General features: G+C 72.7%; 40 protein-coding genes. 16 read left to right on the top strand and 24 right to left on the bottom strand.

The features are described 5' to 3' along the window. The 9 genes from FGF04_RS40050 to FGF04_RS14160 form a co-directional block, all read right to left on the bottom strand. A partial coding sequence (locus FGF04_RS40050) for a hypothetical protein (protein ID WP_188114085.1) occupies positions 1-316 on the bottom strand: 316 nt, incomplete at its 3' end. Continuing rightward, positions 313-2,193: a DUF3492 domain-containing protein gene (locus FGF04_RS14130; protein ID WP_149511651.1), complete on the bottom strand. Its 1,881-nt coding sequence runs from the start codon at positions 2,191-2,193 to the stop codon at positions 313-315. The genes FGF04_RS14130 and FGF04_RS40050, both read right to left, overlap by 4 nt. Positions 2,194-2,383: 190 nt before the next feature. Further along, entirely contained in the window at positions 2,384-4,081 is a 1,698-nt protein-coding gene (locus FGF04_RS14135) for a dipeptide ABC transporter ATP-binding protein (protein WP_149511652.1), read from the bottom strand. Then, positions 4,078-5,076, bottom strand: coding sequence for an ABC transporter permease (locus FGF04_RS14140; RefSeq protein ID WP_149511653.1), 999 nt, complete (start codon positions 5,074-5,076; stop codon positions 4,078-4,080). Before FGF04_RS14140 ends, FGF04_RS14135 begins: the two co-directional genes overlap by 4 nt. Further along, positions 5,073-6,146, bottom strand: coding sequence for an ABC transporter permease (locus tag FGF04_RS14145; RefSeq protein WP_149511654.1), 1,074 nt, complete (start codon positions 6,144-6,146; stop codon positions 5,073-5,075). Before FGF04_RS14145 ends, FGF04_RS14140 begins: the two co-directional genes overlap by 4 nt. Before the next feature lie 4 nt (positions 6,147-6,150). Further along, positions 6,151-7,875 (bottom strand): ABC transporter substrate-binding protein, encoded by a 1,725-nt coding sequence (locus FGF04_RS14150; RefSeq protein ID WP_149512267.1) that lies wholly within the window; start codon positions 7,873-7,875, stop codon positions 6,151-6,153. Between the two features lie 216 nt (positions 7,876-8,091). After that, positions 8,092-8,184 (bottom strand): Ms4533A family Cys-rich leader peptide, encoded by a 93-nt coding sequence (locus FGF04_RS41840; RefSeq protein ID WP_318658070.1) that lies wholly within the window; start codon positions 8,182-8,184, stop codon positions 8,092-8,094. 56 nt (positions 8,185-8,240) lie between these two features. Next, complete coding sequence (locus FGF04_RS14155) at positions 8,241-9,977, bottom strand: DUF3152 domain-containing protein (RefSeq protein ID WP_149511655.1); 1,737 nt, start codon at positions 9,975-9,977, stop codon at positions 8,241-8,243. 8 nt (positions 9,978-9,985) lie between these two features. Beyond that, positions 9,986-10,975, bottom strand: coding sequence for an alpha/beta fold hydrolase (locus FGF04_RS14160; protein ID WP_149511656.1), 990 nt, complete (start codon positions 10,973-10,975; stop codon positions 9,986-9,988). A gap of 256 nt (positions 10,976-11,231) precedes the next feature. Between FGF04_RS14160 and FGF04_RS14165 the strand changes: the two genes are divergently transcribed. The 4 genes from FGF04_RS14165 (at position 11,232) to FGF04_RS14180 (ending at position 13,208) form a co-directional block, all read left to right on the top strand. Further along, positions 11,232-11,456 (top strand): hypothetical protein, encoded by a 225-nt coding sequence (locus FGF04_RS14165; protein ID WP_149511657.1) that lies wholly within the window; start codon positions 11,232-11,234, stop codon positions 11,454-11,456. 210 nt (positions 11,457-11,666) lie between these two features. Further along, positions 11,667-12,308 (top strand): TetR/AcrR family transcriptional regulator, encoded by a 642-nt coding sequence (locus FGF04_RS14170; protein ID WP_149511658.1) that lies wholly within the window; start codon positions 11,667-11,669, stop codon positions 12,306-12,308. A 161-nt stretch (positions 12,309-12,469) separates the two neighbouring features. Next, entirely contained in the window at positions 12,470-12,697 is a 228-nt protein-coding gene (locus tag FGF04_RS14175; RefSeq protein WP_149511659.1) for a DUF3107 domain-containing protein, read from the top strand. 235 nt (positions 12,698-12,932) lie between these two features. Further along, positions 12,933-13,208, top strand: a complete 276-nt coding sequence (locus FGF04_RS14180) for a hypothetical protein (protein WP_149511660.1) — start codon at positions 12,933-12,935, stop codon at positions 13,206-13,208. 113 nt (positions 13,209-13,321) lie between these two features. Here FGF04_RS14180 and FGF04_RS14185 read toward each other — a convergent pair whose 3' ends face one another. Then, positions 13,322-14,059 (bottom strand): ferritin-like fold-containing protein, encoded by a 738-nt coding sequence (locus FGF04_RS14185; protein WP_149511661.1) that lies wholly within the window; start codon positions 14,057-14,059, stop codon positions 13,322-13,324. Positions 14,060-14,538: 479 nt separating this feature from the next. Here FGF04_RS14185 and FGF04_RS14190 point away from each other — a divergent pair, with 479 nt between their 5' ends. Both FGF04_RS14190 and FGF04_RS14195 read left to right on the top strand, forming a co-directional pair. Beyond that, entirely contained in the window at positions 14,539-17,211 is a 2,673-nt protein-coding gene (locus FGF04_RS14190) for a DEAD/DEAH box helicase (protein ID WP_188114086.1), read from the top strand. A 322-nt stretch (positions 17,212-17,533) separates the two neighbouring features. Next, positions 17,534-18,415, top strand: a complete 882-nt coding sequence (locus FGF04_RS14195) for an alpha/beta fold hydrolase (RefSeq protein ID WP_149511663.1) — start codon at positions 17,534-17,536, stop codon at positions 18,413-18,415. Between the two features lie 40 nt (positions 18,416-18,455). Here the strand turns inward: FGF04_RS14195 and FGF04_RS14200 are convergent, their stop codons facing one another. Then, positions 18,456-19,370: an NYN domain-containing protein gene (locus FGF04_RS14200; protein ID WP_149511664.1), complete on the bottom strand. Its 915-nt coding sequence runs from the start codon at positions 19,368-19,370 to the stop codon at positions 18,456-18,458. A gap of 208 nt (positions 19,371-19,578) precedes the next feature. Here FGF04_RS14200 and FGF04_RS14205 point away from each other — a divergent pair, with 208 nt between their 5' ends. Next, positions 19,579-19,731: a hypothetical protein gene (locus FGF04_RS14205; RefSeq protein WP_007384531.1), complete on the top strand. Its 153-nt coding sequence runs from the start codon at positions 19,579-19,581 to the stop codon at positions 19,729-19,731. A gap of 128 nt (positions 19,732-19,859) precedes the next feature. Here the strand turns inward: FGF04_RS14205 and FGF04_RS14210 are convergent, their stop codons facing one another. From FGF04_RS14210 to FGF04_RS14220, 3 genes are all read right to left on the bottom strand, one after another. Further along, positions 19,860-20,465 carry a MarC family protein gene (locus tag FGF04_RS14210; RefSeq protein ID WP_149511665.1) on the bottom strand — a complete coding sequence of 202 codons (606 nt, stop codon included), beginning with the start codon at positions 20,463-20,465 and terminating at the stop codon, positions 19,860-19,862. 153 nt (positions 20,466-20,618) lie between these two features. Then, positions 20,619-21,485, bottom strand: coding sequence for a PHP domain-containing protein (locus FGF04_RS14215; RefSeq protein ID WP_149511666.1), 867 nt, complete (start codon positions 21,483-21,485; stop codon positions 20,619-20,621). A gap of 190 nt (positions 21,486-21,675) precedes the next feature. Beyond that, positions 21,676-22,317 carry a DUF6758 family protein gene (locus tag FGF04_RS14220; protein ID WP_149511667.1) on the bottom strand — a complete coding sequence of 214 codons (642 nt, stop codon included), beginning with the start codon at positions 22,315-22,317 and terminating at the stop codon, positions 21,676-21,678. Between the two features lie 229 nt (positions 22,318-22,546). On the opposite strand from FGF04_RS14220, the gene FGF04_RS14225 reads away from it, so the two are divergent. Continuing rightward, a complete protein-coding gene (locus FGF04_RS14225; RefSeq protein ID WP_149511668.1) occupies positions 22,547-23,800 on the top strand; it encodes an MFS transporter in 1,254 nt (417 codons plus the stop codon). A gap of 123 nt (positions 23,801-23,923) precedes the next feature. On the opposite strand, the gene FGF04_RS14230 is transcribed toward FGF04_RS14225, so the two are convergent. After that, positions 23,924-24,553 (bottom strand): suppressor of fused domain protein, encoded by a 630-nt coding sequence (locus FGF04_RS14230; protein WP_149511669.1) that lies wholly within the window; start codon positions 24,551-24,553, stop codon positions 23,924-23,926. 505 nt (positions 24,554-25,058) lie between these two features. Between FGF04_RS14230 and FGF04_RS14235 the strand changes: the two genes are divergently transcribed. Beyond that, positions 25,059-26,168, top strand: a complete 1,110-nt coding sequence (locus FGF04_RS14235; RefSeq protein WP_149511670.1) for a magnesium and cobalt transport protein CorA — start codon at positions 25,059-25,061, stop codon at positions 26,166-26,168. Positions 26,169-26,463: 295 nt separating this feature from the next. After that, positions 26,464-27,081, top strand: coding sequence for a hypothetical protein (locus tag FGF04_RS14240; RefSeq protein ID WP_235882329.1), 618 nt, complete (start codon positions 26,464-26,466; stop codon positions 27,079-27,081). A 206-nt stretch (positions 27,082-27,287) separates the two neighbouring features. Here the strand turns inward: FGF04_RS14240 and FGF04_RS14245 are convergent, their stop codons facing one another. Beyond that, on the bottom strand, positions 27,288-28,037 hold the full coding sequence (locus tag FGF04_RS14245) for a hypothetical protein (protein ID WP_149511671.1): 750 nt from the start codon (positions 28,035-28,037) through the stop codon (positions 27,288-27,290). Between the two features lie 267 nt (positions 28,038-28,304). On the opposite strand from FGF04_RS14245, the gene FGF04_RS14250 reads away from it, so the two are divergent. Genes FGF04_RS14250 through FGF04_RS14260 form a run of 3 tightly spaced genes read left to right on the top strand, consistent with a single transcriptional unit; the run spans position 28,305 to position 31,386 of the window. Next, a complete protein-coding gene (locus tag FGF04_RS14250) occupies positions 28,305-29,624 on the top strand; it encodes a magnesium transporter MgtE N-terminal domain-containing protein (protein ID WP_149511672.1) in 1,320 nt (439 codons plus the stop codon). Further along, positions 29,614-30,210 (top strand): DUF1003 domain-containing protein, encoded by a 597-nt coding sequence (locus FGF04_RS14255; protein ID WP_149511673.1) that lies wholly within the window; start codon positions 29,614-29,616, stop codon positions 30,208-30,210. The genes FGF04_RS14250 and FGF04_RS14255 overlap by 11 nt, the downstream gene beginning before the upstream one ends. Before the next feature lie 42 nt (positions 30,211-30,252). Further along, positions 30,253-31,386 (top strand): Mrp/NBP35 family ATP-binding protein, encoded by a 1,134-nt coding sequence (locus tag FGF04_RS14260; protein ID WP_149511674.1) that lies wholly within the window; start codon positions 30,253-30,255, stop codon positions 31,384-31,386. 158 nt (positions 31,387-31,544) lie between these two features. Here the strand turns inward: FGF04_RS14260 and FGF04_RS14265 are convergent, their stop codons facing one another. From FGF04_RS14265 to sigE, 5 genes are all read right to left on the bottom strand, one after another. Continuing rightward, positions 31,545-32,201, bottom strand: coding sequence for a hypothetical protein (locus tag FGF04_RS14265; RefSeq protein ID WP_149511675.1), 657 nt, complete (start codon positions 32,199-32,201; stop codon positions 31,545-31,547). A gap of 316 nt (positions 32,202-32,517) precedes the next feature. Next, positions 32,518-32,970, bottom strand: a complete 453-nt coding sequence (locus FGF04_RS14270) for a sec-independent translocase (RefSeq protein WP_149511676.1) — start codon at positions 32,968-32,970, stop codon at positions 32,518-32,520. A 158-nt stretch (positions 32,971-33,128) separates the two neighbouring features. Then, the gene (locus FGF04_RS14275; protein ID WP_149511677.1) at positions 33,129-34,952 is read right to left on the bottom strand and encodes a trypsin-like peptidase domain-containing protein; all 1,824 of its coding nucleotides are present in this window, start codon (positions 34,950-34,952) and stop codon (positions 33,129-33,131) included. Positions 34,953-35,091: 139 nt separating this feature from the next. Beyond that, positions 35,092-36,060 (bottom strand): anti-sigma factor family protein, encoded by a 969-nt coding sequence (locus FGF04_RS14280; protein ID WP_149511678.1) that lies wholly within the window; start codon positions 36,058-36,060, stop codon positions 35,092-35,094. After that, complete coding sequence (sigE, locus tag FGF04_RS14285) at positions 36,057-36,755, bottom strand: RNA polymerase sigma factor SigE (RefSeq protein WP_149511679.1); 699 nt, start codon at positions 36,753-36,755, stop codon at positions 36,057-36,059. Before sigE ends, FGF04_RS14280 begins: the two co-directional genes overlap by 4 nt. A 280-nt stretch (positions 36,756-37,035) precedes the next feature. Between sigE and FGF04_RS14290 the strand changes: the two genes are divergently transcribed. Beyond that, entirely contained in the window at positions 37,036-37,668 is a 633-nt protein-coding gene (locus FGF04_RS14290) for an O-methyltransferase (RefSeq protein WP_149511680.1), read from the top strand. Between the two features lie 146 nt (positions 37,669-37,814). Here the strand turns inward: FGF04_RS14290 and FGF04_RS14295 are convergent, their stop codons facing one another. Then, complete coding sequence (locus FGF04_RS14295; RefSeq protein ID WP_003966491.1) at positions 37,815-37,982, bottom strand: DUF3117 domain-containing protein; 168 nt, start codon at positions 37,980-37,982, stop codon at positions 37,815-37,817. 375 nt (positions 37,983-38,357) lie between these two features. Between FGF04_RS14295 and chcB the strand changes: the two genes are divergently transcribed. Further along, positions 38,358-39,164 (top strand): 2-cyclohexenylcarbonyl CoA isomerase, encoded by an 807-nt coding sequence (gene chcB / locus FGF04_RS14300; protein WP_149511682.1) that lies wholly within the window; start codon positions 38,358-38,360, stop codon positions 39,162-39,164. A gap of 83 nt (positions 39,165-39,247) precedes the next feature. Here the strand turns inward: chcB and FGF04_RS14305 are convergent, their stop codons facing one another. Then, entirely contained in the window at positions 39,248-39,847 is a 600-nt protein-coding gene (locus tag FGF04_RS14305; RefSeq protein ID WP_149511683.1) for a DNA-3-methyladenine glycosylase I, read from the bottom strand. Beyond that, positions 39,844-40,197: a DivIVA domain-containing protein gene (locus tag FGF04_RS14310; RefSeq protein WP_149511684.1), complete on the bottom strand. Its 354-nt coding sequence runs from the start codon at positions 40,195-40,197 to the stop codon at positions 39,844-39,846. Before FGF04_RS14310 ends, FGF04_RS14305 begins: the two co-directional genes overlap by 4 nt. Positions 40,198-40,344: 147 nt before the next feature. Between FGF04_RS14310 and folP the strand changes: the two genes are divergently transcribed. Beyond that, a partial coding sequence (gene folP, locus FGF04_RS14315) for a dihydropteroate synthase (protein WP_149512269.1) occupies positions 40,345-41,192 on the top strand: 848 nt, incomplete at its 3' end.

Raw genomic sequence — 41,192 nt, forward strand, 5'->3', positions numbered from 1 at the left:
GGTGGGACGCCGTGACCGTCACGGCGTCCCACCTGAGCCGGGTGGCCGCCGTCGCCGACACCTCGGGCCGCACCTGCGGCGCCTGAGCCACGGCGGACCGGTCCTGCCGGGTGTCCGTGTCCTGTCGGGTGTCCGCGATGCGTGACTGGCCCAACTGCACGTCCACCACGCGCGTCTCGCCCGGCCGGACGTCCACCACCTTGGTCTCGCCGACCTCGGCGTCCGCGTCCCGCCGGTCCCGCCTGTCCTGCCTGTCCCGCCTGTCCTCCGCGTCGTCCGCCCGGTCGGCGGCGTCCTCGAAACGTCGTCGGTTCACCACGACCCCTCCCCCGCGCGCGTCCGTCCGCCCGCCGCGGCCGTGGCGGAGTCCGGGGCGTATCCCGACGGAACGCCCTGTACGGGCGGGCCCGCCGCCCATCCCGGGGCCGGTCTTCCCGCGGTCACCGGGCGCGCCGCGGACTCCGTCCACCGGTTCGGCACGTGCGCCTCGGCGGGTATGGCGAAGGGAAGGGGGTCGCCCGACGCGCCGACCGAGTCCCGCCGGGCCGGGCAGCGCGAGACGATCTCCAGGTAAATGCTGTGAAATGCCATGATGTTCTGTTCGACGGTGAACAGCTCCAGCGCCCGGGCACGGGCGGCGGCGCCCAGGCGCGAACGGCGCTCCGGGTCACGCAGGAGGGCGACGCAGGCTTCGGCCAGCGCACGCGGATCACCCGGCGGGACCACGAGTCCCGTACCGCCGATGACCTCGACGACCGCGCCGACGTCCGTGGAGACCGTGGCGCGGCCGGAGAACATCGCTTCGACGAGGCTGATCGGGAAGCCCTCGACGACGCTGGACAGGACGACGAGGGCGCCCGAGGCGTAGGCCTCCGGGAGGGTGGGTGCCTGCGGCCCGCCGATCTCCTCGAAGGAGACGGGGTCGTCGCCGACCGCGCGCACACCGCCGCCGCCGGGGAAGAGCTGCGCGGCCAGCGCCCTGCAGTGCGCCAGGTACGTGGCGCCCTCCGGTCCGTCGGCGGGCGCGCCGACGATGCGCAGCCGCGCCTTCGGCTCCTCCTCGCGGACCTCCGCGAAGGCGTGCAGCAGCGTGGCCAGGTCCTTGGCGGGTTCGATGCGGCCGACCCACACCAGGGTGTCCGGGTCGGCGCACTCGGCGCCCTCGCCCACCTCCGCGAAGCGGGACGCCTCCATGCCGGGGTAGACGGTACGGATCCTGGCCGGGTCGGCTCCGCAGCGCTCCTGCCAGCGACGGGCGTGGGTGTTGCCGGGCGTGATGACCTCGGCCCGCCGGTACGCCTCCGCGGCCAGCCTGCCGTGGAACGCGGCGAGCAGGGCGCGCGCCGGCGCCGGCACCGCGCGCCCCTCCAAATCCTCGCGCGACCCCAGGTAGTGCGCCCGCAACTGCACCCCGTACTCCGTGACCAGCAGCGGGACGCCGGAGAAGTGGTGGGCGAGCAGCCCCGGCAGGGCCGCCGCCCCGCCGGACGTGGCGTGGCACAGGTCGACCGAGCCGAGGCCGTCGTCCTCGTACCAGTCGAGGGAGAGGGGGCGCAGGGTGCGTTCCACCTGGGCGGCGACGGTGAGCAGGTCGGGCACGCGTGCGGTGCGCGCGGCGCGCAGTGCGCCGGGGGCCCGGCAGGCGCGTTCGAGGGCGCGCACGGCGGTCTCGGAGCGCAGGGCACCGACCAGGCCGCCCTCGTCCCGGGCCAGTTCGGCGAGCCCGTAGAGCGCGCTGCTGAAACGGTCCGTCGCGTCCGCGGGGGCGTCCCCGGCCCCGGGGACGGATCCTGGGACAGCTCCGGGGACGGGTCCGGAAACCGACCCGGAAGCGGCGCCGGAGGCGGAGGCGGGCCCGGAGGCAGAGGCGGAGCCGTGTTCGGCGGCGGCACCGAGCGGGTCGTCCGCGCAGAGGGCGGCGGCCAGTTCCCCATAGCAGTCGGCGAACCGGCGGCGGGCCCGTCGCCCGTACCCGACGCCGTCGTCCTCCGCCGTCCAGAGCGGGGCGGTGCGCACACGGCTGACCTGGGAGGGGAGCTGGATCCAGCCCTCGTCCTCCTGGTCCTGGCTGCGGCTCAGGGCGTAGATGTCGAACTCGTGCTGCCCGAGCCCGCGCACGAGCCGGTCGCACCAGAGCCTCGCCTCACCGCTCACATACGGATAGCCACCCTCCGTAAGCAGTCCTATGCGCACGACCGCACTCCCGATCTCCCGTGTGGGGAGCCGCCGTTGACCCGGCGGCTCGCAGCGGGACGAACGTATGCGGACATGACGGTGGTACGACGGACGGTTGTCCGTCGCACCACCAAAAGGGGTGAACGGTCGTAACTTTCCCGTGCGGGTCGCGTTCCGTCGCGCTAAGAGATCAACCGAACACGTTTCGTCATACCTCGGCCAGGTGTCGGCGGGCGGTCCGGCGGGTCGCACGGCGGGCGGCGGCGACCGCCGGATCGAGCGCGGGGACGGCGGCGAGCAGCTGTTTCGTGTACGGGTCGCGCGGTGAGCCGTACACCTCGTCGGCGGGGCCGTACTCGACGATCCGGCCGCGGCGCATCACCGCGACACGGTCGCTGACCTGGCGCACCACCGCGAGGTCGTGGGCCACGAAGACCAGGGCGAGGCCGAGTTCGCGGCGCAGTTCGTCGAGGAGGGCGACCACCTGGGCCTGAGTGGTGACGTCCAGCGCGGAGACCGGCTCGTCGCACACGATGACCCGTGGGTCGGCGGCGAGGGCCCGCGCGATGCCCACGCGCTGGCGCTGACCACCGCTGAACTCGTGCGGGTAGCGGTCGTAGTGCGCCCCTTCGAGCCCCACCCGCTCCAGCAGTTCCCGTACGCGCCCCCGGATGCCCGCCTCGTCCCTGACCGGCTCCCGGCCGGGGGCCGGACCGGAGCCCGGCGGGGCGGCTGCCCTGCCGCGTGCGCGGGCCCGCAGGGGGTCGGCGATCGACTCGCCCACGCTGCGGCGCGGGTTGAGGGAGGAGACGGGGTCCTGGAAGACCATCTGCACGTCGGGGCGTACGCCGCCGCCGGGTAGGATCCGCCCCGCCGTCGGTTCCAGCAGGCCGACCAGCATGCGGCCCAGCGTCGTCTTGCCGCTGCCGCTCTCCCCGACGATGCCGAGCGTCTCGCCCCGGCGGACGGTCAGCGACACGTCGTCGACCGCCGCGAACGTGCGCTTCCCGCGCCCGAACTCGCGCCGCAGCCCGACGGCTTCCAGCACGACACCGTCCGCCGCCCCGCCGTCCGCCGCCCCGCCGTCGGCGGCCGCACCGGCAACCACCTTGCGGTCCGCTGCCGCACGTGGCGTGTCCAGGCGCGGTACCGCGCCCAGGAGCTCGCGGGTGTAGGAAGCCGCCGGATTCCCCAGGACCTCGGCGACGGGGCCGTGCTCCACGACGCGGCCGTGCCGCATGACCAGGACCTCGTCGGCGCTCTCCGCGGCGACGCCCACGTCGTGGGTGACGAGGAGGAGCCCCATGCCCGTCTCCTCGCGGAGCGTGTGCAGGAGGTCGAGGATCTGGGCCTGGACGGTCACGTCCAGCGCGGTCGTCGGCTCGTCGGCGATCAGCAGGGCCGGCTCGCAGGCCAGCGCCATCGCGATCAGGGCGCGCTGGCGCATCCCGCCGCTGAACTCGTGCGGCCGCGCGCGCGAGCGCCGCCCCGCGTCCGCGATGCCCACCCGGTCCAGCACCTCCACGGCACGCGCGCGTGCCGTTCGCCGGGACGCCCGCGTGTGCACGCGGTAGACCTCGGCGATCTGGTCGCCGATCGCGTAGTACGGGTCGAGGGAGGACAGCGGGTCCTGGAAGACCATCGCGGCCCGCGCCCCGCGCAGCCGCCGCAGCTCGTCCTCCGACGCCCGCTGCACGTCGACCCCGGCGACCTCGACCGAGCCGCCGACGCGCGCCCCCGTGCCGCGGTGCAGCCCGAGCAGGGCCGAGGCGACCGTGGACTTGCCCGAGCCGGACTCCCCGACCAGGGCGAGCGCCGCGCCCTCCGCCAGGGTGAACGACAGCCCGTCGACCGCCCGCAGTCCGTCGAAGGCGACGGTGAGATCGGTTGTCCGGACCAGGCTCATGCCAGTACCACCCGTCGGTCGGCCACCGCGTACAGCACGTCCGCGACGGCGTTGGCGATGACGACGAAGAATCCGATGACCAGGACCATCCCGACCACCACGGGAAGGTCGACGACATCGACGGCGTGGACCAGTTCCCTTCCGATGCCGGGCAGGCCGAAGAGCGTCTCGGTGAGCACCGCGCCGCCCACCGCCGACCCGACGTTGTTGGCGTTCAGCGCGATGACCGGCGCGAACGCCCCGCGCAGCGCGTGCCGTCCGATGACCGAGCGTTCGCCGACGCCGTACGCGCGGAAGGTACGGATGTGGTCCTCCGCGAGGGTCTCCAGCATCGACGCCCTGGTCAGCCGGGCGAACGCGGCGGCCTCGATGAGGGCGAGGGAGAGCCACGGCAGCAGCAGGTTCCACGCCCACTGTTCGGGATCGTCGGTGAACTTCACGTACTGCGGGAAGGGCAGCAGCTCCAGTTCGCCGCAGACGACGATCATCAGGACGAGGCCGATGACGAAGACGGGCGTGGCCACGCCCACGAGCGTGATGCCGGTCAGCACCCGCTCGGTGAGCCGTCCGCGCCGCCACGCCGAGAGCACGCCGGTGCCCACGCCGAGGATCAGCCACATGACCATCGCGCCGAGCACGAGCGACAGGCTGACCGGCAGCTTCGTCAGGATCAACTCGGTGACCTGCTGGTCGCTCTGGTACGACAGCCCGAGGCAGGGCGCCGGGCAGTGCTGCACGGCGGTGCCGGTGGAGTAGTCCTGGCCGGCGACGAGGCCTTGCAGGAAGTGCCAGTAACGCTCGTACAGCGGGTCCGCGAGGTGCAGCTGGTCGGCGACCTGCTGGACCTGGGCGGGTGAGCAGCGCGGACCGCAGGTGATCTGGGCGACGTTGCCGGGGGTGACGTAGAAGACGACGTAGACGATCACGGAGATGGCGGCCAGCGTGACCAGCGTGCCGACGGCCCGGCGCAGGACGAACCCGACGAAGCCGTTCACGACGCACCACCCCGCTCCGCCCCACCGGACGGCATATCCGGCCCACCGGACGGCCCGTCCGTACCGGCCGTCGCGTCCGCCTTCGCCTCCCGCCGTCGCCCCGTCCCCACCCGCAGCCGCGAGGCCGCCCGTGGGTCGAGGGCCGTGCGCACCCCGTCGCCGAGGACCGTCAGCGCGAGCACGGTCACGAAGAGCGCGCCCGCCGGCAGCAGTAGGTACTGCGGCGCCGCCTGGTACCAGACGTCGGCGGCGGTGAGCATCTGCCCCCACGACGGGGTCGGCGGCTTCACGCCGACCCCGAGGAAGGACAGGGCCGCCTCGACGGTGATGTTCTGCGGGATGAGGAGCGCCGCGTACGTGATGACGGGTGCGGCGAGCCCCGGCAGCAGCTCGCGGCGGGCGATGTGCCAGGTGCCCCAGCCGCTGAGCCGGGCCGCGGAGACGTGGTCGAGCCCCTTGAGGGCGAGCGTCTGCGCGCGCACGATCTTCGCGATGGTGCCCCAGGCGATCAGGCCGATGACCAGGGCGACCAGCACGGGCCGCGGGAAACCGGACGGCACGATCGCGAGCATCGCCAGCGACATGACCATCAGCGGCAGAGCGACGATGATGTCGGTGAACCGGCTCAGCGCCTGGTCGACCCAGCGGGTCCCGAGCCCGGCCGCGACCCCCACGACCACGCCGATGACGATCTGCACGACGGTCGCGGCCAGCGCGACCCCCAGCGAGACCCGGGCCCCGTACACGAGCCGCGCGAACAGGTCGCGTCCGGTCTGCGGTTCGACGCCGAGCCAGTGCTCGCCGCTGATGCCGCCGAACGCGCCGACGGGCACGCCGCCGCGCGCGGAGTCGATCAGCTCCGGGTGGTACGTGGTGGGGTCCTGGCCCTCGATCGCGGTGAGCAGCGGCGCGGCGAGCGCGACCAGGACGAGGACGGCGACGACGGCCGCCGCGACGAGGGCGGCGCGCTGGGCGCGCAGCCGCCGCCAGAACTGACGGGCCCCCGAGGCCCCCGGGAGGACCGTGAGGTCCGCCCCGGGGGCCTGGGAGGCGACGAGGACTTCGCTCACGGCGCTACTTCACCGCGACCTGCGAGATGTCCAGCACCCCGGTCCAGTCGCTGATCACGATGTTCTTGACGTCCTTGCCGTACAGCCGCTTGTAGACCGGGTGGAACAGCGGCACGGTCAGCGCCTGCTCGCCGATCTTCTTGTCGAGCGCGCCCCAGCGGGTGGCGGCCTCGTCGAGGTCGGTCAGCTTGTTGATGGCGTCGATCTCGTCGTTGACGGACTTGTCGTCCAGGAAGCCGGTGTTGAAGTTGGCACCGTCCTCGACGATCTGCCGGCCGTCGAAGATCGGGGCCAGGAAGGGGCCGCCCGAGGGCCAGTCGGCACCCCAGTGCGCGAGGAAGAAACCGGGCTCGGTCTTCGCGCTGTGGATCTTGTCCTTGTAGTCGTTGTCCTCAAGCCCCTGGAGCTTGACGGTGATGCCGGCCTTCTTCAGGGCGTCCTGGATGGCGGTCGCGATCTCCGGGCTGGTCTCGAAGTCCTTGGCGTTGGAATGCGTGAGCGTGACGGTCAGACCCTTGGCGTGGCCCGCCTCCTTCAGCAGCTCTTTCGCCTTGGCCGCGTTGCCCGACTCACCCGCCGGGAAGTGGTTGTACGCCGTGTAGCCGAAGGACTTCTGGTTCGGCAGGTACGTCGTCGCGGGCTCGGCCAGCGAGGACCCGCCCGCCGCGTTGATCACGGACGAGCGGTCGACGGCGTACGAGATCGCCTGGCGCACCTTCGGGTCGTCGAAGGGCTTCACCTTCGGGTTGAAGGCGATGTAGTTCGTGTAGCCGAAGTGGCCGGTGCCCACGCGCGCGGCGAGCTGCTTGTCGCCGCTGACCTTGGCGAGTTCGGCCGGTCCGAGGTTGGTGTCGGTGGTCACGGCGGCGGCGTCGGCGCCCTGCGAGGAGGAGAGCCGCTGGTTGATGACGGACGAGTCGAGCCCGGACCGCACGTCGATCCTGTCGGGGTAGGCCTTGCGCTCGGCGTCCGTCGACGCGGACCAGTGCGTGTTGCGCTCCAGGACCAGCCGTTCGCCGTCGTTCTCGTTCGAGACGACCTTGTACGGGCCGGACGAGACCGGGTGCTCCTCGTACTTGGTACCGGTGTCCTTGGCCTCGGGAACGGGCGCGAACTGCGTCTGCGTGGCCAGGTACGGGAACTCGCCCTCGGGCTTGTTCAGCCGGAAGACGATGGTCCGCTCGTCGGGCGTCTCGATCGAGTCGAGGCCCTTCTTGTCCTTGTACGGGCCCTGGTAGTCGGCCCCGCCGATCAGCCAGTCCCGCAGGTAGGGCGCGCCGCCCGACAGCTCCGCGGCGAAGGACCGCTCGATGCCGTACTTGATGTCGGCCGAGGTGATGGCGGTGCCGTCCTCGTACTTCAGGCTCTTCTTCAGGGTGTACGTCCACACGGTCGCGTTCTTGCTCGGCGTGCCGGTGTCGGTGGCGAGGTCGGGCACGACCTTCGCGCCCTCGGCCCCGTCCTCGCGGTTGCGCGTGGTGAGGGTGCGGAAGACGAGGGAGGGGACGTTGCCGCCGCCCGAGGTGTAGAGGCGGGCGGGGTCGAAGTCCTGCTGGGGATCGGAGTTCAGGACCGTCAGGGTGCCGCCCTTGGCGGGCTTGGCGTCGGCGCCGCCGGAGGTGGCCTTGGCATCGTTGTCCTCCGGCCCGCAGGCGACTGCACCCGCTGCCACGGCCAGGCTGACGGATACGGCGGCCAGACGGCGCGCTGTGACGGACGGTTGACGCAGCATGGGAGGAAACCCCTCGGAGAATTCGGCGAACACCGCGCGGAAAAGGACGCGGCGGGAGGAAGGAATCGCGGAAATCGCCCCGGGGGCACGAGGGCACGCCGGAAAACACCCGGCACCGTCATTTCGGTGCAGAACGGTGCCGAACGGTGCCGATCGGAATCGGTGAGTGCCGAGGAAAAGCGAGTGAACGCCGACGCGCGCCGGGGGCGGAGGTCAGCGACAGTGGATGTCGGCCACGCAGAGTGCGGTCACACCGAAGAGCGCCAGCTCAAGGGCGGCGCGCGCGGAGATGTGACGAGGCGACATGCCAGAAAATATGAACGAATTTCTCCCAGCTGTCAATGCGAGCCGGCCGCCCCCGCTCAACTCGACGGGAAGGGCCAGGGGTTGGGCTTGCAGCTGATCCCGTCGTGGTCCAGGAACTTGGTCTGCTGCTGCATGACGGGGGCGAGCCCGCCGTCGACACTGCAGCTGACGTGCCCGTATCCGAGCCGGTGCCCCACCTCGTGGTTGATCAGCATCTGACGGTACGCGTACATCTTGTCGCCGTAGGTCTTGGAGCCCTGGGCCCAGCGGTACGCGTTGATCATCACGCGGTCGGTGGCGGCCGAGTCGCAGGAGACGTTGTCCTGGGTGGTGTCGAGACCGGACTTGGCACACCAGAAAGCGGTGGTTCCCGGACTCGCGAGCGTGATGACGAAATCGGGCTTTCCGGAGGAGATCCGCTCGAAAGTGCGGCCGCCGCCGTGGGCCCAACTGCGCTTGTCGTTCAGGGTTTTCTGCACGGCCTGCGCGAAGAGCCGGCCGTCGAGACCGAGGTCTTTCTCGACGTCGACACGGTAGGTGTATTTCTGCCCCTTTCCCGGTGCCTTGTCGAGACCGGGAATCGCCTCGAATTTCCCGCCGCCCTCCAGGCCGGCCGCGAGAGGGTACTTCGCCGCCATCTGCTGCGCGTACGACAGCGTCGCAGCGCCGGGCCGCACGGAGGGCGCGGGGCGCTTGTCGGTGCGCGAGGCGTAGTCGTCGGCCCTCTGGCCGGCGCCGCCGGTCGCCGCGGGGCGTGCGGTGTCGTCCGTGTCGCCGTCGGTGACCTGGCCCGCCACGACGACGGCCAGCACGGTGGTGACGGCGGCGGCCGCGATGCCGGTGAAGGTCCGGCCCTTGCCGCCACCGCCCCCGCCCTCGGCCCTGTCCGCCGTCGTCGTGGGCGTGCCGCCCGGCTTGCGCGGCGGCGCCTTGTGCTCGGTCCCGCCGTCCCGGTCGGCGGCGGGGGCGGAGGCGGACGCGGAGAAGGCTGCGGGGCGCGCGGAGCCGCCACCGCCGTCGTCGAAAGCATCGTCGAAGGCGTCGACGTAGGCCTGGCGGGGGCCGCGGGTCCGGGCGGTGTCGGGACGCGGCCCCTGCGGGGACCGCGGAGAGGTCCGCGGCGTTCCGTACGCGGAACCGGAACCGGCGCCCGCACCCGCACCCGCACCCGCGCCCGTAGCGACGCCGGCGCCGAAGCCGGTACCGAAACCGGTCCCCGCACCCGCACCGGTCCGTCCCCAGCCGCCACCGGCCTCCCGCTGCTCGGGATGCCCACCGCGGACGCGGGGCGCCCCCTGCGTGGGCGTGGGGGTACCACCGGCAGGACGCGGCCCGCCCTGTGACCGGGCGCCGTCGGGCAGCCGCGGGAACCCGTGGGCCGGGGTCCCGTCCGGCAGGCGCGGGAACCCATGGGCGGGAGTGCCGTCGGGCAGCCGGGGGAATCCGTGAGCGGGCGTGCCGTCCTGGAGCCGCGGGAACCCGTGGGCGGGCGTCCCGTCCGGCAGGCGCGGCGACGGACCCGGGGGCCGGTCCCCGTACGCGGCGTACCCGTCCGGACGCCGGCCCGGGAACTGGTCGGGGGGACCCGGGTACGGGTGGCCCCCGCTCCCGGGAGCCCCGCCGTCGTACCGGGGCGCCCCGCCCGTCGGCGGGGACGGAGGCTGCTGTCCCGCGGGGGCCCGCCGCCCCGTGGCCGCGCCGGCCGCTCCCGTCTCCGACCGGGCAGCCGGAACCGCGGGCTTGTCGACGGTGCCGCCCTTGGGGGCCGGCCCTCGTCGGCTGTGACGTCCCACGTCCCGCTTCAGCTCCTCGCGCCGTCAGCGCCGGTGTCGGTCAACTCGCCTGTGTCCACGAGGAGTTCGCGGAAGGCCGTGGCCAGTGTCTCCGGGTACTCCATCATCACCACATGGCCCGCGTCAGGCAACGTCAGCAACCGGGACTGCCGGAAAGCACGCGCCGCACGCTGGGCCATACGGTACGAGACGAGCTGATCGCGCCCCCCGTAGACGAGAAGGGTCGGCGCGAGCACCCGCTCGGCCTGGCGCCACAGTCCGTGCTGGCCGCCCAGGGTGTACGCGTCCACTATGCCGCGTGCCGAGCGCGCCATGGCGTCCCAGAAGTACGGGAGGGCGAGCCTTCGCTCCATCTCCTCGACAGCGTTGCGGAATCCCTCCGGCGTCACCATGCCGGGGTCCCCGTAGCAGAGGGCCATGACGCCCCGCACCCGCTGCTCGGCGGTCCAGTCCTTGGTGAAGCGGGTGAACAGGGACGCCACGCCGGGCAGCGCGAGCAGCGCCGTCGGCACCGCGGTGCGTTGCGGCCGCAGTTCGGGGAGCGCGGGCGACACCAGCGTGAGCGTACGGACGAGATCGGGGCGCACGGCGGCGACGCGTGTGGTGACGGCGCCGCCCAGCGAGTTCCCGAAGAGGTGCACGGGGCCGCGCTCGGTCGCGTCGAGGTAGCGGATGACGGCGCGGGCGTGCCCGGTCACCGAGTAGTCGCCGTCGTCCGGCGGCGGCGAGTCGCCGAAGCCCGGCAGGTCGAGGGCCTCGCTGTCCACGAGGTCGTCGAGGAGCGGCATGAGCGCCGACCAGTTCTGCGAGGAACCGCCGAGCCCGTGCACGTACAGCGCGGGCGGCAGTCCTTCGCGGGCCGGAGGCCTCGAACGGACCGTCAGCGTGACGCCGGGGAGCCCGACCGAACGCAGTCTCTCCCCCTCCGCGACCCTGACGGAACTCACCTTCGGCGTGACGGTGGCGGCCAGCACTGACGGCAGTTCGGTCGAAGACATGCGGCAATGTTACGAGACGATCACGTAGTGGATCGTGTGTTCGCAGTCACAGGCGCGGAGCCACCCGGACGTGGGGCCGCTCGGGGCCGCACGGGGCCGACGGTGTGCGTCCGGCGCCGCGCCGACGCGGGGACGGCGTCCGCGTCCGCGGTACGGCCGATCGCATGGCACCCCGCCGCCGGCTCTCATACGCTTCGGGAACGTGGGCACTCGTACTCGTGCAAGCGCGCACTCGCACCACCCGGGAAGAGGACACATGACCGTCGACCCCACCGACCCCGAGACCATCGAGGACACGGACGACGCCGAGGGGACCGAGATCGACGTGGAGGCCCCCGAGGCCGACGCCGCCGAGCAGCAGCAGGATCTCGCGCCCCGCCGGGACGACCCGCTGTCCGGCGTGGACCCGGACAGCGCCAGCGAGGCGGACCTCGTCGAGCAGGCCAGGGTCGTCGAACTGGACGAGGACGACTACCGGTGAACCGGCCCGGGGCGACCGGCCGGGCGCACGGCCGCCCCGGGCACGGACCAGGGACGAACGGGCCCGCCATGCCCCCGTATGGCGCGATCCGCGCCGTTTCGGCGGCGTCCGGTCCGTGAAATTCTCCGCTCGCACCGCGCACACCACGGTTACCGAAAAGTACGATGGCCGCGCGGCGCTCACCGCATGTGGACGATTTTGGGAGGCGGCGTGACAGCCATCGAGCAGACAGAGGCAGCACGCCCGCGGGGCACACGCCTGCCGCGCCGTGCCCGACGCAACCAGCTCCTCGGCGCCGCCCAGGAAGTGTTCGTTGCCCAGGGATACCACTCGGCCGCGATGGACGACATCGCCGAACGCGCGGGCGTCAGCAAGCCGGTCCTCTACCAGCACTTCCCCGGCAAGCTCGACCTCTACCTCGCCCTGCTGGACCAGCACTGCGAGTCGCTGCTGCTGGCCGTCCGGGCCGCGCTGGCGTCCACCACGGACAACAGCCTGCGCGTACGGGCGACCATGGACGCCTACTTCGCGTACGTGGAGGACGACGGCGGAGCCTTCCGACTGGTCTTCGAGTCGGACCTGACGAACGAGCCGGCGGTCCGCGAGCGGGTCGACCGGGTGACGCTCCAGTGCGCGGAGGCGATCTGCGAGGTCATCGCGGAGGACACCGGCCTGTCGCGGGCCGAGTCGATGCTGCTCGCCTCGGGCCTGGGCGGACTCGCCCAGGTGGTGGCGCGCTCCTGGCTGCACAGCGACCGCAGCGTGCCGCGCGACCAGGCGGTGCAGCTGCTGACCTCGCTGGCGTGGCGGGGCATCGCGGGATTCCCGCTGCACGGCACCGAGAACCACTGACGGCGACCGGCCGCCGTTCGCCACGGGCGTCACTTTGTTCCCACGAGGTGTTCGCTCCTGGCGTTCTCGGGCGGAGCGTGTACGTCCCCTCACCGGGCTAATGTGTGCTGCGTACGGCGCGGAGGAACGCGCACAGCAGTGACCGTCGGAGGGACATAGCCGTGGAGGTCAAGATCGGCGTGCAGCACGCGCCCCGCGAGATCGTTCTGGAGAGCGGTCAGAGTCCGGAAGAGGTCGAGCGCGCGGTGGCCGATGCCCTGGCGGGCACGTCGCAGCTGCTCAGCCTCGTGGACGACCACGGCCGCAAGGTCCTGGTCCCGGCGGACCGCCTCGCGTACGTGGAGCTCGGCGAGCCGACGACCCGCAAGGTCGGCTTCAGCGCGCTGTAGGGCGTGGCAGCAGGCGTGGGAGAGGGGTCCGGCGGCATCGGCCGCCGGGCCCCTCTCCCCTGTCCGCCGTCCGGGTCCGCCCCGGTCCGCCGTTCGGGTTGACGTACTTCGCCGCACTTCGCCGTATTTCACGGGCGGAGCACAACTCGTCCACACGGGAGGGTTGTATTCCGCAGGTCACGGGTAGGACGGGCTACGACCGAAGTGCACACAGCCGTGCGGGAGGGACCACCCAATGTTCATGGAAGCGCTCGGCTCCGCCGTCCTCGGTCTGGCCCTCGCCTGGGCGGCCGTCCACCGGCTGCCGCACCGCCTGCCGGTCCGCCGCCTCGTCCTGTCGACGGGCGTCGCGGGCGGCCTCTTCGGAGCGTTCCTGACGCACACGGCGCTGGGCTCGGTGGGCTTCCTGCCGGTGATGCTCGGCGCGGTCACGGTGGCGGCGGCCTCGATCTCCCTGCTCCTGCGCCCCGCGGGCAGACTCCACCGCCACCACCACTCGGCAGCGGCCTGATCCCCCGGGGGACAGGGCGCAGCCCGTCTCCCGGGGGGCGCGGGGAACTGCGCGACCAGCCCCCACGACCCGCAGCCGAGCACCAGGCAGGGCAGTAAAAGGGGGCAGGCGCCCTAAGCCGCCAGCCCCAAAGCAGCCATCCGCTTCGTGTGCGCCTCAGTGATCCGCGAGAACATCCGCCCCACCTCCGCGAGGTCGAACCCGTCCGCGACCCCGCCGACGAGCATCGTCGACAGCGCGTCCCGGTCGGCCACCACCCGCTGGGACTGCGACAGCGCCTCCCCCATCAGCCGCCGCGCCCACAGCGCGAGCCGCCCGCCCACCCGGGGATCGGCGTCGATGGCGGCCCGCACCTTCTCCACGGCGAACGACGCGTGCCCCGTGTCGTCCAGGACACCCAGCACGAGCTTGCGCGTGTCCGCGTCGAGCCGCGCCGCGACCTCCCGGTAGAAGTCGCTCGCGATCGAGTCGCCGACGTACGCCTTGACGAGCCCTTCCAGCCAGTCCGACGGCGCCGTCTGCTTGTGGAACCCGTCGAGGGCCGCGACGAAGGGCTCCATGGCCTGCGTCGGCTCCGCCCCGATCTCGGTCAGCCGGGCCGTGAGCTGGTCGAAGTGGTGGAACTCCGCCGAGGCCATCTTCGCGAGCGCCGCCTTGTCGCCGAGTGTCGGCGCCAGTTTGGCGTCCTCCGCGAGGCGCTCGAACGCGGCCAGCTCCCCGTACGCCAGCGCTCCGATCAGATCCACGACCGCGGCACGGTACTGGGGGTCGACGGAGGCCTGGGCCCAGTCCTGGGCGGCGACTCCGGTGGGTTCGGCGGGGGCGTCGGAAGAGTTGGCAGACGTCGTCATGAAGCGCACAATAGCCCGCCCGCCGCACGGCGGAAGGCCCTGGTGAATCAGTGTGACGACGACTACGTGACCAAATCGGCCATCGCATATGCGCGGATCCGGGGTATGGTGGTAATGCGCCCGCTGAGTCGATCTACGTCACTCGACGGGCCGCATGAATGAGGATGCCCGGTCGGTGGCCCGATCGGCTCCGACCCGACAGCCCTCCTCGCCCGTACGGCACGATGCGTACGGCATCCGGAGGGACCCTCAGCGGTACGAACGCTCGAGCGTCGGCAGTGGTCCCGCGCCACCCGGCCCGCTCCCCAGGAGCGGCTGTCGTCCCCGGCACGGTCCCCGACACGACCCCCGCGCTCGCCTCGCACCGCGTACACAGAAGAGGCAGCACCCTGACTACTTTCCGAGACCTCGGGATCCTTCCCGAGACGGCCGAGGCCCTCGAAGCCGTCGGCATCACGAGTCCCTTCCCCATCCAGGAGATGACGCTCCCCGTCGCCCTCGCGGGCAACGACGTCATCGGCCAGGCCAAGACCGGCACCGGCAAGACGCTGGGCTTCGGCCTCCCCCTCCTCGAACGCGTCACCGTCCCCGCGGACGTCGAGGCGGGCCGGGCGCAGCCCGAGCAGCTCACCGACGCCCCGCAGGCCCTCGTCGTCGTCCCGACGCGCGAGCTGTGCACCCAGGTCACCAACGACCTGCTGACGGCGGGCAAGGTCCGCAACGTCCGCGTCCTCGCCATCTACGGCGGCCGGGCGTACGAGCCGCAGGTCGAGGCCCTCAAGAAGGGCATCGACGTCGTCGTCGGCACCCCGGGCCGGCTGCTCGACCTCGCGGGCCAGAAGAAGCTCAACCTCAAGCACGTGCGCGCCCTCGTCCTCGACGAGGCCGACGAGATGCTCGACCTGGGCTTCCTGCCCGACGTCGAGAAGATCATGAACATGCTGCCGGTGCGCCGCCAGACGATGCTGTTCTCGGCCACCATGCCGGGCGCGGTCATCGGCCTCGCGCGCCGCTACATGTCGCAGCCCACGCACATCCGCGCCGCGGAGCCCGACGACGTCGGCGCGACGGTCGCGAACACCAAGCAGCACATCTACCGCGCGCACAACATGGACAAGCCGGAGATGGTCGCGCGGATACTGCAGGCCGACGGCCGCGGTCTCGCGATGGTCTTCTGCCGCACGAAGCGGACGGCGGCCGACCTCGCCGACCAGCTGCAGCAGCGCGGCTTCGCCTCCGGCGCGGTCCACGGCGACCTCGGCCAGGGCGCCCGCGAGCAGGCGCTGCGCGCGTTCCGCAACGGCAAGGTCGACGTGCTCGTCTGCACCGACGTGGCCGCGCGCGGCATCGACGTCGAGGGCGTCACGCACGTCATCAACTACCAGTCCCCCGAGGACGAGAAGACGTACCTGCACCGCATCGGCCGTACGGGCCGCGCGGGCGCCAAGGGCATCGCGATCACCCTCGTCGACTGGGACGACATCCCGCGCTGGCAGCTCATCAACAAGGCGCTGAACCTCGGCTTCAACGACCCGCCGGAGACGTACTCCACGTCCCCGCACCTCTTCGAGGAGCTGAGCATCCCGGCGGGCACCAAGGGCGTGCTGCCGCGTTCCGAGCGCACCCGTGCCGGTCTGTCGGCCGAGGTCGTCGAGGACCTCGGCGAGACCGGCGGGCGGGGCGCCCGCGGTGGTGGCCGCGGTGGCCGTTCGGCGGCTCCGGCCGCCGACCGCGATCGTGACCGCGACCGCGACCGTGACCGTGACCGTGAGCGGTCGGCGCGCACGCCGCGCCGCCGCCGTCGTACGCGCAACGGCACCGCGCTCGACGCCGCCGAGCCGCAGACCGCGGCGCAGGCGCCTGCGCAGGCCCCGTCCGAGAGCGCGGCGCCGGCTGCGGCCGCCGAGCCGCGCACCCCGCGCCGCCGTCGCCGTACGCGGGCCGGGGGCGCCTTCTCCGAGGAGGCCGCCACCGCGGTCGCCGCGTCCGAGGGCAGCGTCGTCGAGGCCCCCGTCGTCGAGGTCACCGCCCCCGCGCCCGTACCGGCCACCGAGCCGGTGACGGACACGGAGGCCAGGCCGCGGCGCCGGCGCTCGCGCCGTTCCGCGGAGGCCGCGCAGCCCGTGGTGGTCGTCGTCGAGGAGGCCCCGTCGGCCGAACCGGCCGGGCCGAGCGAGGTGGCCGGGGCCGTCGAGGTCGCGGAAGCCGTCGTGACCAAGCCGCGCCGCCGCACCCGCAAGGCCGCACCGGCCGAGACCGCGGTGGACACCGCCGAGGGCACGGCCGTCGTGGTCCCTGAGGTCGCGCAGGTCCCGGAAGCCGTGGATGTCGTGGAGACCAAGCCGCGCCGCCGGACCCGCAAGACCGCGGTCGCCCCTGAGGTAGCCGAAGCCGTGGTGGACGCCGTCGTCGACCCGGTCGAGGCCGTCGAGGCCAAGCCCCGCCGCACCCGCAAGACCGCGGCCAAGGCCACGGATGCTGCCGAGGCGGTCCTGGACACCGCCGAGGCCGTCGAGGCGAAGCCGCGCCGCCGGACCCGCAAGGCAGCGGCCGCTCCCGAGGCCGCCGAGGTCACCGCGGTCGCCGAGGCCGGTATCCCGGCGCAGGCGACCGAGGAGCCCGAGGCCAAGCCGCGCCGCCGCACCCGCAAGACGGCCGAGACGGTTCCCGCCGCCGCGGTCGCCCCGGTGGAGGAGGCGTCTGCCGCGCAGGTCGCGCCGCGTCGCCGTACGCGCAAGGCCACCGCGCCCGCGGAGACCGCGGTGGACACCGCCGAGGGCGCGACGGTCGAGGCGCCCTCGGACGCCGCTCCCGCCAAGCCGCGCCGCACCCGCAAGGTCGCGGCGCCGGCCGAGGGCGCGCAGAGCGCGGTGGACACGGCCGAGGGGACGGAGGCGAAGCCCCGCCGCCGTACCCGCAAGGTCGCGGTCGCCGAGGCCGGCATCCCGGCCCAGGCCGGCGAGGCCGCGGCGGACACCGCCGAGGCTCCGGCCAAGCCGCGCCGCACGCGCAAGACGGCCGCCAAGGCCACGACCGCGGAAGCGGCCGTGGACGCGGTGGCGGACGCGGGCGCCGCCGAGGCCGCCCCGAAGGCCGCGCCGCGCCGCCGTGCACGCAAGACGGCAGCGCCCGCCGAGCCCACGGAGGGCTGAGTTCCGAACGCCGACGGCCCGGTCCCCCTGAGGGGGGCCGGGCCGTCGGCGTTCCCGACACAGCCCGACATGGCACGGCGTCGTCCGGGCCTACGCGGCCCGGACGACGCGGCCCAGCGCGACACGACCCGGTGCGGCCCGGTCCGGTCCGGTCCAGCACGGCACGGCACGGCGCAGTCCGGTCAGGCACTCCGCCGCGGACCGGTCCCGCACAGTCCCCCGCGGCGCGGTCCCGCACGGTCCGGCGCAGCGCCGTCCGGCACAACCCGGCGGGACGCCGCCCGGTCTGCGGACCATCCGGCTCCCCGGATAGCCTCGTGCCATGAGCAGGCCCGCCACCTTCGTCCCGCCCTCCGGGGCCCGCGCGTACCGCCTCCGTACCGCGCGCGGGGAGTTCGCCGTCATCGACGCGGGCAGCGCCGTGAAGGGGACCGCGCTGCTGCTGCCCGGGTTCACCGGCAGCAAGGAGGACTTCATCTCGCTGCACGAACCCCTGGCCGCGGCCGGCTACCGGACCGTCGCGGTGGACGGCCGGGGTCAGTACGAGACACCGGGTCCCCATGATGACGAAACGCCTTACACGCAGGGCGAGTTGGCGCAGGACGTGCTCGCGCAGCTCGGCGCGCTCGCCGACGGCCCCGAGGACCGCTTCCACCTCGTGGGCCATTCGTTCGGCGGCCAGGTCGCCCGGGCGGCCGTCCTGCGGGAACCGGCCCGCTTCCGTTCGCTCACCCTCGTCTCGTCCGGGCCCGCGGAGATCTCCGCCTCCCAGCAGCAGCGGGTCAAGCTGCTGCGGGACGCGCTCGCCGTGATGGACATGGCGCAGGTCTGGGAGGCGATCCGGGCGCTGGACGACCCGCCGGAGGACGCCGAGGGCGAGCTGGACGCCGGCCTGGACGACCTGGAGGTCCTGCGGCGGCGCTGGCTCGGCAACAGCCCGGCCCAGCTCACCGCGGCGGGCCGGCAGCTGTGCGAGGAGCCCGACCGCGTGCCCGACCTGGCGGCCCTGCGGCTGCCGGTGCACGTCCTGTCGGGCGAGAGCGACGACACCTGGCCGGTGCCGCTCCTCGACGACATGGCCGTACGCCTCGGAGCGCACCGCACGATCGTGCGCGGCGCCGAGCACTCGCCCAACACCGACCGCCCCGAGCGGACGGCCGAGGCGCTGGCCGCCTTCTGGGACCGGGTCGAGGCACAGGGCTGAGCGCGAAAGGCCAGTGCGGCGCGGGGCTGAGCGCGGAAGGCTAGTACTGGCCCTGCAGGTGCTCCCAGAAGCCGTCCCGCAGGGCCCGCCGCAGATCGGCCTGGCCCCGCAGCGAGTACTGCAGCAGCCCCTCGGACTCCACGAGCAGCTCCTGGTCGACGGGGCCGGGCAGGTACGGGTGGCCGGGCAGCAGCTCGGCCAGTGACTCCCGCCCCCGCTCGGCCAGCCACTTCGCGGCGATCCGGGCGCCCACGAAGCGCACGTCCTCCCGGGCCGGCCTGGTCACCGCCGACGTGTCGTACGGGGCGCCGACGCGCCGGACCACGTACGGCTTGAAGAACTCCAGGTCGAAGGTGCGCTGGCTGTCGACCTCCCAGAGCAGCGGCTCCGCCTGGTTGCGGCCCTCGGGCGCCTCGATCCCCCAGAGGTGGACCCGGGCCCCGTACCCCTGCGCCGCCTCGACCGCCGAGACGAGGTCCTCGTCGCCGCCGATGAGCGCCGCGTCGCTGATGGCGCGGTGCCGGGCCAGGGACTCCAGGTCGGAACGGATCAGGGAGTCGACGCCCTTCTGCTGGTTGTTGGCGTTGAGGTTGCCCAGCCGGACCTTGACGTCGGGCAGCTCGGCGATGGTCTGCTGCTCCGCGGTGTGGATGCGGCGCCGCGCCCCGTCGTACCAGTAGACGCGCAGCAGCCTGCTGTCCGCGAAGATCGTGCGCGCCCGGTCGATGAGCGCGTCGATGAGCCCTTCGGCGTCCAGCTCGAAGGCCCGGCGGTCCTCCGTCCCGGCGACGAGCCGGCCGGCGGCCGCGTAGAGGTAGCCCGCGTCGACGAAGATCGCGTGGGTCGACGGCGTCTTCGCCACCTCGGCGAGCATGCGCTGGAGCAGCTCGTTCGTGCGGTCGATGCGCGCACCGAGGGAGGCGAGGTCGTCGGTCTCCGCGAAGTCGTCATTCATAGGGGTCCCATTGTCGCAGTACGTCACCGTGTGGACACGGCAGGTATGGATACTCGCAAGTAATTAGACGTTCGAAAGTTTTCTTTAGCGTAGGGAATGTTCGTAACAAACATCCCGTTGACTCCTGTGGGAAGGCGGACGAAGACGCTCCGCCCCCGCCCACCAGTAGTTCTCCTCCAGGAGGATGACCAGACGAAGGGAGAAGCCCATGCGCTTCGAAATCATGCGACTCGACGACGTCGACGGCACGCCCGTGGACAGCACCGTCGTGGACGCCGCCTCCGTCAATCGGATCGTTCAGCAGGCCGCCGCCATCGGGCAGCGCCTCTGGATCCGCCCGGCCGACACCTCCGCCTCATAACAGCGGCAGCAGTTCGTCCGACACTCTTCGGGACCCCCGCCGGCACGATGCCGGCGGGGGTTCCGCGCTTTCCTTACCCGGTCCTCGGTCCCCGGCCCCCGGCCCCCGGGTTCCGCACCCGGCGTGCTTCAACCGCCCCGCACGACCTGGGTGACGCCGTTGATGATCTGCTGCACGGCGATCGCGGAGAGCATCATGCCCGCGAGCCGGGTCACCAGCACGACGCCGCCGTCCTTGATGACACGGATGATCAGCAGCGAGTACCGCATCACGACCCAGAGCACGAGGTGGATGGCGAGGATCGCCGCCCACACCGACACCTGGTGCGCCACGCTGTCGGCCTTCTGCACGGCCAGGATGACGGAGACGATCGCGCCGGGGCCGGCGAGCAGGGGCATGCCCAGCGGTACGAGGGCGACGTTGACGTCCTTCGTCTGCTTGGGCTCGTCCGTCTTGCCCGTGAGCAGGTCGAGCGCGATGAGCAGGAGCAGCAGACCGCCGGCGATCATCAGGGCCGGGACCGAGACGTGCAGGTAGTCCAGGATCCGGTGCCCGAGCAGTCCGAAGACGGTGATGACGCCGCCGGCCACGCAGACGGCCTGGAAGGCCATCCGCCGCTGGACCTTGGCCGGGCGTCCGGAGGTCAGGGCGAGGAAGATCGGGGTGATCCCCGGGGGGTCCATGATGACGAAGAGCGTGAGGAAGAGGGAGCCGAAGACGGCGAGGTCGAACATGAGCGGTTTGGCCTTGCGGGTGTTGAGGACGGGGGTGGGGGTCGTGAAGTGGCTGCGGGTGCGTCGTGGCTGGTCGCGCAGTTCCCCGCGCCCCTTGAAGGCGCCCTTCGGGCGCGCTTCAGGGACGTCGCGTCCGGAGAGGCGGACCGAGCGTTACGCGGTCGGTGTGCCGCCCGCGCCCGGGACGGGGAACGCGCCCGTCGCCCGGCGGGTGATCTCGCCGTAGATCTCGGGGTCCGTGGTGTACTCGCCGAGCTCGCACGCCTTGCGGCTGCCGTGGTAGTCGCTGGAGCCGGTCGTCAGCAGGCCCAGCTCGGCGGCGAGGCCGCGCAGCCGGGCGCGGGTCGCCGCGTCGTGGTCCATGTGGTCGACCTCGATGCCGTCGAGACCGGCCGCGGCCAGCTCCGCGATCGCGGACTCCGGCACGGTCCTGCCCCGCTTGGCGGCGGCGGGGTGCGCGAAGACGGTCACCCCGCCCGCGGCCTTGACCAGCCGGATCACCTCGAAGGGGTCCGACTCGTGCTTCTGGACGTGCGCCCGGCCGCCGTCGGCGAGCCACTGGGTCGTGAACGCGTCCGAGACGGTCTCCACCACGCCCAGTTCGACCAGCGCGGTCGCGATGTGCGGCCGCCCGACGGACCCGCCGGCCGCGATCCGCGCCACCTGCTCCCACGTGATGGGCACGCCCAGTTCCCGGAGGCTGCGGATCATCGCCTGGGCGCGCGGCACCCGGTCGTCGCGCACGAGCTCGCGCTCGCGCAACAGGTCCGGCTCCTCGGGGTCGAAGAGGTACGCCAGCATGTGCAGGCCCACGCCGTCCAGGCGGCAGGACAGCTCGGCGCCGGTCACGAGCGTCAGCCCGGCGGGCACGGCCGCGACGGCTTCGGCGTATCCGCGGGTGGTGTCGTGGTCCGTCAGCGCGGCGACGTCGAGACCGGCCGCCGCGGCGTTGCGCACCAGCTCGGCCGGGGTGTCCGTACCGTCGGAGGCCCGGGAGTGGCAGTGCAGATCGATGCGCACGAGCGGACTCCAGACACGAGCGGGACGGTGGAACGGCGAGGCGGACGACGGAGCGGCGGAACCAGAAGAACGGGAGGAACCGCTCAAGGATAACGGGGCCGGGGACTGGTCCTGTCACACCCGCGGGGCGGGGGCACCCCCTACAACAGCCCCGAAGCGGCCCGTCCGCCCCTCCGGGGACCGGCGGAGCCTACGGTTCCAGGATGCGCGGCGACAGCGCCCCGCACGGCAGCAGGTCCGACTCGGCGCCGGCGTCCCGCAGATCGGTCAGCACCAGGTCGTCGTACATCAGCAGCCCCGACTGCTCGGGCCACACGACGGCCCACAGCCACAGTCCGCGGGCCTCGCCCGCGAAGACGGCCCGGTCGTCGGGCGCCCCGGGGACGTGCCACAGGGGCGTCGGCCGGCCCGCGGCCAGCACCTTCGCCTCGGCGGGCTTGTCGACGTCCATGTACGGTCCGGGGTCGAGCCCCTCGATGCCCGCGTACCGCGCGCCCAGGCCCACGCCCAGCTCCTCGGCGACCAGCATCAGCTCGCCCATGCCGCCCAGCGGCCCGGGTCCGGTGCAGGCCACCGCCGTGGCGCGACCGCCGCTGCGGTCGTCACCGGCGAACGCCGCGCCCGTGAAGAGCCAGCCGACCGGCAGCGGCCAGGGCATCCACACCGGCACGCGGGCCCGGTGCACGACCACGTCGAGGGCTTCGACGCTGGGTGGGAGCACGGGCTGCAGCGGGTGCACGACGCCGTGCACATCGCACTGCCAGGAGTCGGCAAAGAGGCCGGGAGCCCTGACCCGGCCACCACACTTCGGGCAACTGGGTTCGCCCCTCATAAGGCACAACGGTCCTCCCCGTACTTCGCCGCGTCAAGGACGATCACCCGTCCGGCGCCGCCCGTCACCTCTTCGCCACGGCCCCTCACCCCTCTTCGTCACAGCCCTCACCACGGAAAACTAGATGTAGCTTGCATTCATTAGCCGATCTAACTTATTATATGTATAAGCCAACCATCTACGGCCGTCCCTCCACGGCCGCCTTCACGAGCAGCACGAAGGAGCAGGCATGCAGCACAGCACGGGAGGTCCCGCCGAAGGGGACACCTTCGACGCGGGGGCCACGAGCCTCCTGCGTCAGCCGAAGGCGGTCTGGGCGACCGCCGGGGCATCCGTCGTCGCCTTCATGGGCATCGGCCTCGTCGACCCGATCCTGCCGTCCATCGCCAAGGGCCTGGACGCCACCGCCGGCCAGGTCTCCCTGCTCTTCACCTCGTACTTCCTGATCACCGCCCTCGCGATGCTGGTCACCGGCTTCGTCTCCAGCCGCATCGGCGGCCGGCGCACGCTGCTCCTCGGCCTCGCGCTCGTGGTGGTCTTCGCCGGGCTGTCCGGCACCTCCGGCTCGGTCGGCGAGCTGGTCGGCTTCCGGGCCGGCTGGGGACTGGGCAACGCCCTCTTCGTCTCCACCGCCCTCGCCGTCATCGTCGGCGCCGCGGCCGGCGGCAGCGCGGCGGCGATCCTGCTGTACGAGTCCGCCCTGGGCCTCGGCATGGCCTGCGGACCCCTGCTGGGCGCGCTGCTCGGCGACGCCAGCTGGCGCTACCCGTTCTTCGGCACCGCCTTCCTGATGGCGGTCGGCTTCCTGTGCATCACGCTGTTCCTGAAGGAGCAGCCGAAGCCGGCCCGCAGGACCGGCCTGCTCGACCCCCTCAAGGCGCTCGGCCACGGCGGTCTCGCCTCGGTGGCGGCCTCGGCCTTCTTCTACAACTACACGTTCTTCACCGTGCTGGCCTTCACCCCGTTCGTGCTGGACATGAGCCCCTACCGCAGCGGCGCGGTCTTCTTCGCCTGGGGTGTGCTGCTCGCGGTGTTCTCGGTGCTGGTGGCGCCCCGCCTGCAGGCCCGCTTCGGTTCGCTGAAGGTGCTCGGCGGGTCGCTGGTGCTGCTCGCGGCCGACGTGCTCGTCCTCGGGTACGGCAGCCACACCACGGCCGTCGTCTGCACGGTCCTGTCGGGCGCGCTGATCGGCGTGAACAACACCGTCTACACGGAGCTGGCGCTCGGCGTGTCGGACGCGCCGCGCCCGGTGGCGAGTGCGGGCTACAACTTCGTCCGCTGGTTCGCGGCGGCCGCGGCCCCGTTCTTCGCGCCGCGGATCGAGGAGTGGACCGACGTCCACGTCCCGTTCGTGGTCGCGGCGGTCACGGCGGCGCTGGGCGCGCTCGTGGTCCTCGTGCGCCGGGACGCCCTCACGCACGAGGCGGAGCAGCTGGAGGAGCGGCACGCCGCCGAGGACGGCGTCACCGTCTTCGCGAACTGAGGTCCTGAAGGCCTGAGGTGCGGCGCGGAGGCGGCCGGGTCCCGCCCGGGAGAAGTGTGACGTTGGCAACTGGCCGCCGGCGGTCGGCCGTTGGGGAACGGACGGCCGCGCCACCGGGACCGGTCAGTCCAGGGAGACGGACCTGCGTGCGGGATCGCGCAGGTCCGTTCCGCTCATGAGCCAGCGTTCCTGGAGGGCCCCCGCGCCGTGCACCCGCTTCCACGCGGCCTCGTTCGGCGTCATGGGGAGCAGCGGCAGGAACCGTACGGGGTCCAGGGGCGCGTCGAGTTCGAGGTCCTCGACCAGGCCGCCCGGCTCGGCGACCAGGACCGAGGTGAACGGGGCGCCGGGCCACAGCGGTTCGCCCACGTCGAGCGAGGCGCCCGGAGCCACCACCAACCCCTCGACCTGCGGGGACGCGGCCAGCACGGCGAGCGGGCGGAGCACCTTGTCGGTGTCGGCGGCGCCGGCCCGTACCGACAGGACCAGCTCGGCGCGCGGGCCCGCGACCGGGTCGGCGACGACGGCCGTGGGGTCCGCCATGGGGTGGGCCGACATGCCGAGCGTGGCGTAGCGGACGACCCCCGCACCGGCTCCGCCGGCCGTGTCGGCGGCCGCACCGGCGGCGTCCCGGCCGGTGAAGCGGAGCACCTCGATGCGGTCGGTGCCGAGGAAGGTGACCGCGGCGCGCGCGTCCGGTTCGCCCAGCGCGGTACGCAACCGGGCCTCCACCAGAGGAAGAACATCTGCCATGCGCCGAGCATAGAACTCGTCAGTAGCGGGCAAAGCGAGGGCTTGACACTTCAGTCGGCTGATAACCTGGGCCGCCGGTCGGGGCAGCACGCAGCAGCGTCGCTCCCGAGCCCCGGCCCGCGTCTCGACGCATGAGACTCCCCTACGGGGGATGGACCTCCCCCACGGGGGACCGGCCGGAGGAGGTGGGGCTCCATGGATCGAAGTCGACCAGGCAGTACCACCCGCTCTTCCGGCTGCTGAGTCCCTCTCAGCTTCCCGAGCTCACGCTCTCCTGGCTGCCACCTCTCGCACTCGCGTCACGGCCGTCCGGCGTACGACGGAAGAGCACTTCGTTTTTCCTGATCTGTCTGAATTTTTCTGATCTGTATCAGTAGCGAGGCCACCACCGTGACGGTGCGGTGCTCCCCGCTTTGTGGACGTGCCAAACATTCTTGGTCAGGACGTCCCCATTCCGGGCAGTTCCAGCCGTCGTCGGCGGGCTTCGTTCGCGAAGGAGCCAGCCATGTCGATGATCAACAACCTGCGTGCCGCGGTCCGTCCCTCCCTGCGCAAGGACGGCGGCGCGTACGACACCACCCGGTCGCCCGCGGAGAGCTCGGCCGTCGTGGACTGCGCGGTCTACCGCGACGGCGTCCGCCTCCCCTCGGACGACAGCCTCACGCCGCGGGCGGCGATCCGTCAGGTGCGGCGCGACGGAGGGTTCGCCTGGATCGGCCTGCACGAGCCCACGGAGGACGAATTCTCCGGCGTGGCAGCCGAGTTCGGGCTGCACCCGCTGGCCGTCGAGGACGCCGTCCACGCCCACCAGCGCCCCAAGCTGGAGCGCTACGACGACACCCTCTTCGCCGTCTTCAAGACCATCCACTACGTCGAGCACGACGAACTCACCGCCACCAGCGAGGTCGTGGAGACCGGCGAGGTGATGTGCTTCACCGGGCGGGACTTCTTCATCACCGTCCGGCACGGCGGGCAGGGCTCGCTGCGGGCGCTGCGGCACCGGCTGCAGGACGACCCGGAGCTGCTCGCCAAGGGCCCCTCCGCCGTGCTGCACTCCATCGCCGACCACGTCGTGGACGGGTACATCGCGGTGGCGGACGCCCTGCAGGACGACATCGACGACGTGGAGACCGAGGTGTTCTCGCCCGGCCGCCGGGGCGGGGTGTCGCGCGGCGTCGACTCGGCCCGGATCTACCAGCTGAAGCGGGAGATCCTGGAGTTCAAGCGCGCGGTGTCGCCGCTGATGCGGCCCATGCAGCTGCTGAGCGAGCGGCCGATGCGGCTGGTGGACCCCGACATCCAGAAGTACTTCCGGGACGTCGCCGACCACCTGGCGCGGGTCCAGGAGCAGGTCGTCGGCTTCGACGAACTGCTGAACTCGATCCTGCAGGCCAACCTCGCGCAGGCGTCCGTCGCGCAGAACGAGGACATGCGCAAGATCACCTCGTGGGCCGCAATCATCGCCGTGCCGACGATGGTGTGCGGGGTGTACGGCATGAACTTCGAGCACATGCCGGAGCTGCACTGGCGGTACGGGTACCCGGTGATCATGGGCATCACGGTGGCCCTCTGCCTCGGCATCCACCGGACCCTGAAGCGCAACGGCTGGCTCTGAAGGGACCGGCCGCCGCCTAGGGCCTGTCTGACAATTCCCGTCGTCGCCCGCAGGGCGGCCTCGCGGCGTCAGGTGCGTGCTCTGGGGGTCCCCCCGGCCGGAGGCTGGGGGAGTGCCGGGCGTAGAGCCTCGTACTGGACGTACTCGGCTCTGCGCCCGGTGCGGCGAGAGGGGCCCCCGGCCGGAGGCTGGGGGAGCGTGCATGGCGTCGCGCGGCTGGGGGCACCTCCCGGCCGAAGGCTGGGGGAGGGAATTGTCAGACAGGCCCTAGCCGGGCCCGGCTAGGCTGGCCGGCATGACGGATCAGGCCAGCCCCCCGAGCCCCTCTTCGGCGCCCGCCCCGATGGAGCGGGCCCTGGTCGAGGAGGCCACCAAGAAGTCCGGGCTCATCTGGGTGCGGGGCGATTCCGTGCCGACGCTGGATCCCGGGGAGCCGGCCGCGCCGGCCCGCGCGCTGTGGCACGTGTGGCACGACGGGGCGGTGTACGTGGTCGGGGACGGGCCCGGTGAGCAGCCGCTGACGGGGCTCGTGGACGGGCGCGGGGCGGAGGTCACCGTCCGCAGCAAGGACAAGGGCGGGCGGCTCGTCTCCTGGTCCGCGGCGGTCGTGGAGCTGACGGCGGGGTCCGAGGCGTGGGAGGCGGCGGTCGGCGAGCTGAAGGGCAAGCGGCTGAACGCGCCCGACGGCGAGGCGATGACGGAGCGGTGGGGGCGGGAGTGCCGGGTCCTTCGGCTGACGCCGACGGGGGGGGGGCGGGAGTGCCGGGTCCTTCGGCTGAAGCCGACGGGGGTGGCCGCGGGGCTGCCGGACGGGTCGCTGGCGGCGGCGCCGATGGCTACGCCGGCGACTACGCGGCAGCCGGTGCCGGCGGCGGTGCCGCGGCTGCTCTTCCGGCGCCGGGGGCGCCGGTAGGCGCCGGGCGCTCCGCGGGTCCGTGGTCGGCTGCGGCCCGGTGGGGGCTGATCGCGCAGTTCCCCGCGCCCCTGAAAGACGGGGCTGCGCCCCGGTCTTTCATCGGGGGCGGTAGCCCCTGCCTTTAAGGGGCGCGGGGAACTGCGCGGCCCACCCCCACCGGGTCCGCAGATGACATGGGGCGTTGCCCGCCGGGAGGCGTCCCGTCAGGAGGTCGGGAGTTGTTGGCCGTAGTCGACCGTCTCGTCCTTCTCCGGGGCCTTCAGGGCGAAGTCCTTGCCCCAGTCCGTCAGGCGGATCGTCCCCGCGTCGCCCGCGCGGACCAGCAGGAGCGGGTACGGCCGGCCCTCCAGGGAGACGTCGATCTGCCCGCCGGCGCCCTCGTCGCCGGTGAGCCGGATGGTGCGGGTCCCGTTCAGCTTGTGGTGGCCGTCCGTCGCCAGCTTCCCCTGCAGGCCGAGCAGCCCGTCGAGCAGGACGTCCTTGTCGGTGAACACACTGAGCTGCCGGTACGCGGGGTCCCCCTTCGGCACCTTCACGTACATGCCCTCCAGCTTGTCCGCCGCCGTCGTGTCGGACGTGCTGTCGTCGTCCGCGCCGTCCTGGTGGGTCCAGAAGTCCGCGTCCGCCTTGAGGAACAGGTGGTCGTCGACCCGCAGCAGCTGGAAGGTCGCGTCCTTCGAGGTGACCGACCCGGTGCCGCCGTTCTCCTTGAGCTGCATGTCCAGCTTGTAGGTGCGTTTGTTGCTGACCACCGCCCCGGACAGCCGTACCGCCGCGGCGCCCTCCGCGGCCGACCGGGTCTTGCTCTGGATCTTCGCGGGGGGCAGTTTCCCGACCCCGTTGGTCCCCGCGTCCGGGTCCTCGCCGCTGCACCCCGTCACCCCCGCGCCCGCCACGACCAGCGCGCACACGGCCCTCGCCAACACGGCCCTACCGGTACGTCCCCGGCGCATCGCAGTCACAGGTGGCGCTGCCTCTCGTGCGGTTGTCCTCCACGGCGTACCGCAGCGTACCGGGGTCCGCCACGCCGTTCGGAGCCAGTCCGTCCGCAGCGCTCACCAGGGCGTATCCGACCGGGACGGGCTAGCCTGAAGCCCACCCCGGCGGACATGAGGCGCCAAAGCACCCCGTAGCGTGGCCCCGGCCGGACACGCGCCCGAACCCGTGTCCGCAGATGTACTCACACGTCCGTGCACACGTACCGGGAAGGAGGCGCCGGGATGGCGGCAGGCGCCCCCAGGATCTTCGTCTCGCACCTCGCCGGCATCGCCGTCTTCGACCCCAGCGGCGACCAGGTGGGACGCGTACGCGACCTGGTCGCGATCATGCGCGTCGGACGGCGGCCGCCGCGGCTGGTCGGCCTCGTCGTCGAACTGTCCACCCGCCGCCGGATCTTCCTGCCCATGACCCGGGTGACGGGCGTCGAGTCCGGCCAGGTCATCACGACCGGCGTGCTGAACGTGCGCCGCTTCGAGCAGCGCCCCACCGAACGGCTCGTGCTCGGCGAGCTCCTGGACCGGCGCGTGACCCTCGTCGAGACCGGCGAGGAGGCGACCGTCCTGGACGTCTCCGTCCAGCAGCTGCCGGCCCGCCGCGACTGGGAGATCGACCGGGTCTTCGTGCGCAAGGGCCGGACGGGCGGCGCGTTCCGGCGGGCCCGGGGCGAGACGCTGACCGTCGAGTGGTCGGCCGTCACCGGGTTCTCGCTGGAGGAGCACGGCCAGGGCGCCGAGAACCTGCTCGCCACCTTCGAGCAGCTGCGCCCCGCCGACCTCGCGAACGTCCTGCACCACCTCTCCGCGAAGCGCCGCGCCGAGGTCGCGGCGGCCCTGGACGACGACCGGCTCGCCGACGTCCTGGAGGAGCTCCCGGAGGACGACCAGATCGAGATCCTCGGCAAGCTCCAGGAGGAGCGCGCCGCGGACGTCCTGGAGGCCATGGACCCCGACGACGCGGCCGACCTGCTGGGCGAGCTGCCGGAGGACGACAAGGAGCGCCTGCTGGCGCTGATGCGCCCGGGCGACGCCGCGGACGTACGGCGGCTGATGTCGTACGAGGAGCGCACCGCGGGCGGTCTGATGACGACCGAGCCGATCGTGCTGCGGCCCGACTCGACCGTCGCGGACGCGCTCGCCCGGGTGCGCAACGCCGACCTCTCCCCCGCGCTGGCCGCCCAGGTGTACGTGTGCCGGCCGCCCGACGAGACGCCCACCGGCAAGTACCTCGGCACGGTCCACTTCCAGCGGCTGCTGCGCGACCCGCCGTACACGCTCGTGGGCTCGATGATCGACGACGACCTGCGGCCGCTGGACCCGGAGGCCGTGCTGCCCGTCGTGGCCGGTTTCTTCGCGACGTACGACATGGTCGCGGCGCCCGTCGTCGACGAGAGCGGCTCGCTGCTCGGCGCGGTCACCGTGGACGACGTCCTCGACCACATGCTGCCCGAGGACTGGCGGGAGAAGGAGTTCCACCTGGACGGGGAGGCCGCCGGCCGTGACGAGGGGTACGACGTGACCGAGGAGGCCGCCGATGGCTCCTGAGCGCGAGCGCGAGACCCGTGAGCGGGCCTCCGCCGGGACGGGCGCCCGGGCACGGCTGCGCCTCGACCAGCCGCAGCCGCCGCGGCGCCGCCTGCTGCCCGAGTACGACCCGGAGGCCTTCGGGCGGCTGTCCGAGCGGATCGCGCGGTTCCTGGGCACCGGTCGGTTCATCGTCTGGATGACGGTCGTCATCATCATGTGGGTGGTGTGGAACGTGTCGGCGCCGCGCGAGCTGCGCTTCGACAACTACCCCTTCATCTTCCTGACCCTGATGCTCTCGCTGCAGGCCTCGTACGCCGCACCGCTGATCCTGCTCGCGCAGAACCGGCAGGACGACCGCGACAAGGTCAACCTCGAACAGGACCGCAAGCAGAACGAGCGGTCCATCGCGGACACCGAGTACCTGACGCGGGAGATCGCCGCGCTGCGCATGGGCCTGGGCGAGGTCGCCACCCGGGACTGGATCCGTTCCGAGCTGGAGGACCTGCTCAAGGAGCTGGAGGCCCGGCGCGCGGACGGGCTGGGCGAGGGCCGGGTCGTATTCCCGGCGGAACACCCGCGGGGGCGTGACGTAGACGACCGGTGACGGGGCTCTCGGCCCCCGGCCCCGGCGCCGTACCATCGACCCATGGTTACGGAAGACGCGGTGCGCGAAGCGCTGGCGACGGTGAACGACCCCGAGATCCAGCGGCCCATCACCGAGCTGGGGATGGTCAAATCGGTGGAGATCGGCGCGGACGGCGCGGTCGCGGTGGCGGTGTACCTGACCGTCTCCGGATGCCCCATGCGCGACACCATCACGAAGAACGTCACCGAGGCGGTCTCGCGCGTCGGGGGCGTCACGCGGGTCGACGTCACGCTGGACGTGATGAGCGACGAGCAGCGCAAGGACCTGGCGTCCGCGCTGCGCGGCGGGCAGGCCGAGCGCGAGGTGCCCTTCGCCAAGCCGGGCTCGCTCACGCGCGTGTACGCGGTGGCGTCCGGCAAGGGCGGCGTGGGCAAGTCGTCCGTGACGGTCAACCTCGCGGCGGCGATGGCCGCGGACGGTCTGAAGGTCGGCGTCGTGGACGCCGACATCTACGGCCACTCGGTGCCGCGCATGCTCGGCGCGGACGGCAAACCGACCCAGGTCGAGAACATGATCATGCCGCCGTCCGCGAACGGGGTGAAGGTCATCTCGATCGGCATGTTCACCCCGGGCAACTCGGCCGTCGTGTGGCGCGGTCCGATGCTCCACCGGGCCCTGCAGCAGTTCCTCGCGGACGTCTTCTGGGGCGACCTGGACGTGCTGCTCCTGGACCTGCCGCCGGGGACGGGCGACATCGCGATCTCGGTCGCGCAGCTCGTACCGAACGCGGAGATCCTGGTCGTCACGACGCCGCAGCAGGCCGCCGCGGAGGTGGCGGAGCGGGCCGGGTCGATCGCCGTGCAGACGCACCAGAAGATCGTCGGCGTGGTCGAGAACATGGCGGGGCTGCCGTGTCCGCACTGCGGGGAGATGGTGGACGTCTTCGGCACGGGCGGTGGGCAGTCGGTCGCGGACGGGCTGACCCGGACGATCGGGGCGAGCGTCCCGGTGCTCGGGTCGATCCCGATCGACGTGCGGCTGCGGGAGGGCGGGGACGACGGCAGGCCGGTCGTGCTCAGCAACCCCGACTCGCCGGCGGGTGCGGCGCTGCGCGCCATCGCCGGCAAGCTGGGCGGTCGCCAGCGGGGCCTCTCCGGCATGTCACTGGGCATCACCCCCCGCAACAAGTTCTGACCGCCGGACCTACACCTGCGGGTGCGTGGGGGTTACTCGCGCAGTTCCCCGCGCCCCTGGGTACCTAGGGGCGCGGGGAACTGCGCGCTCAGCCCCCACCGGCCGGCAGCCGATGCTCCGGCCGGCGGTCACGGTGTCCTCTCCGGTGCGGCCCGCCGCTAGGCGTACGCGCTGATGTCCTTGATCATCGCGAAAGCCAGACCGTACGCACTCATCCCCCGCCCGTACGCCCCCACGTGAACCCCTTCCTGCGTGGACCCCGCGAGCACCCAGCCGAACTCGGACTCCCGGTAGTGGAACGGCGTCGGCACCCCGTCCACGGGGAGGGACAGCTGCGACCAGTCCTCCCCGGTGAGGTCGTCCGCGAGGACCCACGCCGTCTCGGTCTGCTGGTCGAGCCAGTCGTCGCGCAGGGTGTGGTCCATCTGCCCGGGCCACGTGAAGGACAGCAGCCCCACCCCCGCGAGCCACGCCGCGGAGGACACCGAGGTGGCCTCCAGCAGCCCCGTACCGTCGGCACTGCGCCGCACCGGGTTCGCCGCGACGGTCACCACGACCGCGAACCGCTCCTTGTCCTCGGTGGACTCGGCCCGTACCGACGGCTCGTCGCCGTGCCCGATCGAGCCGTGCTCGACGGCCCCGTCGGCCGAGGCACCCACCTGCATCAGCCAGCGCGGCCCCGTGAAGGCCTCGTCGAGGCCGTACCACGGGAAGGGCGCCAGCAGGTAGCCGTCGACCGTACGCCGGGCGGAGGGGAGCTGTTGTCCACCCTCCGCAGCCGGCGCCTGCGCGCCCACCCGACTTGTCGTCTCCATTGCCCGGACGCCTCCTCGCTCTCGTCGGACCGGGTGGCCCGCCCCCCTTCGGGCGTCCTTCCGGTCCGCACAACAACTAGGCAGGATAGCCACAGCTGTGCGGCGGCCCGGGAAACCGGTCGGCACATGGCTCACATACGCACCGGATACGGCGCATCCCGAACCTGCGGAACCCAAGCGGCGTACGGGGCGACGGACGGCGTCGAACGGAATCGAAGCGCGTTCCGGACGGCGGGCGCGCCGCCGGGCCCGGACACTGGCCGGACGCAGCCTGGACGCGGCCCGGACCGGACGCGGCCCGGGCGGCCCGGTGGGCTCAGGTGGCGTCCGCGTCGAAGGGCGGGCGCTCGTCCGGCGCGAGCTTCTCGCGCTTCTTCGTCATGTCGACGGTGCCGCCGGCGGAGACCGCCGGGGAGGACGAGGAAGAGGAGGAGGACGTGTCGGCGTCCCGGCCGTGCACGGCGTCCGTGACCTCGGCCATCTCCTTCTTCAGGTCGAAGCCGTTGCGGATCTCCTTGAGCCCCAGCTCGTCGTTGTCCAGCTGCTTGCGGATGAACGTCTTGGGGTTGAGGTCCTCGAACTCGAAGTCCTTGAACTCCGGGCCCAGCTCCTCACGGATGTCCGCCTTGGCACTCTCCGAGAAGTCGCGGATCTTGCGGATGGTCCGCGTGACGTCCTGGATCATCTTCGGGAGCTTGTCCGGACCGAAGACGAGCACGGCGAGGACGATGATCGTCACCAGCTCTAGGGGTCCTATGTCGTTGAACACCTTGCAGCTCCTTGCGATGTCCTCGGTGCTCGGCAGGTCGTTCCGTGGTCCGGGCCGGGTCCACGGTACCCGCCGATCCCGCCCGACCGGTACTGCCCGGGGCCCCCGGACCGCGTGTACACGTGGGGTTCTCCGAGATGTACGCCCCGGCGGCCGCGTCAGTCGCCGTCCGCGGAGCCGAGTACGAGGGTGACCTTCCGCTCCTTCCCGTCGCGCTCCAGCGTCAGCTCCAGCCGGTCGCCGGGCCGGTGCGCGCGGGTCTTGACGATGAGCTCCTCACCGGAGTGCACGCGCTGACCGTCGACCTCGGTGATGACGTCGCCGGCCCTGATGCCGGCGTCGGCGCCGGGGCCGCCCCGGTTGACCGGCGGGCCGCCGTCGTTGCCCTTGGTGCCGACCCGGGCGCCGTCGCCGGCGTACTCCATGTCGAGCGTCACGCCGATCACCGGGTGCGTCGCCCTGCCGGTGTTGATGAGCTCCTCGGCGACGCGCTTGCCCTGGTTGATGGGGATGGCGAAGCCCAGGCCGATCGAGCCGGACTGGCCGCCCTCCAGGTCGGAGCCGCTGCCGGCCGAGCGGATGGCGCTGTTGATGCCGATGACGCGGGCCTTGGAGTCGACCAGGGGACCGCCGGAGTTGCCGGGGTTGATCGGGGCGTCCGTCTGCAGCGCGTCCACGTAGGAGATGTCGCTGCCGTCGCCCTCCTCGCCGCCCGCCGTGATGGGGCGCTCCTTGGCGCTGATGATGCCCGCGGTGACGGTGTTCTCCAGGTCGAAGGGGGCGCCGATGGCGACGACGGGGTCGCCGACCTGGACGTTGTCGGAGTTGCCCAGGGAGAGCGGCTTGAGGCCGCTGACGCCCTTGACCCGGACCACGGCGAGGTCGTAGCCGCTGTCGTGGCCCACCACCTCCGCCTCGGCCGTCTCGCCGCCGCTGAAGGTCACCGATATCTCGCCGTTGCCGCCGGCCGGGTCGACGACGTGGTTGTTGGTGAGGATGTGGCCGCGCCGGTCGAGCACGAAGCCCGTGCCGGTGCCCTGCGCGTCGGAGCCGCTGACGTGCAGGGTGACCACGCTCGGCAGCGCGCTGGCCGCGATGCCCGCCACGCTGTCCGCCGCCCGTCCCCGGTCCTCCACCCCGGCCTGCGGGAGCTCGATGTCGTCGATGCCGCCGTTGCGCTCCAGGTAGGCGCCCATGGCCCCGCCGACGCCGCCGGACGCGAGCGCGAGCAGGAGGGCGCCGAGGACCAGGGCGCTCCTGGTACGGCCCCGGCGGCTGCCCGGCGACTCGGCGGCGCCCCCGTTGTGCTGGAAGGGAGCGGCGGCCCAGGGGTCGTAGTTCTGCCAGGGGCCGCGGGGAGCGGCGTCCGCGCCCGGCGGCACCCCGTCGCCCGGCACGCCCGGCACGTGCCCGTACGGCTCCGGGGCGGCCCCCTGCGGGGCCTGTGCCCGCGGTTCGGGGACCTGCGGGACGGTGACCGGCTGCGGGGCAGTGGCCGGCTGCGGGGCGGGCGCCCGCGGGACGTGGGCCTCCTGGCCGAGCGGCCCCGAAGCCGTCGTGGCCGGTGCGGCCGTCGTGGCTGATCCGGCTGGTCCGGCCGGTGCGGTGGCGGGCCCGGGCGGGGCGTCTCCCGTCGCCGTCCCGTGCGCCGGGGTGCCGGGGTGCTGGACGGGTGGCGCGGGCGCCCAGGGGCCGGGACCGCCGTAGGGCGGGGTGCCGTAGGGGTCCGGGTCGTGCAGGGGCTTCGGCCGCTCACCGGGAGCGGGGGCACCCGCCCCGCCGTCCGCCTCCTGCGGCGCCCGGCGGACGCCCGCGCCCGCCGGTTTCTCCAGCTCGAAGTCGCCGTCGGCGCCGTCCATGCCACCCCCGTGGAACCCACTCGTGCCGTCCTGCCCGGGAACCGGCTCCACCGCAGCGGCATCCGGCACGTGGGTCCGCGGCCGGCTCCACCACTTCGGCTTCGTGGGCTTCCCCTCGTCCATGCTCTCCCCACACCTGACCCGCGGCACGGAACGTGGGCGGTCGCCGCGGTTCGTCGACCTCCGCGCCCTGATCCCTGCGGCGGGCGCGGCCCATCCCTGGATTCAACCAGGTTCACGGGCCGCCGCGCAGAGGGCGGGTTCAGCCTGAGGAGGAAGGCGTGGGTGAGGCGGACGGGTCGGCCGACGGCACCGTCGAGGGCACCGCCGACAGGACGGACGCCTCGAACTCCGGTCCCGAGGACCAGGCGGTCAGCGTGACCGGCGGGGCCGGGGCGAACGGGCGTATCAGCGGGGACATGGCGGCCGCGCCCACCACCACGGGCGTGGTCAGCGTGTGCAGCGGGCCCCTGCCCTGCCCGGCCGGTGCGGGCGTGCCGGGCGCCGGGACGCCGGGCAGCAGCGGCGCGGACAGCTCGGTCTGCGCGCCGCCCTCGTTGCCGAAGGACCGCTGGCCCTGCGCGAGCAGCGGGGCGACGGACCGGCGGCGCTGGGCGTCGGTGCCCGCCGTGCCGCTCGTGCTCGCCGTGCTGCGCGCCGGGGTCACGTTGCTCCCCGCGCCCGATCCGCCGCGCGCGTCCGTGGTGTCGACGCCCACGCCGGTCGAGACCCCGCCGAGCGCGATCGCGGCGAGCGAGACGGCGCCGGCCGCGGCGGCCGCGAGGCGCAGGCCCCGGGAGGCCGAGCGCTCGGCCTCGCGCCGGTTCATGTCATGGATGCGGAATCCGCGCTGCTCCGGGGGCAGCACGGTCGCGTGGGGGCCGGAGGGCACGTAACCGAAGGAGTCCGGCTTCAGGTCGAAGACTCCGGACGCTCCGAACGATCCCCGGCCCAGTCGCGGGCTTTCGGCGTCGGGGTCACCTCCGGGGAGCCCCTGGAGTCTGGCCAGGAAGCTCTCGGACGGGGGCGGCGCGGAGACCTCCGCGAACACGTTCTTCAGTCGTCGCTGCTCGTCGGCCTCGGTCTTGCACTTGGTGCACGTGGCGAGGTGGGCCAGGACGCGCTCACGCGCCTCGTGGCCGAGCTCGCCGTCCACCAGGGCGGAGAGCCGGTCGCCGAGGTGCTCCTCGGCGAGGGGGCCGTCGGCAGGATTCAGCCGTGATCCACTCACGCGCTCGCGCCCCCTCCTCCCAGAGCGGGCACACCGGAGACCGCGAAACCGCGGCGCCCGGCACGGGCCTCGGGGGAACGGTGGGCGAGCGCCTTGCGGAGCTGGGAGCGGCCGCGGTGGATGCGGCTGCGGACCGTGCCGAGCTTGACGCCCAGGGTCGCGGCGATCTCCTCGTACGAGAGGCCCTCGATGTCGCACAGGACGACCGCGGCGCGGAACTCCGGCGCCAGCGTGTCGAGGGCCTGCTGGACGTCCGCGTCGAAGTGCGTGTCGTTGAAGACCTGCTGCGGGGAGGGCTCGCGGCTGGGCAGGCGCTCGGCCGCGTCGTCGCCGAGGGCGTCGAAGCGGATGCGCTGCTTGCGGCGCACCATGTCCAGGAAGAGGTTGGTGGTGATGCGGTGGAGCCAGCCCTCGAAGGTGCCGGGCGTGTAGGTGGACAAGGAGCGGAAGACGCGGACGAAGACTTCCTGCGTCAGGTCCTCGGCGTCGTGCTGGTTGCCCGTCAGGCGGTAGGCGAGCCGGTACACCCGGCCGCTGTGCGTGCTGACGATCTCCTCCCAGGTGGGCGGAGTCCACGCCTGCGAGTCCGCGTCGGACGTGAAGGTCGCGGTCTGAGCGGAATCAGTGCGGGATGGGTCAGCGGTGTTGTTCACGGATTTCGGCTCCCCCGCCGACCTGAGCAGGCGCCGGAGCACCCCTCCTCGATCCACAGGTTCAGCCGCACCTCCCCTGTCGGCTCTGGTGGTGTCCAGTGGAGCCCCTACCATAGCCACCTCGCCCGTTAGCTCCGGATAAGCGGTTTTACGAGAAATTGATACGCGCTCATAGGGCTGCGTCAGCACTTGCTCGCCGTCCAGATCCATCCGCCACCCCCGTGCAGTTCCCCACCCCCTCTAAACGCACGGTCCCATCAGCAGGTTCCCGGCGGCAACGGATACAGTCACGCCCAGGCAACCACGGGGACAGGAGAGGGCCATTACCGGCAACCGGCTGACGAGCTGGGCGTTCGCCGACGCCTTTGTCTCCGAGGACGAGGTGCTGCACTGGGCCCGGGAGCGGGCCCGGGAGGCAGGGCTGCGCTCGGTGTCGCCCGGCACGGGTGCGGCCCTGCGCCTGCTGGCCGCCACCGTGGACGCCAAGGCGGTCGCGGAGATAGGTACCGGAACCGGAGTCTCCGGAATTCACCTGTTGCACGGGATGCGGCCGGACGGCGTACTGACGACCGTCGACCCGGAGCCGGAGCACCAGCAGTTCGCCCGGCAGGCCTTCCGCGCGTCCGGCTTCGCCAGCAACCGGGCCCGCTTCATCCCGGGCCGGGCGCTGGACGTGCTGCCCCGGCTCGCGGACGCGGGGTACGACCTGGTCTTCTGCGACGGCGACCGGCTGGAGAGCCTCGACTATCTCGCTGAATCGTTGCGCCTGCTGCGCTCGGGCGGCCTCGTCGCCTTCGAGGGCGTGTTCGCGAACGGGCGGACGGTGGAGTCGGGCCCGCAGCCCACGGAGGTGCTGCGGCTGCGCGAGCTGCTGCGCACGATCCGCGAGAGCGAGGAGCTGATCCCCTCGCTGCTGCCGGTCGGCGACGGCCTGCTGTGCGCCGTGAAGCGCTGAACCGACCTCTCCCCCTCACCCCCTGCGACCTGCACGGACACGGCGGCCGCCGGCCCGGGCGCAGCACCGCGGCGCGCCCCGGACGCACCGCTGCCCCGGCATCGCGTCGATGCCGGGGCAGCGGAAGGGTATGGTCGCGTTCCGCGTCAGCCGACGACCTTCTTGAGGGCGTCGCCGAGCGCGTCGGCCTCGTCGGGGGTCAGCTCGACGACGAGCCGACCGCCGCCTTCGAGCGGAACGCGCATGACGATGCCCCGCCCCTCCTTGGTCACCTCGAGCGGGCCATCGCCCGTCCGCGGCTTCATGGCCGCCATGCTCGTTCCCCTTCCTGAAACCAGCTCATCGTCGCCGACGGCCCCCTTGAAGGGCACGCATCCGCGTCGGATACGCGTCACCGGCATCGAACACATTGCTTCCAAGCCATTATCCCGCATCTCAGGACCCGATGACCAACATCAGTCGGCATCGCTTGCGCAACGCGCTTGAGCAAAACCACCCAATTCGGTGGTGTGACTGCGATACTGCGCCACCGCATGGACTTTCGGACAGCGGAATTCTTTGACGCAGGTCACATGAACGAACCCCGCCGCTCCCCGTGATCTCCGCCATGCTGTCCTCTGAAGCAGTACGTACCGACGAGTACGACGTACCGACGGGTACGACGAGCCGCGACACCGGAGGGGACCATCATGGCCGACACCGTGCTCTACGAGGTGAGCGACGGACTCGCGACCATCACGCTGAACCGCCCCGGGGCGATGAACGCGCTGAACGTCGTGACGAAGGTCGCCCTGCGGGACGCGGCGCAGGCGGCCGCGGCGGACGACTCGGTACGGGCCGTGCTGCTGACCGCGGCCGGCGACCGGGCGTTCTGCGTGGGCCAGGACCTCAAGGAGCACATCGGCGGGCTGCTGACGGCGCGGGAGTCGGGCTCGGGCGAGGGCGTGATGAGCACGGTCCAGGAGCACTACAACCCGATCGTGCGGGCGCTGACCGGGGCCGCGAAGCCGGTGGTGGCCGCGGTCAACGGCGTCGCGGCCGGCGCGGGCTTCGGGTTCGCGCTCGCCGCGGACTACCGCATCGTCGCCGACACGGCCTCCTTCAACACCTCGTTCGCCGGGGTCGCGCTGACCGCCGACTCGGGCATCTCCTGGACGCTGCCCCGGGTCGTCGGACCCTCCCGCGCCGCCGACCTGCTGCTCTTCCCGCGCAGCATCAGTGCGCAGGACGCGTACGAGCTGGGGATCGCCAACCGGGTCGTGCCGGCCGCCGAGCTGGCCGGGGAGGCGCTGAAGCTGGCCCGCTCGCTGGCCGAGGGGCCGACCCTGGCGTACGCCGCGCTCAAGGAGTCCCTCGCCTACGGCATCTCCCACTCGCTGGAGGAGACGCTGGAGAAGGAGGACGAGCTGCAGACTCGGGCCGGGTCCTCCGAGGACCATGTGATTGCTGTGCGGGCGTTTGTGGACAAGGAGAAGCCGAAGTTCGTGGGGCGGTGACGGCTCGCCCCACCGGGGGGGCGGTTCGGTTCGGTTTTGATCTGCCGGTTCGGTGGGGGCTTGTCGCGCAGTTCCCCGCGCCCCTAAAGGGCGCTGCCCTTCAGGGTGCTTTTTCGGGACACGCAGTCTGCCAGGTGGTCGTTCACCAGGCCGCATGCCTGCATCAGGGCGTAGGCCGTGGTGGGGCCCACGAAGCGGATGCCCCGCTTCTTGAGGGCCTTGGACAGGGCGATCGACTCGTCGGTGATCGCCGGGACGTCGGCGAGGGCCTTCGGGACCGGGCGCGTCGCCGGGTCCGGCGCGTACGACCAGATCAGCTCGTCGAGCTCGCCCGGGGCCCAGTCCGCCAGCACGCGCGCGTTGGCGACCGTCGCCGCGATCTTGGCGCGGTTGCGGATGATGCCGGGGTCGGCGAGGAGGCGTTCCTCGTCGGCGTCGGTGAACGCCGCGACCTCGGCGATCCTGAAGCCCGCGAAGGCGCTGCGGAACCCCTCGCGGCGGCGCAGGATCGTGATCCACGACAGGCCCGACTGGAACGCCTCCAGGCACAGCCGCTCGTACAGCGCGTCGTCGCCGTGGACCGGACGGCCCCACTCCGTGTCGTGGTACGCCACGTAGTCCTCGGTGGACAGCGCCCAGGGGCAGCGCAGGGCCCCGTCGGTGCCCTTCAGTGCGTCACTCACCGCTGGTCGTCCTCCACGGACTTGTGCAGCGAGGTGGCCGCGGTCGTGCGGGCCCCGGCCAGCGCGGCCTCCAGGTCGGCGATACGGGCGTCCCGTTCGGCCAGCTCGGCACCGAGGCGGCCCAGGGCGTCGTCCACGTCGGCCATGCGGTAGCCGCGCAGGGCCGGCGGGAAGCGCAGCGCCTCCACGTCGCCGCGGTGCACCGGGCGGTCCAGGGGCAGGGGGTCCCGCAGGCGCTCCGGCGCCACCTCGGGGAGGGCGCCGCTGTCACCGCCTCCGCCGAGCACGGAGAGGGTCACCGCGCCGACCACGACGACCAGGGCGACGACCAGGAACAGGAACATGAACATCTCTGAGGTCCCCACGCTCTGCTGCCGGTGCGGGCGCACCGGCAGGGAAAGTGTCAGGCACCGATCGTGCCATGCGACGCTGGGCGTTAGGGTCGCAGGCGGCGGAACGACGGCATCCGCTGCCTACTACGGGAGAGGTCACAGGGGATGCTCAGGCTGGGCAGGCGCGAGTTCGACGCGCACGAGCCGGTGGTCATGGCGATCGTGAACCGGACCCCGGACTCCTTCTACGACCAGGGGGCCACCTTCCGCGACGAACCCGCGCTCGCGCGCGTGGAGCAGGCGGTGGCCGAGGGGGCCGCCGTCATCGACATCGGCGGGGTCAAGGCCGGGCCGGGCGAGGAGGTGTCCGCCGAGGAGGAGGCGCGGCGGACCGTCGGCTTCGTCGCCGAGGTACGGCGGCGTTTCCCCGACGTGGTCATCAGCGTCGACACCTGGCGGCACGAGGTGGGCGAGGCCGTGTGCGAGGCCGGCGCCGACCTGCTCAACGACGCATGGGGCGGGGTCGATCCGCGGCTCGCGGAGGTCGCCGGGCGGTACGGGGCGGGGATCGTGTGCACGCACGCGGGRGGTGCGCAGCCGCGTACGCGTCCGCATCGCGTCGCCTACGACGACGTCATGGCGGACATCCTGCGGGTGACGCTGGGGCTGGCCGAGCGGGCCGTGTCGCTGGGCGTGGCCCGGGAGTCCGTGCTCATCGATCCCGGGCACGACTTCGGCAAGAACACGCGGCACAGTCTGGAGGCCACGCGGCGGCTCGGGGAGATGGTGTCGACCGGGTGGCCGGTGCTGGTGTCGTTGTCCAACAAGGACTTCGTGGGCGAGACGTTGGACCGGCCGGTCAAGGAGCGGGTGGTGGGGACGCTGGCCACTACTGCGGTGTCGGCGTGGTTGGGGGCGCAGGTGTATCGGGTGCATGAGGTGGCGGAGACGCGGCAGGTGTTGGACATGGTGGCGTCCATCGCCGGCCACCCGGTCGACACCATCTCCCCGAG

Origin of the sequence: Streptomyces apricus (assembly GCF_008369065.1) — a bacterium.
Lineage (GTDB): Bacteria > Actinomycetota > Actinomycetes > Streptomycetales > Streptomycetaceae > Streptomyces > Streptomyces apricus.

Bases quoted from the DNA above. Each gene is read 5' to 3' on its own strand.
- FGF04_RS14135 (WP_149511652.1), bottom strand. From the start codon at position 4,081: ATGAGCCTGGTCCGGACAACCGATCTCACCGTCGCCTTCGACGGACTG.
- FGF04_RS14295 (WP_003966491.1), bottom strand. From the start codon at position 37,982: ATGGCGGCCATGAAGCCGCGGACGGGCGATGGCCCGCTCGAGGTGACC.
- FGF04_RS14265 (WP_149511675.1), bottom strand. From the start codon at position 32,201: ATGGAGACGACAAGTCGGGTGGGCGCGCAGGCGCCGGCTGCGGAGGGT.
- FGF04_RS14225 (WP_149511668.1), top strand. From the start codon at position 22,547: ATGCAGCACAGCACGGGAGGTCCCGCCGAAGGGGACACCTTCGACGCG.
- FGF04_RS14230 (WP_149511669.1), bottom strand. From the start codon at position 24,553: ATGGCAGATGTTCTTCCTCTGGTGGAGGCCCGGTTGCGTACCGCGCTG.
- FGF04_RS41840 (WP_318658070.1), bottom strand. From the start codon at position 8,184: ATGTCGCCTCGTCACATCTCCGCGCGCGCCGCCCTTGAGCTGGCGCTC.
- FGF04_RS14210 (WP_149511665.1), bottom strand. From the start codon at position 20,465: ATGTTCGACCTCGCCGTCTTCGGCTCCCTCTTCCTCACGCTCTTCGTC.
- FGF04_RS14310 (WP_149511684.1), bottom strand. From the start codon at position 40,197: ATGTTCATGTTCCTGTTCCTGGTCGTCGCCCTGGTCGTCGTGGTCGGC.
- chcB (WP_149511682.1), top strand. From the start codon at position 38,358: ATGGCCGACACCGTGCTCTACGAGGTGAGCGACGGACTCGCGACCATC.
- FGF04_RS14275 (WP_149511677.1), bottom strand. From the start codon at position 34,952: ATGGACGAGGGGAAGCCCACGAAGCCGAAGTGGTGGAGCCGGCCGCGG.
- FGF04_RS14240 (WP_235882329.1), top strand. From the start codon at position 26,464: ATGACGGATCAGGCCAGCCCCCCGAGCCCCTCTTCGGCGCCCGCCCCG.
- FGF04_RS14185 (WP_149511661.1), bottom strand. From the start codon at position 14,059: ATGACGACGTCTGCCAACTCTTCCGACGCCCCCGCCGAACCCACCGGA.
- FGF04_RS14160 (WP_149511656.1), bottom strand. From the start codon at position 10,975: ATGTCTTCGACCGAACTGCCGTCAGTGCTGGCCGCCACCGTCACGCCG.
- FGF04_RS14250 (WP_149511672.1), top strand. From the start codon at position 28,305: ATGGCGGCAGGCGCCCCCAGGATCTTCGTCTCGCACCTCGCCGGCATC.
- FGF04_RS14165 (WP_149511657.1), top strand. From the start codon at position 11,232: ATGACCGTCGACCCCACCGACCCCGAGACCATCGAGGACACGGACGAC.
- FGF04_RS14235 (WP_149511670.1), top strand. From the start codon at position 25,059: ATGTCGATGATCAACAACCTGCGTGCCGCGGTCCGTCCCTCCCTGCGC.
- FGF04_RS14200 (WP_149511664.1), bottom strand. From the start codon at position 19,370: ATGAATGACGACTTCGCGGAGACCGACGACCTCGCCTCCCTCGGTGCG.
- FGF04_RS14205 (WP_007384531.1), top strand. From the start codon at position 19,579: ATGCGCTTCGAAATCATGCGACTCGACGACGTCGACGGCACGCCCGTG.
- FGF04_RS14255 (WP_149511673.1), top strand. From the start codon at position 29,614: ATGGCTCCTGAGCGCGAGCGCGAGACCCGTGAGCGGGCCTCCGCCGGG.
- FGF04_RS14220 (WP_149511667.1), bottom strand. From the start codon at position 22,317: ATGAGGGGCGAACCCAGTTGCCCGAAGTGTGGTGGCCGGGTCAGGGCT.
- FGF04_RS14260 (WP_149511674.1), top strand. From the start codon at position 30,253: ATGGTTACGGAAGACGCGGTGCGCGAAGCGCTGGCGACGGTGAACGAC.
- FGF04_RS14195 (WP_149511663.1), top strand. From the start codon at position 17,534: ATGAGCAGGCCCGCCACCTTCGTCCCGCCCTCCGGGGCCCGCGCGTAC.
- FGF04_RS14190 (WP_188114086.1), top strand. From the start codon at position 14,539: ATGACGCTCCCCGTCGCCCTCGCGGGCAACGACGTCATCGGCCAGGCC.
- FGF04_RS14180 (WP_149511660.1), top strand. From the start codon at position 12,933: ATGTTCATGGAAGCGCTCGGCTCCGCCGTCCTCGGTCTGGCCCTCGCC.
- FGF04_RS14245 (WP_149511671.1), bottom strand. From the start codon at position 28,037: ATGCGCCGGGGACGTACCGGTAGGGCCGTGTTGGCGAGGGCCGTGTGC.